The 40,948-nt window shown below is 69.5% G+C and carries 39 protein-coding genes; 26 read left to right on the top strand and 13 right to left on the bottom strand.

The window, feature by feature from the left end; genetic code table 11:
• Positions 1-802 (top strand): hypothetical protein (locus Q0C38_RS20015; RefSeq protein ID WP_291298898.1); only part of this gene is annotated, 802 nt, incomplete at its 5' end.
• Here the strand turns inward: Q0C38_RS20015 and metW are convergent.
• Together metW and Q0C38_RS20005 are read right to left on the bottom strand one after the other, a co-directional pair.
• Entirely contained in the window at positions 789-1,433 is a 645-nt protein-coding gene (metW, locus tag Q0C38_RS20010) for a methionine biosynthesis protein MetW (RefSeq protein ID WP_291298897.1), read from the bottom strand. The two genes, Q0C38_RS20015 and metW, sit on opposite strands and share 14 nt — an antisense overlap.
• 1 nt (position 1,434) lies before the next feature.
• Positions 1,435-2,589, bottom strand: a complete 1,155-nt coding sequence (locus Q0C38_RS20005; RefSeq protein WP_291298901.1) for a homoserine O-acetyltransferase — start codon at positions 2,587-2,589, stop codon at positions 1,435-1,437.
• A gap of 110 nt (positions 2,590-2,699) precedes the next feature.
• Here Q0C38_RS20005 and Q0C38_RS20000 point away from each other — a divergent pair, with 110 nt between their 5' ends.
• The 8 genes from Q0C38_RS20000 (at position 2,700) to Q0C38_RS19965 (ending at position 10,761) form a co-directional block, all read left to right on the top strand.
• Positions 2,700-3,629 carry a chorismate mutase gene (locus Q0C38_RS20000; protein ID WP_291298896.1) on the top strand — a complete coding sequence of 310 codons (930 nt, stop codon included), beginning with the start codon at positions 2,700-2,702 and terminating at the stop codon, positions 3,627-3,629.
• A gap of 5 nt (positions 3,630-3,634) precedes the next feature.
• Positions 3,635-4,789, top strand: coding sequence for a histidinol-phosphate transaminase (locus Q0C38_RS19995; RefSeq protein WP_291298895.1), 1,155 nt, complete (start codon positions 3,635-3,637; stop codon positions 4,787-4,789).
• Positions 4,782-5,669, top strand: a complete 888-nt coding sequence (locus Q0C38_RS19990; protein WP_291298894.1) for a prephenate/arogenate dehydrogenase family protein — start codon at positions 4,782-4,784, stop codon at positions 5,667-5,669. The genes Q0C38_RS19995 and Q0C38_RS19990 overlap by 8 nt, the downstream gene beginning before the upstream one ends.
• A 50-nt stretch (positions 5,670-5,719) precedes the next feature.
• Complete coding sequence (locus Q0C38_RS19985; RefSeq protein ID WP_291298893.1) at positions 5,720-6,052, top strand: YkvA family protein; 333 nt, start codon at positions 5,720-5,722, stop codon at positions 6,050-6,052.
• Between the two features lie 571 nt (positions 6,053-6,623).
• The gene (locus Q0C38_RS19980) at positions 6,624-6,839 is read left to right on the top strand and encodes a hypothetical protein (protein WP_291298892.1); all 216 of its coding nucleotides are present in this window, start codon (positions 6,624-6,626) and stop codon (positions 6,837-6,839) included.
• 43 nt (positions 6,840-6,882) lie between these two features.
• Positions 6,883-8,736, top strand: a complete 1,854-nt coding sequence (locus Q0C38_RS19975; RefSeq protein ID WP_291298891.1) for a hypothetical protein — start codon at positions 6,883-6,885, stop codon at positions 8,734-8,736.
• Between the two features lie 28 nt (positions 8,737-8,764).
• A complete protein-coding gene (locus Q0C38_RS19970; RefSeq protein ID WP_291298890.1) occupies positions 8,765-9,742 on the top strand; it encodes a hypothetical protein in 978 nt (325 codons plus the stop codon).
• 68 nt (positions 9,743-9,810) lie between these two features.
• Positions 9,811-10,761: a hypothetical protein gene (locus Q0C38_RS19965; protein ID WP_291298889.1), complete on the top strand. Its 951-nt coding sequence runs from the start codon at positions 9,811-9,813 to the stop codon at positions 10,759-10,761.
• Positions 10,762-10,781: 20 nt separating this feature from the next.
• Here Q0C38_RS19965 and Q0C38_RS19960 read toward each other — a convergent pair whose 3' ends face one another.
• Positions 10,782-11,372 carry a TlpA disulfide reductase family protein gene (locus tag Q0C38_RS19960; RefSeq protein ID WP_291298888.1) on the bottom strand — a complete coding sequence of 197 codons (591 nt, stop codon included), beginning with the start codon at positions 11,370-11,372 and terminating at the stop codon, positions 10,782-10,784.
• Here Q0C38_RS19960 and argH point away from each other — a divergent pair.
• The 3 genes from argH to Q0C38_RS19945 all read left to right on the top strand — a co-directional run bounded on the left by argH (position 11,371) and on the right by Q0C38_RS19945 (position 17,105).
• Positions 11,371-12,810, top strand: coding sequence for an argininosuccinate lyase (gene argH / locus Q0C38_RS19955; protein WP_291298887.1), 1,440 nt, complete (start codon positions 11,371-11,373; stop codon positions 12,808-12,810). The genes Q0C38_RS19960 and argH overlap by 2 nt on opposite strands.
• 220 nt (positions 12,811-13,030) lie before the next feature.
• A complete protein-coding gene (gene lysA, locus Q0C38_RS19950; protein ID WP_408870052.1) occupies positions 13,031-14,425 on the top strand; it encodes a diaminopimelate decarboxylase in 1,395 nt (464 codons plus the stop codon).
• Positions 14,426-14,438: 13 nt separating this feature from the next.
• Positions 14,439-17,105, top strand: a complete 2,667-nt coding sequence (locus Q0C38_RS19945) for a TIGR02302 family protein (RefSeq protein WP_291298886.1) — start codon at positions 14,439-14,441, stop codon at positions 17,103-17,105.
• A gap of 143 nt (positions 17,106-17,248) precedes the next feature.
• Here Q0C38_RS19945 and phaR read toward each other — a convergent pair whose 3' ends face one another.
• A complete protein-coding gene (gene phaR / locus Q0C38_RS19940) occupies positions 17,249-17,905 on the bottom strand; it encodes a polyhydroxyalkanoate synthesis repressor PhaR (protein WP_291298885.1) in 657 nt (218 codons plus the stop codon).
• Between the two features lie 440 nt (positions 17,906-18,345).
• On the opposite strand from phaR, the gene Q0C38_RS19935 reads away from it, so the two are divergent.
• The 3 genes from Q0C38_RS19935 to Q0C38_RS19925 all read left to right on the top strand — a co-directional run bounded on the left by Q0C38_RS19935 (position 18,346) and on the right by Q0C38_RS19925 (position 23,235).
• Positions 18,346-19,728: an alpha/beta fold hydrolase gene (locus tag Q0C38_RS19935; protein WP_291298884.1), complete on the top strand. Its 1,383-nt coding sequence runs from the start codon at positions 18,346-18,348 to the stop codon at positions 19,726-19,728.
• 86 nt (positions 19,729-19,814) lie between these two features.
• Positions 19,815-20,990, top strand: a complete 1,176-nt coding sequence (locus Q0C38_RS19930) for an acetyl-CoA C-acetyltransferase (protein WP_291298883.1) — start codon at positions 19,815-19,817, stop codon at positions 20,988-20,990.
• A 106-nt stretch (positions 20,991-21,096) separates the two neighbouring features.
• The gene (locus Q0C38_RS19925) at positions 21,097-23,235 is read left to right on the top strand and encodes a P-loop NTPase fold protein (RefSeq protein WP_291298882.1); all 2,139 of its coding nucleotides are present in this window, start codon (positions 21,097-21,099) and stop codon (positions 23,233-23,235) included.
• Positions 23,236-23,337: 102 nt separating this feature from the next.
• On the opposite strand, the gene Q0C38_RS19920 is transcribed toward Q0C38_RS19925, so the two are convergent.
• Complete coding sequence (locus Q0C38_RS19920; RefSeq protein ID WP_291298881.1) at positions 23,338-24,435, bottom strand: SMP-30/gluconolactonase/LRE family protein; 1,098 nt, start codon at positions 24,433-24,435, stop codon at positions 23,338-23,340.
• Between the two features lie 198 nt (positions 24,436-24,633).
• Here Q0C38_RS19920 and phbB point away from each other — a divergent pair, with 198 nt between their 5' ends.
• The 3 genes from phbB to Q0C38_RS19905 all read left to right on the top strand — a co-directional run bounded on the left by phbB (position 24,634) and on the right by Q0C38_RS19905 (position 26,996).
• Positions 24,634-25,356 (top strand): acetoacetyl-CoA reductase, encoded by a 723-nt coding sequence (gene phbB / locus Q0C38_RS19915; protein ID WP_291298880.1) that lies wholly within the window; start codon positions 24,634-24,636, stop codon positions 25,354-25,356.
• 90 nt (positions 25,357-25,446) lie between these two features.
• Positions 25,447-26,538, top strand: a complete 1,092-nt coding sequence (locus Q0C38_RS19910; protein ID WP_291298879.1) for an alpha/beta hydrolase — start codon at positions 25,447-25,449, stop codon at positions 26,536-26,538.
• Between the two features lie 62 nt (positions 26,539-26,600).
• Entirely contained in the window at positions 26,601-26,996 is a 396-nt protein-coding gene (locus Q0C38_RS19905) for a carboxymuconolactone decarboxylase family protein (RefSeq protein WP_291298878.1), read from the top strand.
• Here the strand turns inward: Q0C38_RS19905 and Q0C38_RS19900 are convergent.
• The gene (locus Q0C38_RS19900) at positions 26,978-27,628 is read right to left on the bottom strand and encodes a PEP-CTERM sorting domain-containing protein (protein ID WP_291298877.1); all 651 of its coding nucleotides are present in this window, start codon (positions 27,626-27,628) and stop codon (positions 26,978-26,980) included. The genes Q0C38_RS19905 and Q0C38_RS19900 overlap by 19 nt on opposite strands.
• Before the next feature lie 145 nt (positions 27,629-27,773).
• On the bottom strand, positions 27,774-28,910 hold the full coding sequence (locus Q0C38_RS19895) for a patatin-like phospholipase family protein (protein ID WP_291298876.1): 1,137 nt from the start codon (positions 28,908-28,910) through the stop codon (positions 27,774-27,776).
• 117 nt (positions 28,911-29,027) lie between these two features.
• Between Q0C38_RS19895 and Q0C38_RS19890 the strand changes: the two genes are divergently transcribed.
• A complete protein-coding gene (locus tag Q0C38_RS19890; protein WP_291298875.1) occupies positions 29,028-29,924 on the top strand; it encodes a DMT family transporter in 897 nt (298 codons plus the stop codon).
• Positions 29,925-29,955: 31 nt separating this feature from the next.
• On the top strand, positions 29,956-30,822 hold the full coding sequence (locus Q0C38_RS19885; protein ID WP_291298874.1) for a DMT family transporter: 867 nt from the start codon (positions 29,956-29,958) through the stop codon (positions 30,820-30,822).
• Here the strand turns inward: Q0C38_RS19885 and Q0C38_RS19880 are convergent.
• The 4 genes from Q0C38_RS19880 to gloB are packed head-to-tail and all read right to left on the bottom strand — an operon-like array spanning position 30,782 to position 33,029.
• On the bottom strand, positions 30,782-31,186 hold the full coding sequence (locus tag Q0C38_RS19880) for a DUF3574 domain-containing protein (protein ID WP_291298873.1): 405 nt from the start codon (positions 31,184-31,186) through the stop codon (positions 30,782-30,784). The genes Q0C38_RS19885 and Q0C38_RS19880 overlap by 41 nt on opposite strands.
• Positions 31,186-31,638, bottom strand: a complete 453-nt coding sequence (locus Q0C38_RS19875) for a cupin domain-containing protein (protein WP_291298872.1) — start codon at positions 31,636-31,638, stop codon at positions 31,186-31,188. Before Q0C38_RS19875 ends, Q0C38_RS19880 begins: the two co-directional genes overlap by 1 nt.
• Before the next feature lie 5 nt (positions 31,639-31,643).
• Positions 31,644-32,246: a glutathione S-transferase N-terminal domain-containing protein gene (locus Q0C38_RS19870; protein ID WP_291298899.1), complete on the bottom strand. Its 603-nt coding sequence runs from the start codon at positions 32,244-32,246 to the stop codon at positions 31,644-31,646.
• Between the two features lie 51 nt (positions 32,247-32,297).
• Positions 32,298-33,029 (bottom strand): hydroxyacylglutathione hydrolase, encoded by a 732-nt coding sequence (gene gloB, locus Q0C38_RS19865; RefSeq protein ID WP_291298871.1) that lies wholly within the window; start codon positions 33,027-33,029, stop codon positions 32,298-32,300.
• A gap of 56 nt (positions 33,030-33,085) precedes the next feature.
• On the opposite strand from gloB, the gene Q0C38_RS19860 reads away from it, so the two are divergent.
• Positions 33,086-33,808, top strand: coding sequence for a class I SAM-dependent methyltransferase (locus Q0C38_RS19860; RefSeq protein ID WP_291298870.1), 723 nt, complete (start codon positions 33,086-33,088; stop codon positions 33,806-33,808).
• A gap of 53 nt (positions 33,809-33,861) precedes the next feature.
• On the top strand, positions 33,862-35,604 hold the full coding sequence (gene araD, locus Q0C38_RS19855) for an L-arabinonate dehydratase (protein ID WP_291298869.1): 1,743 nt from the start codon (positions 33,862-33,864) through the stop codon (positions 35,602-35,604).
• A 180-nt stretch (positions 35,605-35,784) separates the two neighbouring features.
• On the opposite strand, the gene Q0C38_RS19850 is transcribed toward araD, so the two are convergent.
• Both Q0C38_RS19850 and Q0C38_RS19845 read right to left on the bottom strand, forming a co-directional pair.
• A complete protein-coding gene (locus tag Q0C38_RS19850; protein ID WP_291298868.1) occupies positions 35,785-36,435 on the bottom strand; it encodes an MBL fold metallo-hydrolase in 651 nt (216 codons plus the stop codon).
• A gap of 52 nt (positions 36,436-36,487) precedes the next feature.
• Positions 36,488-37,561, bottom strand: a complete 1,074-nt coding sequence (locus Q0C38_RS19845; protein WP_291298867.1) for an endonuclease/exonuclease/phosphatase family protein — start codon at positions 37,559-37,561, stop codon at positions 36,488-36,490.
• Between the two features lie 210 nt (positions 37,562-37,771).
• On the opposite strand from Q0C38_RS19845, the gene rimP reads away from it, so the two are divergent.
• The 4 genes from rimP to Q0C38_RS19825 form a co-directional block, all read left to right on the top strand.
• The gene (gene rimP, locus Q0C38_RS19840) at positions 37,772-38,317 is read left to right on the top strand and encodes a ribosome maturation factor RimP (RefSeq protein WP_291298866.1); all 546 of its coding nucleotides are present in this window, start codon (positions 37,772-37,774) and stop codon (positions 38,315-38,317) included.
• A 36-nt stretch (positions 38,318-38,353) separates the two neighbouring features.
• The gene (gene nusA, locus Q0C38_RS19835; RefSeq protein ID WP_291298865.1) at positions 38,354-39,937 is read left to right on the top strand and encodes a transcription termination factor NusA; all 1,584 of its coding nucleotides are present in this window, start codon (positions 38,354-38,356) and stop codon (positions 39,935-39,937) included.
• A gap of 13 nt (positions 39,938-39,950) precedes the next feature.
• Entirely contained in the window at positions 39,951-40,631 is a 681-nt protein-coding gene (locus Q0C38_RS19830; RefSeq protein ID WP_291298864.1) for an RNA-binding protein, read from the top strand.
• 42 nt (positions 40,632-40,673) lie between these two features.
• Positions 40,674-40,948: translation initiation factor IF-2 associated domain-containing protein (locus Q0C38_RS19825; RefSeq protein WP_291298863.1), on the top strand; the 275-nt coding region annotated here is incomplete at its 3' end.

The raw sequence follows: 40,948 nt of genomic DNA, 5'->3' as shown, positions 1-40,948 counted from the left end.
CGGTGACGCGGCCGTGGCGGCCCGCGCGGTGCGGCTCGCGGCGTGCCAGATCCCGGCAAGCCTCTACGCCCCGATCGCGGCCGGGATGGACGGGCGCAACACCTATCCCGGCCATGCCGTGCTGCTCGGCGCGCTCGCGGCCGCAGGGGCGATGGCGGGGATGGACGCGCCCGCCGAGGGTTTCGGCGTCGCGCGGCGCGTCGTGCTCGGCCGGGAGGACGAGGCAGAGACGGCAGCGTCAGGCCGCTGGCTGGTGGCGGAGGCCTACATCAAGCCCTTCGCCGGGGTGCGGCACGCGCACTACGCCGCCGCCGCGGCACTCGCGCTGCGGCAGCGGATCGACCCGGCGCAGATCACCGCCATCACGCTCGACACCTACGGCGAGGCGCTGACCTACGCCGGCAACCGCGCGCCGGCGACGGCCATCACCGCGCAGTTCAGCCTCTCCTGGGCGATTGCCGCGTCCCTTGTGCAGGGCGATCTCTCGCCCGCCGCCTACACGGACGAGGCGCTGGCCGACCCGACGCTGCGGCGGCTCGAGGCGCTGGTGGCGTTGCGCGGCTGGGGCGACCGCGAGGGGCGTGGCGCAACACTCACCGTCACGGCCACGGATGGCATGTGCGAGGCCGAAACGGTCTCGGCCGTGCCGGGCGATGCCGCGACCCCGATGGGGCGGGAGGCGGTTCTCGCCAAGTTCGATCGATTTGCGCATGCAACGCTGCGCGATCGGACCGCAGCGGTCGCCGCCTCGCTGCTCGACGGCCCTGCCGGCGCGACGCTCGACCCGTTCAGCGGCGGCTGAGCAGGAACAGTCCCTGTTCGGCGAAGAGATTGGCGAGGCGCCGGTTGCGTCGCCACGGGGTGCGCTGTCCCTCGTCGTCCACGCCAAGCCAGCGCTCGACCACGTAGCCGTCCATTGCGCAGAGGTCGAAGAAGTCGCTGATCGTGCAGAAATGGATGTTCGGCGTGTCGTACCAGGCGCGGTCGAGCGCGCTGGTGCGCGGCATCCGCCCGGTGGTGAGGAGCGCGAGCCGCACGGTCCAGTAGCCGAAATTGGGAAAGGAGACGATCGCGCGGCGGCCGATGCGCAGCATCTGGGCAAGCACCTCGCGCGGCCGCTCGGTCGCCTGGAGGGTGCGGGAGAGGATCACGGTGTCGAACGCGCCATCGGGGTAGAAGGCGAGGTCGGTGTCGGCATCGCCGTGGATGACGGAGAGGCCCTGGGCGACGGCGCGCGCCACCTCGCCCATGTCGATCTCGATGCCGCGCCCGTCGACCTCCTTCTCGTGCAGCAGGATTTCGAGCAGCGCGCCATCGCCGCAGCCGATGTCGAGAACGCGTGAGCGCGGCTCCACCATCTCGGCGATCAGGCGAAGGTCGAGCCTGTCGGAGAGCGGGCGCCCGGTGCGCGGGGCAATGGTTCCGTCGGCCATGCTAGCGCCACCGCTCCGCCGCACCCTTCAGGAAGCCCGACACGGTACGGAACAGCACCGGCTCGTCGAGCAGGAAGGCGTCATGCCCCTTGTCGGAGGTGATCTCGACGAAGCTGACATTCGCTGCCGCGGCGTTCAGCGCGCGTACGAGCTCGCGGCTCATCGCGGTGGGGAACAGCCAGTCGGAGGTGAAGCTGATCACGCAGAACCGCACCGGCGAGGCGCGGAAGGCAGCGCCCAGAGCGCCCTCGTGCTCTGCCGCGATGTCGAAGAAGTCCATCGCCCGCGTGATGGTGAGGTAGGAGTTCGCGTCGAAGCGCTGCACGAAGGTGCTGCCCTGGTGCTGCAGGTAGCTTTCGACCTCGAACAGGTCGTTGTCGAAGGTGAGCATCGGGCCGGTGCGGAGCCTCCGCCCGAACTTCCGCGTCAGCGCCTCCTCCGACAGGTAGGTGATGTGCGCGGTCATGCGCGCGACGGCGAGGCCCCGGGCGGGGATGGTGCCGTGGCGCCAGTACTCGCCGCCGTGGAACTCTGGATCGGCGTTGATCGCCTGGCGGCCGATCTCGTTGAAGGCGATGTTCTGCGCGCTGTGCCAGGCCGCCGTCGCGATCGGGATCGCCGAGAACACGCGCTCAGGATAGAGCGCGGCCCAGGCGAGCACCTGCATCCCGCCCATCGACCCGCCGATGACGGCGAACAGCTTCGTGATTCCCAGGCGTTCCACCAGCATCGCCTGGGCGCGCACCATGTCGCGGATGGTGACGGCCGGAAACAGCGTGCCCCAGGGCCGGCCCTGCGGGTGGCCTTCGGCATCCGTCATCTCGCTGCGCGGGCCGGTCGAGCCCATGCAGCCGCCGAGCACGTTGGCGCAGATGACGAAGAAGCGGTCGGTATCGATCGGCTTGCCAGGGCCCACCAGGGTGTCCCACCAGCCGGGCTTGCCGGTGACGGGGTGGGTTTCGGCGGCATACTGGTCGCCCGTCAGTGCATGGCAGAGCAGGATGGCGTTCGAGCGCACATCGTTCAGCCGCCCATAGGTGCGGTAGGCGACGTCGAGTGGTCGAAGCACGGTGCCGCAGTCGAGCACGAGGCCTTCGGCGAAGGTCTCATGCTGATGCGTGGTCGTGGTGTCGAGCCCGCCTGGCGGATCCGCGATCTTCTGCACGATCCAATCAGTAGGAGCAGAGCGGGACGGGTGCAACCGGGTCCTGGCCCTCTCACCGCCGCACTTGCAACCTGGCCAGCATCCTTTATGCCTTCGCCGCAATGCAGCCAGAGGGTCCCACCGCGACGACAGTGACCGCCGAGACGCCAGACGAGGCGGCTTCCCGGCTTGCCGCCCTGCGCGCCGAGATCGACCGGTTGGACGACCTGATGCACGACACGCTGATGGCCCGGGCTGCCATCGTGGGCGAGCTCGCCGCCTCCGGCGTCAAGCGCGGCGCCCCCTATCGCCCGGCGCGCGAGGCGCAGATCCTGCGCCGGCTTCTCGCACGCCATCGTGGGCGCCTGCCGAAGCAAGCGATCGTCGGCATGTGGCGGGAAATGCTGGCCGCGACCATCGCCATGCAGGGGCCCTTCGCGGTGGCGGTATGGAACCCGGAGGCCGGCGCAGGCACGGTCAGCCTGGCGCGGGAGCATTTCGGCGCCATCACGCCCATCCGCTGGGTGCGCTCGACCGCCCAGGTTCTCTACGCCGTGGCCGAGGGCGAGGCGCAGGCGGGCGTGCTGCCGCTACCGCAGGACGATCCGAACGCCGAGGGGGCGAACGACCCCTGGTGGATCTCGCTGATGCGGGGCGAACGTCCGGCGCTGTCGGTGATCGCGCGGCTGCCCTTCGTCACCGCCCGCACCGAGGGCGCCTCGCGCGCTTCGGCGCTTGTCGTTGCCGCCCTGCCGCCGGAGCCGTCGGGCGATGACCGCAGCCTCGTCGCCTTCCACTCGGCCGACGAGGCGAGCCGCGCGCGGATCGGCGACAGGCTCGTCGCAGCCGGGCTCAGGCCGCTGAGCCTCATCCTCTACCGGCCCGAGCGTGGCGAGGCGGCGTGCCTGGCCGAGGTCGAGGGCCTGGTCGCAGGCAATGATCCGCGGCTGGCCGCCCTGGTCGACAGCGGTGCGGCACTGGCGCGGCCCGCCGTGATCGGCGGCTGGCCCGTGCCACCGCCCGAAAGCGCCTACCTGCTTCAGCCGGAGTGATCGCGATGACGACCCAGGGAACGCCACAGCCACGGCCCGGGATCATGCAGATCGCGGCCTATGTGGGCGGCGAGGGCAAGCTCAACGGTGCCAACCGCGTGATCAAGCTCTCGTCCAACGAGGGCGCCCTGGGGCCGAGCCCGCGTGCGATCGCGGCCTATGACGGCGAGCGCGCCGAGCTTCACCGCTACCCCGATGGCGGCGCGAACGAGCTCCGTGCGGCGATCGGGGCAGCCTTCCGGATCGATCCTGCCCGCATCGTCTGCGGTGCCGGCTCGGACGACCTGCTCTGCCTGCTCACGCAGGCCTATGGCGGCCCGGGCACCGAGACGATCGTGACGAAGCACGCCTTCGCCATGCACCCGATCTATGCCCGCTACGCCGGCTCGACGGTGGTGACGGCGGAGGAGCGCGAACTCACCGCGGATGTCGACGCGATGCTCGCCTGCGTCACGCCCCGCACCTCGCTCGTTCTGCTCGCCAACCCGAACAACCCCACCGGCACGATGCTACCCTGGCCGGAGGTCGCGAGGCTTCGGGCTGGCCTGCCAGCCAACGTGCTGCTGGTGATCGACGCGGCCTATGCCGAGTACCTGCCCGACCCGCGCTGCTCCGACGCGATCGCGCTCGTGGACGGCGCCCAGGTCAATGGTGGGGGCGCGAACACGGTGATGACGCGCACGTTCTCGAAAATCTACGGCCTCGGCGGGCTCCGGCTCGGCTGGGCCTATGCGCCGGCGGGTGTGGTCGACGTGCTGAATCGCGTGCGCTCGCCCTTCAACGCCTCCCGCCCGGCGCAGGCAGCGGCGATCGCCGCGCTTGCCGACACCGCGCATGTCGAGGCGTCGCGCGCCCACAATGCGCGCTGGCGGCCCTGGCTCGTGAACGCGCTCGCCACACTTGGCGTTCCGGTGCACGGCACCGAGGGGAATTTCGTTCTCGCCGATTTCGCCGCCGCGGGGTGCGATGCCGGGGAGGCCGATGCCGCCTTCCGCGACCGTGGCATCATCGTGCGCGCGATGGGCGGCTACGGGCTGCCCGGATGCCTCCGCATCACCATCGGCACCGAGGACGAGATGGCGGCGGTGGCCGAGGCCGCGGGCGCGTTCATGGCCCGGGCCGCCAGGAGCCTCGGTGCGAAAGAGCGCGCGCATGGTTGACGCGCCCTTCAGGAGGCTCGCGCTGATCGGCATCGGGCTGATCGGCTCCTCCCTCGCGCGTGCCGCGAGGGAAAAGGGCGGCATCGCCGACGAGGTGGTCGCGACGTCACGCTCGGCGGCGACGCGGGATGCGGTGCGGAGCCTTGGCATCGTCGACCGTGTCGAGGACACGGTCGAGGCAGCGGTCGCGGGCGCCGATTGCGTCATGCTCTGCGCTCCCGTCGGTGCCTATGCCGACATCGCCGCGGCGATCGGCCCGCATCTCGCGAAGGACGCCGTGCTGACCGATGTCGGCAGCACCAAGGGCAGCGTGATCCGCGATGTCGGGCCCTTCGTGCCTGACCATGTGCATTTCGTGCCCGGCCACCCCATTGCGGGAACGGAAAATTCCGGACCCGAATCGGGTTTCGCGACGTTGTTCGAGGGCCGCTACGCCATCCTCACGCCGCCGCCGGGCACTGATGAGGCAGCGGTGGCCAAGGTCGCCACGCTCTGGCGCAACGCGGGCTCGACCGTCGAGATCATGGAGCCTGGGCATCATGACAAGGTGTGCGCTGTCGTCTCGCACCTGCCGCACCTGATCGCCTTCACCATCTGCGGCACGGCCGACGACCTCGAGGACGAGAGCCGCCAGGCCGTGCTGCGCTTCGCCGCCTCCGGCTTCCGCGACTTCACGCGGATCGCTGCGTCCGACCCGACGATGTGGCGCGACGTGTTCCTCAACAACCGCGAGGCGCTGCTCGAGATGGCGCAGCGCTTCACCGAGGACATGACGGCGATGGCGCGCGCCGTGCGCTGGGGCGACAACGCCTATATCGAGGACAAGATCGAGCGCGGCCGGCGCATCCGCCGCAGCCTGATCGCGCTCAACCAGGCCTGAGCGAGCTGGCCCGGCTCCGCGCTTGGGCCTCGGTACTGAAGCGTGATCTCGTGGCGGTCGCGCTCGCCTCGCGTGACCCGCGCACGCCGTTCGCGGCGAAGCTGCTCGCGCTCGCGATCGTCGCCTACGCACTCTCGCCGATCGACCTGATCCCCGACGTGATCCCCGTGCTCGGGTTGCTCGATGACCTGATCCTGCTGCCGCTCGGGCTCTGGCTCGTGGTGCGCCTGATCCCGCGCGACGTGCTGGCCGAGCATCGCGCCGCCGCGGCCGGGCGCAGGCTTTCACCTTCGCGGATCGGGGCGGCGGCCGTCGTCACCCTGTGGCTCTCCCTGCTCTCCGTCGTTGCCTGGATCATCTGGCGCTGGATGCACGCCGGCTGATGGTGGCATCCTAGGGAGATGGCCGACGGCGCGCCTGCGTCATGCGAACGGAATGGTCGCCAGGCAGGAACTTACCATGATACGTATTTGGAACGATCCGAAAGCCGGACGGAGCGGGGCCATCTGCGAAACCGCTGCAAGGGAGAGAATGCACGCATGCTCGCTTTGTCCATAGATGCCAAAGCCGCCATCAGCGCCGCGAAGGGGGATGGAAAGCCCGGCTCCGGCAAGCTCGACCCCATCCACCCACCGCCGCCCGCGCCGTCGCGCCGCGGCACGTCGGACGCCCCGCGCCCCCTTCCAAAGCGGCCCCGCCGGTCCGACGATCCTGTTCCCGTGCCGTCACGGCCAGGGCGAGGCGGCGGCGACGACGTGCTTCCCCCGCCGCCCGCCCCCGGCAAGCGGTAGGGCGAGGCCATCGCAGCCGGCGGCCTTGCCGCGCCCTCGCGGGGCGCGCCTTCGCGCCCTGGTAGACTTTCCCCGAAGACAACCACGCAATACGATTGCATGCACGCTGATGCTTGTGCATGCTGCATATAGTTGCGTTCAAGCACAGAAGCGGGGGGGCAGGATGGCCAAATGGGACAGCGCTGCGACGACGGGCCTCGATGAGCTGAAGAAGTACTTCAAGGCCAACAACGGCGAACTCGACACGCTGCGAGCCAGCATCGCGGCCTGGGCGGACAAGCAGAAGAAGGACGGCACCGGCTACTTCAAGTTCCGCACCGCCGATGTCTCGGCCCACGTCGAGGGCGGCTGGATCACGCGGGTCGACTTCGGCAACTAGCCGGACCATTCTGCACAAATAACGAAATCCTGGGAGATCTCCGATGGCAGACACGACGGCGAACGCCGTTCTGGTCGTGAAAGACCGCACCTACGACATCCTTGCAGGGCCGTCGCCCACCGACGAGCTGGTGCTGAAGGCGCGCGCCGACGTGCTGCAGAACCTGAGCCTCGAGCAGATCCTGACCGACCTCGAGCGGACGAACGACCTGCTGCACGTCGCTGCCTGCGGCGTCAGGGGCTACGGGACCAAGGAGCAGGCCCTTTCCGCCAAGGTGGCGAAGCTGCAATACGGGCTGCTGACATCGTGCAGCGATTCGATGGCCGCGATGATCACGTTCAAGGACGCCTCCGAGAGCGTGCTCACTGCACTCCGCCGGGCGTTCCGCGAGCTCTACAATCTCCGTGAGGATCGCACGATCCTAGTGCTCGCCAGGTGCGAGCAGTACGCCAAGACGATGGCCGAGACAGCGGGCAAGCTCGCCGGCGGCTTCAAGGCCCTGGCGGACGGCGCCGAGAGTGCGCTCGAGGACACGATGACGGCCCAAAACATGTCGCAGCAGGAGCGCGAGGCGGCGGAGGCTCGGAAGGCGAAGGCCGAGGCCGACAAGCGGGTCGAGGAAGAGAACAAGCGCGTGCTCGCCGAGCAGATCGTCAAGGCACAGCAGCTCTACGAGGAGGCGAAGGCCGAGCAGGCGAAGGCGGAGGACCGCGCGCTCGCGCTCGAGATCGTCGGCAGCATTACCGGGGCGATCGGCTCTGGCGTGGCCGCATTCGCCGCCATCAAGGGCGCGCCGGTGCTTGCGGCGAGCAGCGCGGTGGGTGCGCTCGCGGAAGTCGCGAGCGGCAGCAAGAAGAAGCGAGCCCAGGCCGCGAAGATCGCGACCGAGACGCGAGCGGAGGGCAAGGACAAGAAGAAGGACAAGGACGACAAGCCGAAGGGCGACAAGGACAAGGACGGCAAGCCGAAGGGCGGCAAGGACAAGGACGACAAGCCGACGGGCGGCAAGGACAAGGACGACAAGCCGAAAGGCGACAAGGGCAAGGACGACAAGCCGAAGGACGACAAGCCGAAGGACGACAAGCCGAAGGGCGATAAGCCCAAGGACGAGAAGCCCAAGGACGAGAAGCCGAAAGACGAGAAGCCCAAGGACGAGAAGCCCAAGGACGAGAAGCCGAAGAAGAAGTCCGCGGAAGAAAAGGCGAAGGACGACAAGGACAAGGCCGCGATCGCGACCGGCGTCGGCAAGGCCGTCACGGAGGCTGGTGACGGCATCAAGAAGGCGGGCGGCTCCTATGCCGAGATCGCCAAGCGCGCGGCCGAGGCGAAGAAGCAGGCGCTCGACCGGCTGATGAAGCTGCAGGACCAGGAGCGCGAGGCGCTCGTCGCGATCGCCCGCTATGCCGAGAGCATGGCGCTTGCCGCGAAGAACGCCGATGGCGCGAAGGCGGCCGTCGCCTCGCTGCAGCAGGCGATCTCCGCGCTGAAGCAGATCGTCACCATCCTCGAGAATGCCAAGCTGTTCTGGGAGATGATGGCGCGCGCCTGCGAGACACTCGGCAAGAGCGAGCTCCGCAAGGACATCGAGATGTACATGGGCGACAAGAAGAAGGAACGCATCGCCGAGTACTCGCGTGACGAGTTCAAGGCGCAGCTGCTTCTCCTCACCGCCCGCTGGGTGGCGCTTGGCGTAATCTCGGCCGAGTACCAGGATGCGATCCAGAAGATCCGCGTGAAGGTGCAGGGCAAGATCAACGCCTCGCCAACGATCGAGGAGGCGCGCAAGATCGCCCCCGACCTCGCCAAGCAACTCAAGCTCGACATCGAGAAGGACCTTGCGGAGCTCGACAAGAAGCGCGGGGCGACGAAGGAAGAGCACGCCGCGCTGCCGGCCTGAAGCGAAGCGCGGGGCAGGAGGGACGGTGATGCGCACACTGGCACGGATCGTCGCTTCCCTCCTGCTCTGCGCCAGCCTGTCGTGGGCCGGCCTCGCCGGCGCCGCGCGGGCCGCCGAGCAGCAGGCGCTCACCCGCACGGCGCTCGAGAGCCTGGCGGAGTCAGCCGATGCGCTTCGCCGCGGCAACACCGCCCGGGCCACCGAGCTGCTCGGGCAGATGACCGGCACCGTCAACGCGCTCGTCGCCACCGCCGGAACCTATGCCGAGACGGCCCGCGCCGCCTCGCATCGCTGCGAAGCCCGCAGCCTCGCCCTCATCGGCGAGATCGAGGGGGCGTTCCAGCGTCAGCAGGCGGTCGAGGCGGAGCAGCAGCGGCTTGCGGCCGAGCTCAGTGTCCAGAACGAGCAGGCCGGGCGTGACGCCGAGCAGATCAGGGCGCTCGAGAACCAGATGCATGCGCTGGCGCAGGAGGTGAGCTTCCGGAACCAGTGCAACGCCGATCTCGGGTTCTACTTCAGGCACATCGATCGATGCTTCGGTGCGGTCGCCGAAACAATGTTCACCACCCGCGACCAGCAGCTCCGCAACGCCTATGACGACGTCAACCGCATGCGCATGCAGCGGACCATGCAGCTGCGGCAGCTCGAGGCGCAGGAGCGCGACCTCGACGATCGCATCGCGGGCACGCGCCGCGAAGTCGCTGCGCTGCAGTCGCGCCGTGCTGCTCTTTCGCAGCAGGACGAGGCGGTGCGGCTTGCCATCACCAGCCTCTCCGACGTGACGGTGTTCTGGGATGGCGCACGCTCGCTGCTCAGCCATCGTGTCGGCGACAGGCTCGACCTGCTGAACGACCTGCTGCCCACGCTCGATCGGACGAAGAAGCGCCCGGTGTTCGACCGCGCCGACCGCAACGAGATCAAGAGCCTGCGCGACACGCTGCTGGACTTCGCCAGGAGCGTGGATGACCGCAACAACTTCCTGCTGGCTCCCGCGATTTGCCAGTAGCACGCATGATCGGTGACGCCTGCAGCCGGCCTCGCCAACGATGGAGAGTGTTTCGCGTGCGAAGGATCATGGCCGTTCTGCCCCTCGTGCTTGCCGTCTGCCTCGCCGCCGGTGGCGCGCGGGCCGACACCCAGCAGGCGCTCACGCACGCGGCGCTCGACAAGCTCGTGCGGGCGACAGAGGCGCTCGAGCGCGGCGACACCGGCGATGCCCTCTTCTATCTCGTGTACATGCAGAACGAGGTGAACAATCTCAGCGCGACGGCGCAGCAGTTCCGCCAGTCTGCCCGCACGGCCGAGCAGCAGTGCCAGGCGAGAAGCCTGCAGTTGATCTCGGCGATCGAGACTAACTACGCCCGGCAGCGTGAGCTGGAGCGGCAGGACGCCCAGCTCGAAGCCGAGATCAGGGTACAACGCGACCAGGCCGCGCGCGATGCCGCCACGCTCACCACCACCGCCCAGCTGGCGGAGATCCACCGGCAGGAGACTGTCTTCAGGGCACGCTGCAAGAGCGACAACGCGTTCTACTACGAGCATTTCGGGCAATGCTTCATCAGGGTGTGGGAAGACAGGTTCACCACCCGCGCGGAACAGATCCAGCATGAGGTGGACGACCTGACGCGCCGGAGCCAGGCGCTGGCGGCGGCGATCAACGAAGCCGTGAAGCACCAGCAGGCGCTTCAGGACGAGCTCGCCCAGCACAAGGGCGAGGAGTCCCTGTTGCAGGCGCAGCGCCCGGTTCTCGAGCAGCAGGACCGCGCCGTCAGGCTCGCCATCACCAGCCTGTCCGACGTGACGGTGTTCTGGGACACGGCGCTCTCGCTGCTCACCGTCAACGTCGCCAACCGGCTCGGCCTGCTGCGCGACCTGCTGCCGACGCTCGACGTCACGTCGCACGCGCCCGTTTTCGATGACTATGACCGCGCCGAGATCCGCTCCCTCCGCGCCACGCTGCTCGACTTCGCCAAGACGGTGGACAACCGGAACAACTTCCTCAGCACGCCCACGATCTGCCGGTAGCGGGCAGCAGGAAGCGCCGCTCAGGTCGCGCCGGCTGCCGGCCGCGGCGTCGCGCCGCGGGCCCCGATGGCACGGATGAGCTTCACCATGGCCGGGGCATCCCACTCCGCCTCGCCGGCGAGCCGCATCGCCTCGCGGCTATCGCGCGTGACGATCAGCGTCGTCGGCAATCCCCGTGCACCGAGGATGCGCGAGGCAGCCCCGCGCGGGTCGAGCCAGATGGGCAGGTGGCGGACGGAAGTCTGGTCGTAGAAGCGGCGCACCACCGCCGCCCCGCCACGGTCCTGCGAGAGCGCGAGCACGCGCACGCGCTCACCCCCCAGCATGGCCTGGAGGCGGTCGAGCGTCGGCATCTCGGCGACGCAGGGCGGGCACCAGGTGGCCCAGAGGTTGATCACCAGCACCTCGCCGGCGAAATCGGCAACGCGATGCTCGCGGCCGGCCTCGTCGGTGAACACGAAGTCGGGGAGCGCGCGGGGCGGGTCGAACACCTCCGGCACGCCGGGGGTCGAGGCGTTTCCTTGCCCGGGAAAGGCCGTCGTGGCACAGGTCATGGCGAAGGCCAGCAGCGCGCGACGCTGCGCCAAACCCGTTGTCCCGGACCTCGTCATGCCAGATTCCCCATCAGACACCATCCCAGATCCCTCGACGCCACAGGACAAGACCGCAGCCAACGCACTCTGGGGCGGGCGTTTCGCCGGCGGGCCCGCCGCCATCATGCAGGAAATCAACGCATCGATCGGCTTCGACCAGAGGATGTGGCGTCAGGACATCGCCGGGTCCAGGGCCCATGCGGCGATGCTGGCCGCCAAGGGCATCATCTCTGACGCCGACCTCGCCGACATCACACGCGGACTTGATCAGGTCGCGGCGGAAATCGAGGCCGGCAGCTTCGTGTTCGACATCGCGCACGAGGACATCCACATGTCGGTCGAGGCGCGGCTGATCGCGCTCGTGGGCGATGCCGGGCGCAGGCTTCACACCGCCCGCAGCCGCAACGACCAGGTGGCGCTCGACGTCCGCCTCTGGGTGCGGGACGCGATCGACCAGATCGACGTCCAGGTCGCCGACGTGATGCGCGCGCTGGTCGACCAGGCCGAGCGGCATCATGACCTGCCGATGCCCGGCTTCACCCACCTGCAGATCGGCCAGCCGGTGACGTTCGGCCACCACATGATGGCCTATGTCGAGATGCTGGGGCGTGACCGCTCGCGCTTCGCCGATGCCCGCACGCGGCTGAACGAGTGCCCCCTCGGCGCTGCCGCGCTGGCCGGAACCTCCTTCCCGATCGACCGGCACATGACGGCCAGGGCACTTGGCTTCGACCGGCCGATGGCCAACAGCCTCGATGCGGTGAGCGACCGCGACTATGCGCTCGAGTTCCTCTCCGCCGCCTCGACCTGCGCGATCCACCTGTCGCGGCTGGCCGAGGAGATCGTGATCTGGATGTCGGCGCCCTGGCGCTTCATCCGCCTGTCGGATGCCTTCACCACCGGCTCCTCGATCATGCCGCAGAAGCGCAACCCCGATGCGGCGGAGCTCGTCCGCGCCAAGACGGGCCGCGTCACCGGCGCCTTCGTGGCGCTGAGCATGGTGATGAAGGGGCTGCCGCTGACCTACGGCAAGGACATGCAGGAGGACAAGGAACCCCTGTTCGACGCCGCCGACAGCCTGGCGCTCTCGCTCGCCGCGACCGCCGGGATGGTGCGCGACATGGTGCCGGACCCCACCAACCTTCGCCGCTGGGCAGGGGCCGGCTTCGCCACCGCGACCGACCTGGCTGACTGGCTGGTGCGCACGCTGAACCTCCCCTTCCGTACCGCGCACCACGTCACCGGCCGGCTGGTGGCGATGGCCGAGGCCAAGGGCACCGACCTCGAGGGGCTGACGCTGGCCGACATGCAGTCGGTCGAGCCGCGGATCACGCGGGAGGTGTTCGGGGTGCTCTCGGTCGAGAGCTCGGTTGCCTCGCGCAGCTGTCATGGCGGTACCGCGCCGGCCAATGTGGCCGCGCAGGCAGCCGCGTGGCGCGCCAGGCTCGCGGCATGAGGAAGGGTGGGGCGCGGGTTGCTGTTGCGACGATGGCCGCACTGCTGGCAGCCTCATCCCTCGCGGCATGCGGCAAGCGGGGTGACCCGATCCCCCGCGGGCCAGAGGAAGCCGTGACCTACCCGCGGGGCTACCCGCGCGAGGATGGACGAGGGCCGGCGACGGAAGGCCAGGAGCAGATATTCCCCCGGTCGAGCAGGGGCGTGAGTGGAGGTGTGCCATGAGCCCGTTGGACGATCCGGCACGCGAGGCAGCTGCATCGGCTGAGCCCGGCTTCCGCGCGATGCTGGCCGCCCGGCCGCACCTGGCGCTGACGGAGGACGGCCTCGCGGTCGAGGCCGTGCCGCTGGCGCGGATCGCTGCCGCGCATGGCACGCCGACCTGGGTGTATTCCGCGGCCGCGATCACCCACCGCTACCGTGCGCTGGCCGACGCGCTGGGCGAGGCCGGGCTCGAGGCGCGCATCCACTACGCGATGAAGGCCAACGACGCCGAGGCGATCGTCACCCTGCTGGCCCGCCAGGGAGCCGGCGCCGATGTGGTGAGCGAGGGTGAGCGCCGCATCGCCCGCCATGCCGGGATCGCCGCCAGGGACATCGTCTTCAGCGGGGTCGGCAAGAGCGAGGGCGAGCTTCGCTCAGCCCTCGCCGACCAAGTGGGACAGATCAATGTCGAGAGCGCCGAGGAACTCGGCATGCTGTCGGGGATCGCCTCGGCGATGGGGGTGAAGGCGCGCATCGCGCTGCGCATCAACCCCGATGTCGATGCTGGCACCCATGCCAAGATCACCACGGGACTTGCCGAGAACAAGTTCGGCATCCCGTCGGCCGATGCGATCGCGCTCTATACCCATGCCGCGTCGCTGCCGGGGATCGTGCCGGTCGGGCTCGCGATGCATATCGGCAGCCAGGTGACGTCGCTCGCCCCCTATCGCGCCGCCTACGGGCTGCTCGCCGCGTTGGCGGGCGAGGTGCGGGCGGCGGGCCTGCCGATCACGCTGCTCGATTGCGGCGGGGGCCTTGGCATCCCCTACCGCGGCGAGGAGGTGCCGAGCCCGGCTGCCTTCGCCGCGGTGCTGAAGGAGACGCTGGGCGGGCTCGGCCTCAAGATTGTGATCGAGCCTGGGCGGTGGATCGTCGGCCCGGCTGGCATCCTGCTGGCCCGCGTCGTGCTGCAGAAGCAGGGCGAGGCGCGGCGCTTCGTCATCCTCGATGCGGCGATGAACGACCTGATCCGCCCGTCCCTGTACGGCGCCTGGCATGGCATCCTGCCGATCACCCCGGCGCGGTGGCGCGCGGCGCTGTCGCCCGCCGATGTCGTCGGCCCGGTATGCGAGAGCGGTGACACCTTCGCCACCGGCCGTGCCCTGCCAGACCTCGGGCATGGTGAGATTGTCGCGCTCCTCGATGCGGGTGCGTATGGTTCTGTCATGAGCAGCACCTACAATGCGCGGCCGCTCGCCGCCGCCGTCATGGTGAGCGGGACGGTCGACGCGGTGATCCGCGACAGGCAGAGCTTCGAGGCGATGCGTGCCGGCGAGCGTCTGCCCCCCTGGTTGGGGCCGCTTCTGCCCCCACCTGCTGGGCCATTGGCCGTCCCAGTGCCACGACGCTGAGCAAGGCGACAGCATGACAGAGCGACGACCCACCGGCCCCGCAGCAGAGCGTCCACCGGTGGGCGCCGCTCAACCCTATCCAAAGGCGGCCGATCCGCAGGGCGGCGATCTCGCCGCGATGCTGGCGCGCCGCCGCCTCCTCGCCCGTGCCGCCCTGCTCTGGGAACGGCTGTGGCCGGCGCTGTGGCCGCCGCTCGGCGTCGCGGGGGTGTTCGCCGTTCTCGCCCTCTCGGGGCTGTTCCAGATCCTGCCGGGCTGGCTTCACCTCGTCATCCTCGCGGGCTTCGCCGTGGCGCTTGGCCTTGCCGCGTTCGCCGGCTTCCGCGGCCTGCGCCTGCCCGACATCCGCGACGGGGATCGCCGGCTCGAGCGCGCGACGGGCCTGTCCCATCGGCCGCTGTCGATCCTGGCCGATCGCCCCGCCGGCGGGGCGGACCCCATGGCCGATGCACTCTGGCAGGCACATCAGGCCCGTGCCGTGGCCGCCGCCGCGACGCTGAGGGTCGGTGCGCCCCGCCCGGGCCTCGCCGCGCGCGACCGTTACGCGCTGCGTGCGGCCGTCGGGCTCGCGGTGGTCGCTGCCATCGTCGCCGCCGGAGGGGATTGGCGTGGGCGTCTTGCCGGCTCCGTCATGCCCGTGCTCGCCGCCCAGCCAGCCGCGCCGCTGCCGGTCAGGCTCGAGATGTGGGTGACGCCGCCGGCCTATACCGGGCTGCCACCGCTGTTCCTCCGCGGCGAGCCGGGTGCCGGGCCGGAGATCCCGATCCCCGCCGGCAGCAAGCTCGTGGCCCATCTCTCGGGCGGCACGGGTGGCGTGCCCGTGCTGGCGATCGACCAGGTGAACACGGCGTTCACCGCGCTCGACCAGACCTCGTTCACGGCCGAGAGGATCGTGACGGCGGGGGCGCGGCTCACCGTCACGCGCGATGGCGCCACTGTTGGTAGCTGGCCGCTTCGAGTGATCGCCGACCAGGCGCCCACCGTCGCCTTCCTCAGCCCGCCTGCACCTGCACCGCGCTCGCCGCAGCTGCGCATCAGCTTCGAAGCGCATGACGATTACGGTGTTGCCTCGGTCGTGGCCCTGCTCACCCTGCCGGCGCGGCCTGAGCTCGCCGCCGTCGCGGTCCCGCTCGCCTCGCCCGGCGATGGCATGCGCACGGTTCGCGGCGCCGGCCAGCCTGACCTGACGGCCCATCCCTGGGCCGGCCTTACCGTGCAGATGACGCTCGAGGCGCGCGACGGGGCTGACCAGGCCGGTCGTTCCGCGTCGATGACGGTCGAGCTGCCGGAGAGGACCTTCACCCATCCCGTGGCGCAGGCGCTGATCGCGCTCCGCAAGCGCATGACCCTCGCGCCCGCCGAGCGGAGCGCGCATGGGCGGGAGCTTGACCGGCTCTCTGGCACGCCAGAAGCGTTCGACAACGACACCACCGTGTTCCTCGGGCTTCGCACCTCGCGCTCGCGGCTTGCGCGCGATCGCCGGCCAGAGGCGGTGGACGAGGTGCAGGAAATCCTGTGGGAACTCGCCGTGCGGCTGGAGGAAGGCGGCCGCGACCGCACGCTGCGCCAGCTCAATGCCGCGCGCGAGGAGATGCGCGAGGCGCTGGAGCGGGCCGAGCGCGGCGAGCAGGTCGACCCGGCCGAGCTCGAGCGCCTTGCCCGGCAGCTCGAGGAGGCGATGCAGCGCTACATGGAGGCGCTGGCGGAAGCGATGCGGCGCGACGGCGCCGAGACCCTGCCGTTCGACCGCAACGCCCGCGTGCTCGACCAGCGCGACATGCAGCGCATGGCCCGCGAGATGCAGGAGGCGGCAAGGCGCGGCGACGTCGACCGGATGCGCGAGCAGCTCGCCCAGCTCGAACGCGCGCTCGAGGCGTTGCAGCAGGGCCGCACGGCGCGGATGGAAAGCCCCGAGCGGCAGCAGCAGCGCGAGCAGGGCCAGCAGATGATGGGTGCGGTGAACGACATGCTGCAGCGCCAGGGCAGCCTGATGGACCGCAGCCACCAGCGGGCGCAGGAGAACCAGCAGCGCCAGAACCAGCAGCGCCAGCAACAGCGCCAGCAGCAGCGTGGCCAGCCGCAGCAGGGCCAACAGGGCCAGCAACAGCAGGGCCAGCAACAGCAGGGCCAGCCGCAGGCTCAGCCCGGGCAGATGGATGCGCGCCAGCAGCAGGCCCTGCGCCGGGCGCTCGGCGAGCTCATGCAGCAGTTCGGCGATTTCTCCGGCGAGGTGCCAGAGCCCCTCGGCCGCGCCGACCGTGCGATGCGCGATGCCGCCGAGGCGCTGCGCCAGGGCAACGAGCCGGGGGCCCAGTCGGCGCAACAGCGCGCGATCGAGGCGCTGCAGCAGGGCGGCCGCGAGATGCAGAACCAGATGGCCGGCCGCATGGGCCTGATGGAAGGCGGCGACGGCGAAGGCGAGCCAGGCGGCGAGAATTCCGAGCAGGGCGGCGAACAGTCAGGCGAGGGGCGGCAGCTGGGCGAGGGGCGAGACCCGCTCGGCCGCCCGCGGCGTGATGCCGTCGGCGGCCGTGACGAGGGATCGGACGTCGCCGTGCCGACCGACATGGAGCAGCAGCGCACCCGAGAGATCCAGGAGGAGCTTCGCCGCCGCGCCGGCGAGCGCGAGCGGTCGCAGCAGGAACTCGACTACATCGACCGGCTGCTGCGGCGGTTCTGACCGGACGCTGCCGGGGGCCTCGGCGGCCGCGTTCCCCCCTCACCCCACCCTCTCCAATCGGGGAGAGGGCTTTCGCAGGCGTCGTGAGGGTCCCCTCTCCCCCTTGGGGGAGAGGGACAGGGTGAGGGGCCTTGCGACTCGCCTCAGCGCGTCGTCTTGCCGACCCCTGCCTTGCCCATCTGGGCGAGCTCGTCGCGCAACTTCTCGAGCTCCGCCTTCAGCATGGCGAGCTGGGCCGCTTCGTCGGCCGGTGTGCCGGGCTGGTCGGGGCCGGGGCCGCTGCCGGGCGGGCGATAGAACGGCGCGAACAGGCTGAAGGCGCGCTCCATCATCGCGACGTTCTGCTTGCCCACCTCCTCGATCGAGAAGGGGAAGAACCCCTCCATGGTCTGCTGCATCGCGCGCCGCATCTGCTCCTGCTGGCGCGCGAAGGCCGACATCGACTGCTCGAGATAGCGGGGCACGAGGCCCTGCAGGCTGTCACCGTAGAAGCCGATGAGCTGGCGCAGGAAGCTGATCGGCAGGAGGTTCGAGCCCTTGCCCTCCTCCTCGACGATGATCTGCGTGAGCACCTGGCGGGTGATGTCCTCGCCCGACTTGGCGTCGTAGACGACGAAATCACGGCCGTCCTTCACCATCTGCGACAGGTGGTCGAGCGTGACGTAGGACGATGCCTCGGTGTTGTAGAGTCGCCTGTTGGCGTATTTCTTCACGACGACGGGCGGAAGGGCGCTGCTGCCCTCGGTGCCGGTCGTCTCCTCGCCGGCTCCGGAGCCGGCGGCGCGGGCAGGATCGGCCATGGGGTTCCCCGTTTCCTCACGTTTGCTGCATTGCATGCTAGCATGCCCGCCGAGGCGCGACGCATTATTCTGGGACAAGGTGGCCTGCCCTTGAGGTGCGCGTGCTGCGTGTGCTGCCGGTGGGGTTCCTCGAAAGTGGCGAGGCCCCTAGGCTGCGCCCTCGTGATGGGCAAGGGTGATGGACGGCGGCAACGAGGGCGGCAGGACCAAGGGGCACGCCGGAAGCGGGCCGGGCGGTGGCACGGATCGGCCCGCCTCGGGCCATGCCGAGCCTGGCGCCGACCTCACCGCACTGGCACGCGACTGGATCGAACTCTGGCAAAGCGAACTCACCACCCTCGCCGCCGACCCGGAGACGGCGGAGACTTGGTCGCGCCTGGCGGCCCTTTGGGCCGGGGCGGCGGCGTCGGGCATCGCCGCGATGCCACGCGGTGCGCGCGATGAACGCCAGGCACCCTTCCCAGGACCCTGGCCTGCCGCCTGGCCAACGCCCTGGCCCCCACCCGGGCCCCCACCCGGGCCCGCTGAGGCGTCGCGGCCCGCGCCCGCTGCTGCTGCACCTGATGCTCGCGGGGATGCGCCACGGCGCGACCCCGGCGGCGATGCTGGGCGCGATGCAGGCCGCGATGACGCACGCCTCCTCCAGCGCGTCCTCGACCGACTCGACGCAATCGAGCAACGCCTGGTCGACATGGAGCGCGCCGCGCTGGAGCAGCGCGGACGCGGCCGCGCGGGCAAGGCGGATCCAGGACGGCCTCGCCGCCGCGGGCGCTGACCCGACCACGCTTTCCGGCGCGGTGCTTGCGGAACTGCTGCGCCAGGACGCGGCACTGATCGCGGGCATCGCTGCCTATCGCCGCCACCCCTACACGCGGACGCTGGCTGACCCACCCTCGCTCTGGGCGGAGGGAAGCTCTCGCCTGCTCGACTATGGCGCGACGCACCCGGCCGCGGCGTCAGGCCCTCCGATCCTCGTCGTTCCCTCCCTCGTCAACCGCGCCCATGTCCTCGACCTGACGGAGGGCGGCAGCTTCCTCCGCTTCCTCGCCGCGCGCGGCCTCCGCCCGCTGCTGCTCGACTGGGGCTGGCCTGGCGAGGCGGAGCGGCGCTTCGACCTGACCGACGTGATCGCCGGCCGCCTCGAACGCGCGCTCGCCGCATCGGCTGCGATCGCGGCTGGGCCGGTCATTCTCGCCGGCTACTGCATGGGCGGTCTGCTCGGTCTCGCCGCGGCACAGCGGCGGCCCGACCTGGTGTGCGGCGTCGCGGCGCTGGCGACGCCGTGGGACTTCCACGCCGCTGACGCTGCGCGCGCCAAGTCAGCCGCCATGCTGCTCCCTCTGCTCGAACCGGCCATGGCGTTCCACGACGCCGTGCCGGTCGATGGGCTGCAGATCCTGTTTACCGCGCTCGACCCCTGGGGCGTGGCGGCCAAGTTCCGCGCCTTCGGGCGGCTTGCCCAGGACAGTCCGCGCGCGCGGCTGTTCGTGGCGCTCGAGGATTGGCTGGCCGATGGCATTCCCCTCGCCGCCCCGGTGGCGCGTGACTGCATCGGCGGCTGGTACGGCCGGAACGAGCCTGCGCGCAGGGCGTGGACGGTCGCTGGCCAGGTGGTCGACCCACGGAGCATCGCCGTTCCCGCCTTCGTCGCGGTACCGGGGCGCGACCGGATCGTGCCGCCCGAGAGTGCCCGGCCGCTCGCCGGCCTCATCCCGGGTGCCGTGCTGCACGAGCCTGCGGCGGGGCATATCGGCATGGTGGCCGGAGGCGGGGCGGAGGCAGCCCTCTGGCGCCCCTTCGCTGACTGGGCGCAAGGGTTGTAGAGCCTGCGCTTGTGCAGTGCCGCATGGCCGGTGCAGTCTCGCGGCAAGGAACGCTTGAACTTTCCGACAAGAAAAGGGACCGCACGATGACCGATGTCGTGATCGCCTCAGCCGCCCGCACGCCGGTCGGCAGCTTCAGCGGCGCCTTCGCCAGCCTCTCCGCCCATGCCCTCGGCACCATCGCGATCAAGGGTGCGCTCGAGCGCGCCAAGGTGGCCGGCGAGGAGGTCGACGAGGTGGTGATGGGCCAGATCCTGTCGGCCGGTGCGGGGCAGAACCCGGCCCGCCAGGCGGCGATCGCGGCCGGCATCCCGCAGGAGAAGACCGCCTACGGCATCAACCAGCTCTGCGGCTCCGGCCTGCGCACTGTCGCCCTCGGCTACCAGGCGATCATGACGGGCGATGCCGCGATCGTCGTCGCCGGCGGGATGGAGAGCATGACGCAGGCGCCGCACTGCCAGCAGCTCCGCGCCGGCGTGAAGATGGGCGACTTCGCGATGGTCGACACCATGATCAAGGACGGGCTGTGGGATGCCTTCAACGGCTACCACATGGGCAACACGGCCGAGAACGTCGCCCGCCAGTGGCAGATCACGCGCGAGCAGCAGGACGAGTTCGCGGCTGCCTCGCAGGCCAAGGCAGCCGAGGCGATGAAGGCCGGCCGCTTCGCCGACGAGATCGTTCCGGTGACGGTGAAGGGCCGCAAGGGCGACACGGTCGTGACGGCGGACGAGTATCCGCGGCCCGAGACGACGCTCGAGGTGCTGGCCAAGCTCCGCCCCGCCTTCGCGAAGGATGGCTCGGTCACGGCGGGCAACGCCTCGGGCATCAACGATGGTGCCGCCGCGGTGGTGCTGATGAGCGGGGCCGAGGCTGCCAAGCGCGGCATCACGCCGCTTGCGCGCATCGTCTCGTGGGCGACGGTCGGCGTCGACCCGGCGATCATGGGCTCGGGCCCCATCCCGGCCTCGCGGCTGGCGCTGAAGAAGGCCGGCTGGAAGGTGGATGACCTCGACCTGGTCGAGGCGAACGAGGCTTTCGCCGCCCAGGCCTGCGCGGTGAACAAGGACCTCGGCTGGGATCCGGCGAAGGTGAACGTGAACGGGGGCGCGATCGCGCTCGGCCACCCGATCGGCGCATCGGGCGCGCGGGTGCTGAACACGCTGCTGTTCGAGATGGCGCGCCGTGGGGCGAAGAAGGGGCTCGTGACGCTCTGCATCGGCGGCGGCATGGGCATCGCCATGTGCGTCGAGCGGGGGTGAGGGGCTAGCAGTGCGCTTTCGTTCGGTGCGTCGCGCCTGAGCGACCGCTGAATGCGTCTGCTGCGTTTCATTTTGTTCATGTATTGATGTGAGCGCTAGGTGGCGGATGAGCAAGCCTGCTTCGGAAGGGGTCGGTGAAATCCGGATTGAGCGTCCAATCATCAAGGGCGATGAAGACAGGCTTGATCGACGCGCCTTTGTCAGCCGCTTAGCTGACGCCTTGATCGATCGTGACCGTAAGCGTGCGCGCGGTGTCGTCGTGGGCCTCGTCGGCCCATGGGGCAGCGGCAAGTCATCGGTGCTCAATCTCCTCAGGGAGGAACTCGACACCAGGTCACCGAGGCCTGTCGTCGTTCGATTCGACCCCTGGTTGATCTCCGGACGTGACGATCTTGTCGTCAGCCTGATGGCGGAGATACATGCGGCTCTGGACATGGACCCAGCGCTCAAGAAAAAGGCCAAGCGCTTTCTCGATGCTGCTGCGCCTTACGCATCAGTTGTCGCGAAAGGTGCCAGCATTTTTCTGCCAGGTGCAGACGGTGCTGTTGACAGCGCACTTGATGCGGTGAGGGCCCGTCTAGGTGGATTGAAGGGCCTGCTTGATCGCAAGGCTGCCGTAATCGATGCGCTTGCACGGGTCTCGAAGCCAGTTGTCGTTCTGATCGACGAGATTGATCGCCTGCCAGACGATGAAATCCGAACGATCGCCCAACTTGTTCGTGCGGTGGCGGACTTCCCCCACGTCTCCTACGTTCTCGCTTATGACCAGCAGCGCGTTGAGGAGGCGCTCAGCAGCGGCGGCATAGGAGACGAGACCACAAGGCGCGAGCGCGGCCGACGATATCTGGAAAAGCTGGTTCACATGCCTCTTCCCCTGCCGATCTTGATGCCGGCGGAGTTGGCCGATTTGCTAGATGCCCAGGTCAGGGCAGTCCTTGATCAAAATGGGGTGAGCCCAGGACTCGTCGAAACCGAGCGGGCGAAGCAGCTCCGCACGCTTCTCGTGGAAGGAATTCTTACAACGCCGCGCGATATCCATCGTGTGGCTGGCACGTTTCGTGTGCTCCTGGGCATGGTCGGCGACGAGGTTAACACGCTGGATACTCTTGGCTTCGCAGCTCTCCATACGAAGTTTCCGGAGCTCGCCGATGTCGTTCGGAGAACCCCTGGATCGTTCGCGATGACGTTGACCGACACGCGTAGCATCAAGCTTCATCTAGCCCTCCGCCGCGAGCGCGATGAGGAACTCCGGTGGGCGGCTCGTTTCGGCACAACATCTGTTGATCCGAGTTCGAAACCGCTGCTCCTGTTTTTGTGGCCCGATCTCGACCCGGATTCGCTACGGGGATCCGGGGATATCGATAACAGTGTCCAAGACTGGCGGCCCCTGCAAACGCTCCTCCGGCTGGGCTTGCCGCCAGGCACCATTTCGGGCGCCGAAACACGAGTGCTCCTGACGTCCTCACGAACCGAGGTGAAGGAACTCCTCGAGCAGGCAGTCGCTGACGGCAAGATCTTGGATCTGATCCAACGCGCAAGCGAAGCATATCCGTTCCTAGATCATCCGGCACCCGAGTTCTGGTTTGGGCTCGCAGAATGGGTGCGGCGTCCCGCATCCGACTGGACGCCGGAGCTCTCCGCAAAGCGGACGGTAATTGACATCGTACTCGGAGGCACAATCGGCGCTAGGAACATCATTTCGCAACGTATTCGACGCGTTCCTGCCGATCGTGGTTCGCTCGCGCGCTTGCTTTCTGACCTTGTTGAGAAGCGTGATCCCCACATCGCACCTTTCTGGCTGCAGAGCCACAGCCTGGGTAGCGGGCTATTTGGTCAGCCTGCGCGGGATGACTTGGTTGTGACGCAGGTGATATCGGGCGAAGAAACCTTGGAACTGCTGAGGCAACAGGCCTCATGGGCGCCTTCTGCGTTCAAAAACAGCGAGCTGTTCCTGGAGCTGCACAACGGCGTTATCCTGCATCAGTTGGTCGAGATCGGCGCCTGGGACCAAGCATGCCGAGACAGGCTGCAGCAACTGGTAGAGACGCCAACAGGGATCGATCAATTTGGACTTGTATTCTTCGGCGGCGGCTACATCACCGGCCGAGAATCTCTCAAGCCTCTGCTGGATGTAGAACGCCTGACTGAACGTGTGAAAGAGCGGCTTGCAGAACTACGGGCGCCCGACGACGCCCGAGTGCCAGTCCAGGCGGCACTAACTAAATTCCTGGAGCGGGGTGCGTAATCTGACTCGCTGGGCTGCCGCCTGTTGCTGAGTGCTTGCCTCGGGCCCAGCCCTCTCCCCTGAGGGGAGAGGGTTGGGTGAGGGGGGGAACGCGGCTGCCCCTCAGCAGAAATGCGCGCCGCGGGTCTCGACCATCACGGTGTACAGGCTCTGGCTCGCGGTCATGAACAGGCGGTTGCGCCGCGCCCCGCCGAAGCACACGTTCGAGCAGATCTCGGGCAGCCTGATCTGGCCGATGCGCTCGCCGTTCGGGGCGAAGATGTGCACGCCGTCATAGCCATCGCCAACCCAGCCGGCGGATGACCAGACGTTGCCGTCCTCGTCGACGCGGATGCCGTCGGCGAAGCCGGCCTTTCCGTCGAGCGTCATGTCGGCGAATTGGCGTGGATTCTGAACGCGGCCGCCCTCCACCACGTCGTACTGCCAGATGATGTTCTTCGCGGCCTCGTAATGGCTTTTCCCGGTATCGGCGACGTAGAGGCGGCGATAGTCGGGGCTGAAGGCAAGCCCGTTCGGCTTGAACGGCTCGTCGGCCACCTTGGTCACGCGGCCGGTCTGGCCGTCGATGCGCCACACCGCCTCCTTCTGGAACGGGCGCGGGCTCTCGGCGGATTGCCGCACCCGCTCGCCCTCATAGTCCATCAGCGCGCCATAGCCAGGGTCGGTGAACCAGATCGATCCGTCCGCCGGCAGCACCACGCCATCGTTCGGCGCGTTGAACGGTCCGTCCGGCGAACGGTCGGCCAGCACCGTCATCCCGCCATGCGGCTCGTAGCGCACGACGTCGCGGTTGAAGTGGCGGAAGGCGATCTGCCGCCCCTCCCGGTCGAAGGTGTTGCCGTTGGAAAAGCCCGAGGGTGAGCGGAAGCGGCGGCTCACCTTCATGTCCTCCTCGGTCAGCCTGAGCGCCTCGTTGGCCGGGATGTCCGACCAGACGAGAAACCGCCCCGTCGCATGCCAGGCAGGCCCCTCGGCCCAGCCCATGCCGGTGTGGACGCGCTGGATCGCGGTGTTGCCGAGCTTGGCGCGGAAGCGCTTGGGGTCGATCGTGACGATGTCGGGGTCTGGGTAGCGGGTCGGCGGCGCATCGGCGCCGAAGTTTCGCTGCGCCGCGGCGGGGCCGGCGACGAGGCCGGCGGCGGCGAGGGTTGCGGCTGACAGGATGGCGCGCCGCGAGGCGGCGGGTGCGATGTTGTTCATGTGTTTCTCTCCCATGGGGCTGCCGGCGCCCGGCTCGACCTGCCCGGCTGGAAGGCTGCCACAGCTTTCGGTGGCATGGCGGTAACGTTCTGCGCGCGGATGGGTCTCGTGACCCCTCTTGTGGAATGCCCCCAACTCGCGCGAGGGTAACACCAAGCGCTGCGAAGGCGCCGCGTTCGGCATCACGGGAGGTTTCGCATGGCACGGGTCGCACTTGTCACGGGGGGAACGCGCGGCATCGGCGCCGGCATCTCGCGCGCGCTGATGGCGCAGGGGCGCACCGTCGTCGCCTCCTATGCCGGCAATGACGAGGCCGCGTCCGCCTTTGCCGCGGAAACCGGCTGCAAGGTCTACAAGTTCGACGCCGCCGATTTCGAGGCGTGCAAGGCGGCGGTCGCGAAGATCGAGGCTGAGGTCGGGCCGATCGAGATCCTCGTCAATAACGCCGGCATCACGCGTGACGGCACCATCAAGCGCATGTCGCGCGAGATGTGGGATGCCGTGATCGATACCAACCTCGGCTCCTGCTACAACCTGTGCAAGCTGGTGTGGGACGGGATGAGCGGGCGCAAGTTCGGCCGCATCGTCAATATCGGCTCGATCAACGGCCAGGCGGGGCAGTACGGCCAGGTGAACTACGCCGCCGCCAAGTCCGGCATCCACGGCTTCACCAAGGCCCTGGCGCAGGAAGGTGCCCGCGGCGGCATCACCGTCAATGCCATCGCGCCCGGCTACATCGACACTGACATGGTGCGCGCCGTGCCGCCCGACGTGCTCGAGAAGATCGTCGCCAAGATCCCCGTCGGCCGCCTTGGTACGGTGGACGACATCGCCCGTGGCGTCGCGTTCCTGACGGCCGACGACGCGACCTTCGTCACCGGCTCGACGCTCTCGATCAACGGCGGCCAGCACATGTACTGACGCTGCCGCCTGCCATGCGCCGCAGCCCGCGATTGTAGCTCACCGTCACGCGGGTGTATCGTTCCTTGAACGTATGGAGGGGGCAGCGGCATGGCAACGACGGGCGTCTACTTCGCGACCAACCGTGAGGAGATGATGGCGGGCGAAGCCGTCGTCGGCTTCGGCACCGCGCTGAACTCGAAATCGCCGCTCTGGCTCCGCTACGGCGCGGCGGGGATGGAGAAGGCGAAGAAGGGCAACCCCTACCGCGTCGCCGATCTCTTCGTGGCGCCCGAGAACATCCCGAACACGCCCGGCGCCGATGACGGCGACGCGAGGCTGCGCGGCAGCGATGCCGTGTACGAGGGGCTGCGGAAGCAGCTCGTCGCGCAGAAGGGCCGCGCCGACGTCGTGCTGATGCTGCACGGCTATGCCTGCGATTTCGAGAACGCCTTGTCGAACGCGGCCGAGGTCAAGCTCGGCCTGTCGACGGCCACCAAGCCGCTCGAAGTCGCGATGTTCTCCTGGCCGGCCGATGGCGCGATCGTCCCGTTCATCAGCTACGCCTCGGATCGAGACGATGCGCGCTCATCCGCCAAGGCCATCGCGCGCGCGCTGCAACGCTTCCTCGGCTACCTCGCCGAGCTCGAGCGGAAGGTGCGCGCCGGCGAGATGAAGCCGGAGGAGCTCTGCCGCGCCAACATCCACCTCATCGCGCATTCGATGGGCGCCTACGCGCTGCGCAACGCGCTGCAGGCGCTGATCTCCGACTATGGCGGCCGCACCATGCCGCGCGTGTTCAAGACCATCTTCCTGATGGCGGCCGACGAGGACAACGACGCGTTCGAGCACGACACCAAGCTCGCCCGCCTGCCCGAGCTCGCCGAGCAGGTCTGCGTCTACTTCGCGCGCAACGATGGCGCCCTCGTCATCAGCGATGTCTCGAAGGGCAACCCGGACAGGCTCGGGGCGACGGGGCCGCGCACGCTCACCTCCCTGCCACAGAAGGTAACGCTGATCGACTGCACCGAGGTCTCGGTCACGCGGCCGCTGACGGATGCGAACCACCAGTACTACCGCAAGCGCGCCGAGGTGCAGGCGGACATGCGCCAGGTGATCGCCGGCGTGCGGCCGGAGGCGATCGCCAACCGGGAATGGGTTCCCGCGCGCACCTGCTTCCGCATCAAGGCCGCCCGCAGGTAGCACGCTTGCGGCGCGCCACGCCGCGTGCTGCGCTCACCGCTCCATCAGCACAGGAGCGCCAGATGCCGAAACTCGTCCAGTACGCCGATGCACCGGCGGAGGTGCGCGCCGTCTATGACGAGATCAAGGCCGCACGTGGCATCCCCGATGTCACGAATTTCTGGAAGGCCATCGCCAACCACCCGCCGACGCTGCGGCGCACGTGGGACTCGCTCCGCGACGTGATGGGCCCCGGCGCGCTCGACCCGCTGACGAAGGAGCTGCTCTACCTCGCCGTCTCCGCCGCCAATGGCTGCGAGTACTGCACCGCGAGCCACACCGCCTCGGCACGGTCGAAGGGCATGACGCGCGAGATGCTGGGCGAGGTCATCGCCATCGTCGGCATGGCGGCGGAGACGAACCGCCTGGCCGAGACCTGGCGCGTGCCGCTGGACAAGTTCTACGAACAGCTGCCGTAGCGCCGGCGCGCAAGCGCGAGGGCCACGAGGCCGATGCCCAGGAGGGAGAGGGCCGCTGGCTCCGGGACGCGAACAACCTCGAGCGTGAAGCCGTAGCCGGCCGAAGCGAACTGCCCGATCGTCAACGCGCCTCCGATTGCCGTCTCCTGAATGCCATACAGCCCCGAAGGCAGCGGCATGTTGGTGCTGAACACGTCATGGCCGGCTGGCGGGAACCGGACAGCCGCCTCGCCGATCCCACCTGACGCGGTATCTTCGGTCAGTGTGCTGTCGAGCAGCAGGAATATGATGTGCTCGACGAGTCCAGTGCTCCCAGGCAACTGCCTGATGTCCAAGCCGATGTGGGAAAGTGCCGCACCAAATGGGATGGTGAAGGCAAAGGCATCCCTGTCCCCGCTGTCGGGAGCGCCCGGCGGGTCGAAGGCCCAGCGCACGGTTCCGGACACGCGGTTTGTCCCGATCCCGAGCTGCAGGATCGGGGCGACGAGCGCCTTCTCCGGCAGGTCGCCGTCAATCGCCTCGTCGAAGACGATCGGCGCTGCCACGGTCGGGCCCGGAAAGGCGCCGGAGAATGCGCCAGAGAGCGTGGCAATGGCCAGCCCGGTGGCGATGCTGATTGCGCGCTGTCCCATGGCAAGGTTCCTTCCTGCTCGTCGCGGCTCCTTCCTTATTATATTCGATGATTCGAAAATTACCACGCGAATCCCTGCGTCACGGTGATCTGGTGCATCAGCCTCGGGTTGCCCGGGCGTTGGCGAGGATCGCGGAAGGGGGTGGCTACACCCGCCGTGGCGCGAGCGCGTCCCAGGCGGCCAGTGCTTCCGTCGCGGTGCGGTGGCCGATATCGGGGTGGCCGGTGCTGCGCTGCATCCGCACCGGCTCGTTCGGCACGTGCCCGGACAGCCAGCGCTGGCCCAGCCGCTCGATGATCGCGACCTCGGATTGCAGCACCGCATCCATGTCGAGCTTCGCGAGCACCGCGTGCGGCGGGTCGACCGTCGCCGGCCCCGGCATCGGGTTCAGCCGCACCACCGGACCATCGGTGATGGCATCGCGCGGGTTGGTCGGCAGTGTGCCGCCAAGCATCACGTGCGCGTGGAAGGGCGCGCCGTTCGCCGGCTCCTTCAGGATCGCGCGCAGCATGACGCCGACCTCGGCGCCGAGGCGGCGAAGCCTCAGGCCCATGTCGTCGCTCTGCCCCGGCAGGCCCTTGTCGGGTGAGAGCACGTTCGCCGTCCCGAGCGAGAGCAGCGCGATCTCATCCGCCCGCCAGCCATAGGCCAGCGCCTCGACCACCGCCACGGCAGCGGGGCAGTTCCAGCCGGCGATCGCGCCATCCCAGAAATTGCCCGCGCCCGTGCGCGCCACGTCATCGAAATAGAGCACGGGTGCGTTGGAGGAGGCGTGGATCGCCTCGGCCAGCGTCACCGAGGGGCGGCGCGGTGCATCGGCCGGTTCGATCGCCGCGGCAGGGGCGCTGAGGTCGGAGCGGAACAGGATGCCCTTCTCCGCCTCCACCGCGTAGGCGGCGATGATGACATGCGGCAGCCGTCGCCCGCGATTGCCGGTGCGCGAGGCCACCTCCGGCAACGCCATGTCGGTCGGCCCGAGGATCCCGCGAAGCCCATCGAGCTTGCCCTGGGCGCGATAGCGCGCGGGCCAGGTGCCGCCGGCGGCGAAGATCTGCCGCCTGCGCGCCTCGTCACGGAAGAGGGTCATCAGCTCCGACAGCGGCAGGTCCATCAGCAGGCCGCCGAGCACCAGCGAACCGCCGGAGTTGGAGGCGACGAGATCGAACTCGGCCAGCACGTCATGGCCTCGCGTCGCAGCGCCATAGGCCTGGATCAGCGACCAGACCTCGAGCATCGCCCAGGCGCCGCCGCCATCGAGGGAGAGGATTCGGTGCCGTGCCATCGTTCTTGTTCCTTTCCCGGATCGGTGCAGGATCGTTATCGCAATCCTGCGCCTGCTGACGCTTCGCGCGCAACCGCCGGCATGGCCCGACGCCGCCATGGGTGATAGGGCTCGCGCATGAGGATGGCGCCGCCACAGATGATGGATGCCAGGGCCGCGCTGATGCTCGGCACGCTGGCCTGCCTCTGGGGCGGCACCTATCTTTTCGTCGGCGTCGCGGTCCGTGAAGTGACGCCGATCACACTGGTGCTGACGCGGCTCGTGATCGCCTCCGCCATCCTCCATGGCGTCAGGCTCGCGGCTGGCGTGGCGTTGCCGGCCTCGCTCTGGCCGCGGCTCCTGGTGATGGCGCTGGTCAACAACGCCATTCCGTTCTGCCTGATCTTCTGGGCGCAGACGCGCATCCCCGTCGGGCTCGCCTCGATCCTCAATGCCGCGACCCCCGTGTTCGGCGTGATCGTGGCGCATCTCGCGCGCCAGGAGCAGTTGACGGGAAACCGCATCGCCGGCGTGCTCGCCGGGTTCGCGGGCGTGGCCGTGCTGATCGGCCCGTCCGCGTTCGCCGGGCGCGGCGACTGGCTGGCCGAAGGCGCCTGCCTGCTCGCTGCTTTCTCCTATGGCATCTCGGGCGCCTATGCGCGCGCGGCACTCGGCGGCATCCCCCCGCTGGCACTCGCGGCGGGGCAGCTCACGGCGGCGATCGCGCTCGTCGCACCCGTCGCACTCATCGCCGAGGCGCCGTGGACGATGCCCTTTCCCTCGCCCCCCGTGCTTGGCGCCGTGCTGGCCCTCTCGGTGTTCTCCACCGCGCTCGCCTACATCCTGTTCTTCAACATCCTTGCCCGGGCGGGGGCGACGAACCTGCTGCTCGCCACCTTCCTGATCCCGATCGTCGCGGTGCTGCTGGGTGTCGTGCTGCTCGGCGAGGTGCTGCTCGCGCGCCACCTTGCGGGCTTCGCGCTGGTCGCACTCGGGCTTGCGGCGATCGACGGGAGGCTGCTTCGCCGCGCTTGACGGAAAGCCCCGTGCAGGCGAGACGCACGCCATGTCGTCCACCGCCCGCGCGCCAACCACTCGGGCAACCGCCATCGGCACGGTGGCCGTGGCCCTCTGGTCATCGCTTGCCGTCCTCACCGTGCTTGCCGGCGCGATCCCGCCCTTGCAGACGGTGGCGATGACCTTCGCGATCGGCGGCCTCGTCGGCGTCATCGCGCGTCGTGCGGCTGGGCGTCGCGACCCGCTCGTGGTGCCGCCTGGCGCCTGGGTGCTCTCGGTCGCGGGGCTGTTCGGCTATCACGCGCTCTACTTCGCCGCCTTCGCGCTCGCCCCCGCGGTCGAGGTGAACCTCGTCAACTATCTCTGGCCGCTGCTGATCGTGCTGCTGGCGGGGCTGGTCGGCGGCCAGCGGCTTGGCGCGCGGCACATCGCTGGCGCTTGTCTCGGCCTTGCCGGATCGGCGCTCGCGATCGGCGCTGGCGCCGGGTTCGCGGCTGAGCATCTCGCGGGCTATCTCTGCGCGCTGGCCGCTGCCTTCACCTGGGCGATCTACTCCGTGCTGAACCGCCGCTTCGGCGCGGTGCCGTCGGATGCCGTCGCCGGGTTCTGCCTCGCCACCGCGGCCCTCGCGGTGCCCGCTCACCTGCTGTTCGAGACGAGCGTGATGCCCGATGCGCGCGGCTTCGCGCTCATCCTCGCGATGGGGCTCGGGCCCGTCGGCCTCGCCTTCTACGCGTGGGACCACGGCACCAAGCATGGCGACCTTCGCCTGCTCGGCGTGCTTTCGTACCTCACGCCAGTGCTGTCGACGCTGTGGCTCGTGCTCGCGGGCCGCGCCCCGTTCGGGATCACGCTCGCGCTCGCTTGTACGCTCGTCACTGTTGGCGCGGTGCTGGCCTCGCGCGGTCGAAGCTGACGGCAGCACCCGTCTCGACGCGCAGCACGGCCTGCTGGCCGAACCGCTCGGCATAGGCCACCGCGATCGCTTCCGCCGCGGCCCGCCGGCCTGGCGGGTGCAGCACGACGACGAGAACCGTCGGCTCCCGCACGCCTTCGCCCGTCGCCGTGTCACGCCAATGCCCGGTGGCGTCGAGCAGCGTGAACCCATCGGGGAAGCGCGGCACCACCTCCTCGGCGACGAAGCGGGCCAGTGCTGCATCATCGACCGTCCCGCCACCCGGGATGGCGCGACCGAGATAAAGCGTGGTCTGCACGAAGGCCGGCGCGGCGCAGGCGGAGAGGGTGAGCGCACCAGCAAGCGCCACCCTCCGCCCGATCATCATCGCTTCCGTGGCACAGGCCGCCAGTCGGGCGGGGCGAGCTCGAAGCCAGCGAAGCTGAACGCGGGGCTCACGGTGCAGCCGACGAGCGTCCACCGCCCGAGGCTCGCCGCCGTCTGCCACCAACCGGACGGAACGATCCGCTGCGGCAACTGCCTCGCACCAAGGTCGGGGCCGAGGAGCTGCGCCTCGGCATCATGCCCGTCTGGCGAGAGGGTGAGCACGAGTGGCCCGCCGGCGTGCCAGTGCCAGAGCTCGGCGGCATTGACGCGGTGCCAGTGCGAATGCTGCTCGGCACTCAGCAGGAACAGGATCGCCGTGCCCGCACCACGCGACCCATCGGCCGGCGCGTCACGCCAGGTCTCACGATACCACCCGCCCTCCGGGTGTGGCGCGAGGCCGAGGGCCGAGACGACATCCTCCGCCCGCAGCGACGGGTCCCGAAGGTCCATCGCCCTCAGCCGACCGGAACGGTCTCCGCCAGCGCACGGTGCCTGGCGACGCTCTCGTACCAGGTGGTGAGCTTCGGATGGCCATCGCGCCACGCATCGGCGGCGAAGCGGAAATCGAGATAGCCGAGGGCGCAGGCCACGGTGAGCGTGCCGAGCGTCAGCGGCCCGGAGAGGGCATCGACCTCGCGCTCGATCAGGTCGAGCGCGCGGGCAACGGCTGCGGTCTGGCGCAGCATCACGCCGTCACGCGCCTCCTCCTTCGGCCGCTGGCTCTCGCCGCGCCGGCCGACGGCTGCATCCATGATGCCATCGCCGATCGCCTGCTGGCGCAGCGCGGCCAGCCGCGCGGGGCCGGCTGCGGGCAGCAGCGGTGCCGCATCGCCGATCGTGTCGAGGTATTCGCAGATCACCGGGCTGTCGAAATACGCCACGCCATCCTCGCCGAGCAGCGCGGGCACCTTCGACAGCGGGTTCATGGCAAGAAGCTCCGCCGGCGAGACGTGCGGGTTCATCGGCACCTTCTCGATCCGCCCCTCGATGCCGCGCGCGATCGCGCACGCCATGACCTTCCGCACATAGGGGCTCGCAGGCGAGTAGGAGAGCTTCATCACCGGTGGCGTTTCCTTGTTGCTTGGCGCGGGGTTGATTGGCGCGGATGGCTAGCGGAAGTCATCCTTCGCGGCGCGCAGCTTGGCGAGCGTCGCGACGTCGGGGGCGCGGAGGAAGGGGTTGGCGGCCATCTCGTCGCCCAGCAGGGCGGGCAGCGTCGGCACGCCAGCGGCGCGATCGGCCTCGACCTCCGCCATGCGTGCCTTCAGCGCCGCGTTGCCAGGATCGACCGAGAGCGCGAAGCGGCCGTTGGACAGCGTGTACTCGTGCCCGCAGGCAACCCGCGTGTCGGGCGGCAGCACCGCGAACCGACGGAGCGAGGCATACATCTCCTCCGCCGTGCCCTCGAGCAGCCGGCCGCAGCCGAGGCTGAACAGCGTGTCGCCGCAGAGCAGCAGCGCATCGCCGGCGAAGTAGAAGGAGATGTGCCCGCGCGTATGGCCTGGCGTGTCGATCACCACAGCCGTCGCGTTCCCGACGGCAATCCGATCACCGTCCTTCAACCCACGGTCGAGGCCGGGCAGGCGGTGCGAATCGGCGGCGGGGCCCAGCACGGCGGCGCCATGGGCCGCCTTCAACGCCGCGACACCGGCGACATGGTCGCCGTGGTGGTGGGTGATCAGGATGAGGTCGAGCCCGTGGCCGCGGGCGGCGAGGACCTTCTCCACCGGTTCCGCCTCGCCTGGATCGACGATGGCGACGGTGCCGGTGGCGGGGTCCCGCAGCAGCCAGGCGTAGTTGTCGGACAGGCAGGGGATGGCGGTGAGTTCGAGCGCTTGCATGAACGATCAGTAGCACCGGCAGGGCGGGCGGCCAACGTCGTGCTAGTATGACATTCATGCATGTGACCGGACACGAGATCGACCAGCTCGGGCGCTTCTACGCCACCCCCCTCGGCCAGATGGCGACGCGAACGTTGCGGGCGAGGCTGTCCGCCCTCTGGCCGCTCGCCCCGGGCGCGTCCCTGCTCGGCCTTGGCTACGCGATGCCCTATCTCCGCATCTGGCGCGATGCCAATGACCGTACGGCAGCCTGCACCTACGCCGGCATGGGCGCTGCGCGCTGGCCGCGCCACCGCCCGGGCCTCGCCACCGTGGCGGAGGAGGACAGGCTGCCCTTCCCCGACCTCAGCTTTGACCGCGTGCTGATGATCCACGCCCTCGAACATGCCGAGAACGCGCGGCGGGCGCTGCGCGAGGCCTGGCGCGTGCTGAAGGACGATGGGCACCTGCTGATCGTCGCCCCCTCCCGCACCGGCTGGTGGGCCTATGCCGAGAGCACGCCGTTCGGCCATGGCCACCCCTATTCGCCGGGCCAGCTCAACCGCCTGCTCGGCTCCGTCATGCTGCGGGTGGTGCGCCACGATGTCGGGCTGTTCTGCCCGCCGCTGCCCTGGCGCGGGCTGATCCGCGGCGCCGGCGCGTGGGAGCGTGCGGGCCGCCGCTTCGCCCCCCGGCTTGGCGGCGTCGTCATCATCGAGGCGACCAAGGACATGTATGCGGCCATCCCGGCTGGCGAGGGAGTTCCCGCCCGTCGCATGGTCGTCGGCGCCGAGGGCTGACAGCAACAGCAGGTGTGATACATCAGGTGGTGGGAACTGGGGAGAAACGCCTGATGAGGGATGCACCAACGCGGCGCAAGCAGCCGCACGAGCTGCGCAGCCACCGCTGGTTCGGCGTCGATGACCTGCGCAGCTTCGGCCATCGCTCGCGGCTGTTGCAGATGGGCCTGTCGGAGGAGGATTTCCGCGGCCGCCCCGTGATCGGCATCATCAACACGTGGTCGGAGCTCAGCCCCTGCCACATCCACTTCCGCACCCGGGCGGAGGAGGTCAAGCGCGGCGTGCTGCAGGCCGGTGGATTTCCGGTGGAGCTTCCCGCCCACCCGGTGACCGAACAGTACATGAAGCCGAGCTCGATGCTTTATCGCAACCTTCTCGCGATGGAGACGGAAGAACTCGCGCGCAGCCAGCCGTGTGACGGCCTCGTGCTGCTCGGCGGCTGCGACAAGACCCCGCCTGCCCTCGTGATGGGGGCCATCAGCGCGGGGCTTCCCTTCGCCTTCGTTCCCGCCGGCCCGATGCTGCGCGGCGCCTGGCGCGGCAACACCCTCGGCTCAGGCTCCGACGTGTGGAAATACCATGCCGAGCTGCGTGCTGGAAACATCACGCCGGCGCAATGGAAGGACATGGAGGGCGGCATCGCGCGGAGCTTCGGCACGTGCATGACGGCCGGCACGGCAGCGACGATGATGCTCGCGGTCGAGGCGCTGGGCTTCACGCTGCCTGGCGCCTCCTCCATCCCCGCCGCCGATGCGGCCCACCCGCGCATGGCGACCGCGACGGGGCGGCGGATCGTCGAGATGGTGTGGGAGGACCTGACGCCCGCGCGCCTGCTCACCCAGGGCAGCATCGACAATGCGGTGGCAGCGGCCATGGCCTTCGGCGGCTCGACCAACGCCATTCCGCACCTCATCGCGATGGCCAGGCGCGCAGGGCTCGTTCTTGACCTGGAACGGTTCGACGCGATCGCCCGCCGCGTTCCGCTCATCGCCGACCTGCGCCCCAACGGCGATACGTTCCTGATGGAGGATTTCCATTACGCCGGCGGATCGCGCGCCTTCCTCGGCCGCATCGCGCCGTTCCTCGACCTCGCCGCGAGGACGATCACGGGATCGACGCTCGGCGATGACATCGCCGGCGCCGAGGTGTTCGACGACCGCGTCATCCGCCCGCTCGACAACCCGCTCCAGCCGGAAAGCGGCATGGCGATGCTGCGCGGTTCCCTCGCGCCGAACGGGGCGGTGATCAAGACCGCCGCGGCCGACCCGGCGCTGCTTGTGCACACCGGCCCGGCGGTGGTGTTCGAGAACTACGCCGACCTCAAGAAGCGGCTGGACGATCCCGCACTCGACGTGACGGCCGCGAGCGTTCTCGTGCTGAAACAGGGCGGGCCGAGGGGCGCGCCGGGGTTCCCGGAGTGGGGCATGCTGCCGCTGCCGAAGAAGCTGCTCGAGAAAGGCGTGCGCGACATGGTGCGCATTTCCGATGCGCGGATGTCGGGCACGAGCTACGGCACCTGCGTGCTGCACGTGGCCCCCGAAAGCGCCGTCGGCGGCCCGCTTGCGCTGGTGCGCGACGGCGACCTGATCAGCCTCGACGTGCCGAACCGCCGCCTCGACCTGCTGGTGGACGATGCGGAGATGGAACGACGCCGTGCGGCCTGGCAGCCGGCGCCGCCACGCTATGCGCGCGGGTGGACGAAGCTCTACATCGACAACGTGACGCAGGCCGACGAGGGCTGCGACGTGCGGTTCCTGGAAGGGACGGAGGCGACGCCCGAGCCGGATATCTACTGAGAGACCATTCGTGAGCTCTACTGCCCCAAAGAGCTCTCTTGGGGCCGTCTGGCTGCGGGTCGCTGCGCTTCCGGTGCTCACGGCCCATCAGGCCGCTCCGCTCCGGTTCTCGCGACCCTTGCCATCCGACTCACGGCAGCGACCTCCCGAACGGTCTCTCCGCGCGCTTGGTCTGCGCGCTTAGGCCGCCCCGTCTCCGGCGTAGGGGTTGGTCCGCCGCTCTATGCCGAAGCTTGAGCCTGGGCCGTGGCCGCAGAGGAAGGCGATGTCATCGCCCAACGGGAACAGCCTGGTGCGGATGGCGGTGACGAGCGCGCGCCCGTCGCCATAGGGGAAGTCGGTGCGGCCGACCGAGCCGCGGAACAGCACGTCACCCACGATCGCCACTTTGCCGGGCGCATCGACGAACACCATGTGCCCCGGCGTGTGGCCCGGGCAGTGGATGACGGCGAATGGCCTGCCGGCGATCGTCACCGTCTCGCCGTCGGTGAGCCAGCGGTCGGGCGTGACGGCCTCGGCGTCGAGGATGCCGAAGCGCGGGCCTGAGTTCGGCAGGTCATCGAGCAGGAACTTGTCCTCGATCCCGGGCCCGACGATGGGCACGCCGCCGAGCAGGCGCTTGAGCAGCGACGCGCCCGACGCATGGTCGATATGCCCGTGGGTGAGCAGGATGTGGGCCACCTTCACCTGGTGCTCGGCGACGCGCTCGGCGATCCACTCGGCATCGCCGCCTGGGTCGATGACGGCACCTTCCATGGTCTCGCTGTCCCAGAGGAGCGCGCAGTTCTGTTGGAGCGGCGTGACGGGGATGATGGCGGCTTTGAGCGACATGCGGGGGCCGATAGCATAGGCCGCGTGGCAGCGCGACAGTCGCGTGCTGCGCTTACGGGCTCCCGTTGCGCCTTGTCGCCGCATCCAGCCCCTCGACGATGCGTTCCTGCGCCTCGGCTTGGTCCTGCCGGTCGGCCTGCTCGGTCTCGTGGCGCCCGGCGTCCTCGGGGGTGTATTTCAGGTCGACCAGCACCGGGAAATGATCCGACCCCGTGCGCGGCAGGCGCCGCAGCCCCACGAGCGTGAAGCCCGCGCCGTGGAACACATGGTCGAGCGGCCAGCGCAGCAGCGGGTATCCGGCGTGGAACGTGTTGAACAACCCGCGCCCGCGCCGCGGGTCGAGCATGCCGCTCAGCCGCTGGAACAGCCGCGTCGTGTCGGACCAGGCGACGTCGTTCAGGTCGCCGGCGACGATGGTGCACGCCGCGTGCGGCTTCACCTGGCGCCCGACCATCAGGATCTCGGCGTCGCGCGGCTCGGCATCCTGCTGCGGCAGCGGGGGGCGCGGATGCAGCCCGTGGAACACGATCACGTCGCCCGAGCGCAGGCGCACGCCGGCCCGCACCGAGGGAATGTCCGGCTCGACGAGGAACTCCAACTGGGGCGCGATGAGGCCGAGCCTGGAGAACAGGTGCAGCCCGTACTCGTTCTCGAGCGGGTGACGGATGGCGTGGGCGTAGGCGCCGTCGAGGCCGCGCAGGGCCTCGTCCCACCACGCGTCGGTTTCGAGCAGGAGGATCACGTCGGGGCTTTGGGCGTGCACGAGGTCGAGGAACGCGCGCGCCTCGCGGTTCTGCATCAGCACGTTCCAGATCAGGATTCGGATCGTGCGCCCGTCATCGCCCGGCGTGGCGGGCAGCACCTGGCGGGGCGCGATGGGCGTGTAGGGCCAGATGCGCGAGAGTTGGTAGCCGAGGGCTGCGATGAGCGCGAGCGCGAAGCCGATGTCGGCGATGCTGGAGCTGCTTGCATAGGGGGCAAAGGCGGCGAGCGTGAGCACCAGCCCGACCGCGATCTGCGCGCGCGGAAAATCCGCCGCGCGGATCCACCACCGCGCGCTGCGCACCCGCGACAGCGCGGTGACGGCGACGAGGGCGAGGCCGATGATGAGCACGGCGAGCGTCATGATGCGCCCAGTGTGGTGGCGCGGGGGCGCCGACGCCAGCCACCCTTGCCGCACCGCGCCCATGGCAGCCGCCCCTCGCAATCCCCGGCCTTGCAATCCCCGGCCTTGCAATCCCCGGCCTTGCAATCCCCCGGCCCCGGGCGTATCACCCTTCCATCACACATCTTCCACGCTGATGGGGGGTGGCCTTCGCGGGCCGCCTTTTTTGCTTTGGCCGAGGCCGAGACGACAGACCTGTCCGACACACTGCCGCGCCACGAGGGCGTCGAGGCGCGCGTGCTGGCGCTCATCGCGCCCGCGATCCTCGCCATGGGCTACGAGATCGTGCGCGTGCGCCTGTCGGGCAAGGAACGCCCCACGCTCCAGGTCATGGCCGACAGGGCGGACGAGGCCCCCATCTCCGTCGACGATTGCGAGGCGATCAGCCGGTCCGTCTCGGCCATCCTCGATGTCGAGGACCCGATCAAGGCGGCCTACCAGCTCGAGGTCAGCTCCCCCGGCATCGACAGGCCGTTGACGCGCGCGAAGGACTGGGCCCGCTGGGCCGGCCACCTCGCCCGCGTCGAGATGGCCATCCCGCAGGACGGGCGGAAGCGCTTCACCGGCACCGTGCTCGGCCTTGAGGGGCGGGCCGGCAAGCTCAGGCTCGATGACGGCGCCGAGGTCGCGCTGCCGCTCGACGCCATTCGCTCCGCCCGCCTCGTGCTCACCGATGCGCTGATCGAGGCCGCGCGGCCCGGTCAGCCGAAGAACTGATCCCAACACCAGAAGAAGACGACGAGGACAGCCCCCATGGACATCGCCATCGCCAGGCCAGAGCTTCTCCAGGTCGCCGATGCCGTCGCGCGCGAGAAGTCGATCGACCGTGACGAGGTGCTCGAGGCGATGGAGCAGGCCATCCAGAAGGCAGGCCGCGCCAAGTACGGCCACGAGAAGGACATCCGCGCGATCATCGATCGGAAAACCGGCGAGGTGAAGCTCTCGCGCTGGACCGAGGTGGTCGAGACCGTGGAGAACGAGGCGACGCAGATGCCGCTCACCCTCGCCCAGAAGGTGAAGCCTGGCACCACCGTCGGCGAGTTCATCATCGACCCGCTGCCGCCGATCGATTTCGGCCGGATCGCGGCGCAGACCGCCAAGCAGGTGATCGTGCAGCGCGTGCGCGAGTATGAGCGCAAGCGCCAGTTCAACGAGTACAAGGACCGCGTCGGCGAGATCGTCAACGGCATCGTCAAGCGCACCGAGTACGGCAACCTCATGGTCGATCTCGGCCGGGCGGAGGCGCTGCTGCGCCGCGACGAGCTGATCCCGCGCGAGAGCTTCCGCAACGGCGACCGTGTGCGCGCCTACATCTATGACGTGCGCGAGGAGATGCGCGGGCCCCAGATATTCCTGTCGCGCACCCACCCGAACTTCGTCGCGCGCCTGTTCGCGCAGGAAGTGCCCGAGATCTATGACGGCATCATCGAGATCAAGGCGGTCGCGCGCGACCCCGGCTCGCGCGCGAAAATGGCCGTGCTGAGCCATGACAGCTCGATCGACCCCGTCGGTGCCTGCGTCGGCATGCGTGGTTCGCGCGTGCAGGCCGTGGTGCAGGAGATCCAGGGCGAGAAGATCGACATCATCCCCTGGTCGTCCGACCCGGCCACCTTCGTGGTGAACGCGCTCGCCCCGGCCGAGGTGAGCAAGGTGGTGCTCGACGAGGACGGCAGGCGCATCGAGGTGGTGGTGCCCGATGACCAGCTCTCGCTCGCCATTGGCCGGCGCGGCCAGAACGTGCGGCTCGCCAGCCAGCTGACGCGCTGGGACATTGACATCATGACCGAGGCGGAGGAGAGCGAGCGGCGCCAGGACGAATTCCGCCGGCGGTCCGCGCTGTTCGTCGAGGCGCTCGATGTCGATGACGTGATCGCGGGCCTGCTCGTGACGGAAGGCTTCACCACGATCGAGGAGATGGTGCTCGTGCCGCATGACGAGCTCGCCGAGATCGAGGGCTTCGACGAGGCGATCGCTGCCGAGCTGAAGCGCCGCGCCGAGGCCTTCATCACCGACCGCGACGCGCGGCTGACCGCGCAGTTCCAGGAGCTTGGCGTGAGCGAGGAGATCGCGGGCATCGAGACGTTCAACCCCGCCATGCTGGTCAAGCTTGGCGAGAAGGGCGTGAAGTCGCTCGACGACCTGGCCGACCTTGCGTCCGACGAGCTGATCGAGATCCTCGGGCCCGACTCGCTCGACGAGGAAACGGCCAACGCCGTGATCATGGCCGCGCGCGCGCACTGGTTCGAGGGCGAAGGCGAGGCGGCGGCACCGGCGGATGACGCCGCGGCTGACGATACGCCGGCTGATGCTGAGACGAAGGCACGCGAGGAGGGCTGAGGCCACGCAGCCGATGCTGAACGCGGCGATGGTCGAGGTGGCGGGACCCGACGACGGCGATGTCGGCGGGCCACTGCGCCGTTGCCTTGTCACCCGCATGGTCCAGCCGAAGGAAGCGATGATCCGCTTCGTCCTCGGACCTGACGGCACGGTGGTGCCTGACCTTGGCGCACGGCTGCCCGGCCGGGGAATGTGGTTGAGCGCCAAGGCCGCTGTGCTAGAAGAGGCGCGCGCCAAGCGGCTGTTCTCGCGCGCTGCGAAGGCCGAGGCGCGGGTGCCTGATGGTCTTGCGGCCGCGATCGTTGCGGGGCTCGAGCGTCGGGTGGCCGATACGCTGGGGCTGGCGCGCCGCGCGGGCCAGGCCGTCGGCGGCTTCGTCAAGGCCCGCGAATGGGTTGCAGGCGGCCGTGCTGCGTTGGTCGTGATGGCGCAGGACGGTGCGGCCGATGGGCGGCGCAAGCTTTTGGCCGGATCGTCCGTGCCGGCCGTGGCACCGCTCGATGCGGCGGCACTTGGGGCTGCCTTTGGGCGCGAGCATGTCGTGCATGTGGCGCTCGCGCCTGGTCGGCTCGCCGAGGCCGTCAAGGTCGAAGCGGCCCGGCTTGCTGGAATGCGCGGCAATGATGCCGCGGCCGGCCCCGGGGGCAACAGCACCCACGCCGGCGTGACTGATGAACCGAATGACGCTTCCTGAGGCTTCTGGCCTCAGGATTTCTGGACAGGACCGGCTGAACGCATGAGCGATACCAACGAGCAGGATGCGGCCAAGGGCAGGCTCAGCTTGAGCCGGGGGCGGCTTGAGCTCGGCAAGACTGTCGATGGCGGCTCCGTTCGCCAGAGCTTCAGCCATGGCCGAAGCAAGGTGGTCCAGGTCGAGGTGGTGAAGAAGCGGGTGCTCACGCCCCCGCCGGCCCCTCCCGCCCCCGTTGCCCCGGTTGTCCGGGCGGCACCGACGCCCCCGCCAGCCGCAGCGCCCCCCGCTGCCGGCGCGGCGTCACCGCCGTCGACGCA

Source organism: Elioraea sp. (genome assembly GCF_022842375.1).
Taxonomy (GTDB): Bacteria; Pseudomonadota; Alphaproteobacteria; order Acetobacterales; family Acetobacteraceae; genus Elioraea_A.
This window is presented reverse-complemented; position numbering and strand designations above follow the sequence as displayed.

Coding starts and splice junctions, on each gene's coding strand:
- metW (WP_291298897.1), bottom strand. CDS start 1,433: ATGGCCGACGGAACCATTGCCCCGCGCACCGGGCGCCCGCTCTCCGAC.
- Q0C38_RS20000 (WP_291298896.1), top strand. CDS start 2,700: ATGCAGCCAGAGGGTCCCACCGCGACGACAGTGACCGCCGAGACGCCA.
- Q0C38_RS19995 (WP_291298895.1), top strand. CDS start 3,635: ATGACGACCCAGGGAACGCCACAGCCACGGCCCGGGATCATGCAGATC.
- Q0C38_RS19990 (WP_291298894.1), top strand. CDS start 4,782: ATGGTTGACGCGCCCTTCAGGAGGCTCGCGCTGATCGGCATCGGGCTG.
- Q0C38_RS19980 (WP_291298892.1), top strand. CDS start 6,624: ATGGCCAAATGGGACAGCGCTGCGACGACGGGCCTCGATGAGCTGAAG.
- Q0C38_RS19975 (WP_291298891.1), top strand. CDS start 6,883: ATGGCAGACACGACGGCGAACGCCGTTCTGGTCGTGAAAGACCGCACC.
- Q0C38_RS19970 (WP_291298890.1), top strand. CDS start 8,765: ATGCGCACACTGGCACGGATCGTCGCTTCCCTCCTGCTCTGCGCCAGC.
- Q0C38_RS19965 (WP_291298889.1), top strand. CDS start 9,811: ATGGCCGTTCTGCCCCTCGTGCTTGCCGTCTGCCTCGCCGCCGGTGGC.
- argH (WP_291298887.1), top strand. CDS start 11,371: ATGCCAGATTCCCCATCAGACACCATCCCAGATCCCTCGACGCCACAG.
- Q0C38_RS19960 (WP_291298888.1), bottom strand. CDS start 11,372: ATGACGAGGTCCGGGACAACGGGTTTGGCGCAGCGTCGCGCGCTGCTG.
- lysA (WP_408870052.1), top strand. CDS start 13,031: ATGAGCCCGTTGGACGATCCGGCACGCGAGGCAGCTGCATCGGCTGAG.
- Q0C38_RS19945 (WP_291298886.1), top strand. CDS start 14,439: ATGACAGAGCGACGACCCACCGGCCCCGCAGCAGAGCGTCCACCGGTG.
- phaR (WP_291298885.1), bottom strand. CDS start 17,905: ATGGCCGATCCTGCCCGCGCCGCCGGCTCCGGAGCCGGCGAGGAGACG.
- Q0C38_RS19935 (WP_291298884.1), top strand. CDS start 18,346: ATGAACGCCAGGCACCCTTCCCAGGACCCTGGCCTGCCGCCTGGCCAA.
- Q0C38_RS19930 (WP_291298883.1), top strand. CDS start 19,815: ATGACCGATGTCGTGATCGCCTCAGCCGCCCGCACGCCGGTCGGCAGC.
- Q0C38_RS19925 (WP_291298882.1), top strand. CDS start 21,097: ATGAGCAAGCCTGCTTCGGAAGGGGTCGGTGAAATCCGGATTGAGCGT.
- Q0C38_RS19920 (WP_291298881.1), bottom strand. CDS start 24,435: ATGAACAACATCGCACCCGCCGCCTCGCGGCGCGCCATCCTGTCAGCC.
- phbB (WP_291298880.1), top strand. CDS start 24,634: ATGGCACGGGTCGCACTTGTCACGGGGGGAACGCGCGGCATCGGCGCC.
- Q0C38_RS19910 (WP_291298879.1), top strand. CDS start 25,447: ATGGCAACGACGGGCGTCTACTTCGCGACCAACCGTGAGGAGATGATG.
- Q0C38_RS19905 (WP_291298878.1), top strand. CDS start 26,601: ATGCCGAAACTCGTCCAGTACGCCGATGCACCGGCGGAGGTGCGCGCC.
- Q0C38_RS19900 (WP_291298877.1), bottom strand. CDS start 27,628: ATGGGACAGCGCGCAATCAGCATCGCCACCGGGCTGGCCATTGCCACG.
- Q0C38_RS19895 (WP_291298876.1), bottom strand. CDS start 28,910: ATGGCACGGCACCGAATCCTCTCCCTCGATGGCGGCGGCGCCTGGGCG.
- Q0C38_RS19890 (WP_291298875.1), top strand. CDS start 29,028: ATGAGGATGGCGCCGCCACAGATGATGGATGCCAGGGCCGCGCTGATG.
- Q0C38_RS19885 (WP_291298874.1), top strand. CDS start 29,956: ATGTCGTCCACCGCCCGCGCGCCAACCACTCGGGCAACCGCCATCGGC.
- Q0C38_RS19880 (WP_291298873.1), bottom strand. CDS start 31,186: ATGATCGGGCGGAGGGTGGCGCTTGCTGGTGCGCTCACCCTCTCCGCC.
- Q0C38_RS19875 (WP_291298872.1), bottom strand. CDS start 31,638: ATGGACCTTCGGGACCCGTCGCTGCGGGCGGAGGATGTCGTCTCGGCC.
- Q0C38_RS19870 (WP_291298899.1), bottom strand. CDS start 32,246: ATGAAGCTCTCCTACTCGCCTGCGAGCCCCTATGTGCGGAAGGTCATG.
- gloB (WP_291298871.1), bottom strand. CDS start 33,029: ATGCAAGCGCTCGAACTCACCGCCATCCCCTGCCTGTCCGACAACTAC.
- Q0C38_RS19860 (WP_291298870.1), top strand. CDS start 33,086: ATGCATGTGACCGGACACGAGATCGACCAGCTCGGGCGCTTCTACGCC.
- araD (WP_291298869.1), top strand. CDS start 33,862: ATGAGGGATGCACCAACGCGGCGCAAGCAGCCGCACGAGCTGCGCAGC.
- Q0C38_RS19850 (WP_291298868.1), bottom strand. CDS start 36,435: ATGTCGCTCAAAGCCGCCATCATCCCCGTCACGCCGCTCCAACAGAAC.
- Q0C38_RS19845 (WP_291298867.1), bottom strand. CDS start 37,561: ATGACGCTCGCCGTGCTCATCATCGGCCTCGCCCTCGTCGCCGTCACC.
- nusA (WP_291298865.1), top strand. CDS start 38,354: ATGGACATCGCCATCGCCAGGCCAGAGCTTCTCCAGGTCGCCGATGCC.
- Q0C38_RS19830 (WP_291298864.1), top strand. CDS start 39,951: ATGCTGAACGCGGCGATGGTCGAGGTGGCGGGACCCGACGACGGCGAT.